Source organism: Pseudomonas batumici (assembly GCF_000820515.1).
GTDB lineage: Bacteria > Pseudomonadota > Gammaproteobacteria > Pseudomonadales > Pseudomonadaceae > Aquipseudomonas > Aquipseudomonas batumici.
Window position 1 is genome coordinate 402,238 of record NZ_JXDG01000003.1, and the last position, 55,924, is coordinate 458,161.

A 55,924-nucleotide genomic window follows, 5' to 3' on the forward strand; every position below is an offset into this window, starting at 1 on the left:
GCTCCGGCTGCCCCTGATGGGACGAAGTGGGACGTAGGCGAGGCTGTCAATCAGCTCTCGTGGGACGACTTGCGCATCATCAAGACGCTCAGTGATTGCGGCAATCGTTCGGCTACGGCCAAGAAGCTTGGCATCAATGTATCCACCGTTTCGCGCCGAGTTACTCAAGTTGAGCGAACGCTCGGCATCGCGCTGTTCGATCACCGCAAATCAGGGTATCTGCTCACCGCCGAGGGTGCTGAACTGCGAGCACTCGCCGAGCGAGTGGAGCTGGATATCGTCAGCGTCACGCGGCGTGTTTCACGTTCAGGCCAAGGCCCCCTCGGGAAACTTCGAATTACCACCAGCGACTCGCTGCTGCTGTACTTCTTCACCCCCATCATCGCGGACTTCAAGGCCCTGAACGAGGGGATCACCATCGAGGTGCTGGTGGGCAATGAAACCCTTAGCCTCGCCCGGGATGAATCGGATATCGCGATTCGAGCGACGAGAAAACCTGCAGAAAGCCTGGTGGGACGTAAACTGGCGAACATTGCCTGGGCACCTTACTGCTGCGCCAAGCAGATGACTGCCTTGCCCCTTTTCGAAGAGGGCCAGGCATGGGTGTCATACTCCTCAGCGCTCGGTGGTTTGAAGGCGACAAGCTATGTCGAAAGCAGAGTCGCTGCTGAGCGCATAGCGTACCGTACCGATTCTGTTGCAGCAGCAAGTGCTGCAATCGCGGCGGGTCTGGGATTTGGATTCCTTCCCTGCATGTTGGGCGACATAACCCCAGGGTTGGTACGCGCCGGCCCGGTGGTGCCAGAGCTTCAGGATGAGTTGTGGCTGCTGACTCACCAGGACATTCGAAAATCGTGGCGAGTCAAAGCATTCATGACCTTCTGCGCCGCTGCCGTGGCCAGTCAAAAGCCCTTGGTCGAGGGGCAATTGATACTCCCGGTCACCTAGATCGAAACCGGGAGTGCAGCTCAGATGTCTCGGGCGCCAATCACGGCCTTGCACACGATCTCAATCAGCTGCGGACGCTGGGCAAGTCTCGACACCCCAATGATATTGCTCGCGCATTGAGGCCGCTCAGTGCCATAGGCCGCCTTGCGCACTTTGCCGACTACCGCGAACGCAGCGTCCATGTCCAGCACATAAAGCGTTTCCTCGACAACATCTTGCATAGTTGCGCCATACAAGGCGAGCAGCTTCGAAATGTTGTCGTAAGAGACCCGCATCTGCTCTCCCATCGAAGAGAAATCACTGGGCTTACCGTCGGCGTTCAGCGGCGCCGGGGCTACCAGATTACCTTCCTCATCATGGTTGAATTGACCTGATACATGGATCTCGTTTCCTACCCGCCGTGCCTGCGGATAGCCATACGCCTCTTCCCAGGAGACGCCCCAGTAGGCGGTCTGCTTGTTGAACGGTTGTGAAGCTGCCATTGCATTCTCCTGCACATGAGGGATCGGCTGATCCAAAAGGGTGGACGAATGCTAGCAGTGCAATCGAGTATTTTATGGCTCAAAAATGAGCCAGCATAAGCGCAAAAATGCGCCACCGACAGGCAACTTGTTTCGTTATCTTTTGCTCGCCCTCAGCAATGACGCTGAGGAGCGCACTCGTGGCTGCGGTGTTGCCTGCAAGGTGCGGGCCCCGAGACTTGTGCGACTGAACATCTTCGAGCTGAAAGGAAACAAAAATGAACAATCCTAAAACTGAAGTCCTGACTCCACTGAATAGCCAACTGATCTTCATCGACCACCAGCCCCAGATGGCCTTTGGCGTTCAGAGCATTGACCGGCAAACGCTGAAAAACAACACAGTTGCCTTGGCCAAGGCAGCGAAGATTTTTAATGTCCCCACCACCATCACCACGGTTGAGACAGAAAGCTTCTCGGGTCACACCTATCCCGAGCTACTCGCTGTGTTTCCGGACGCCCCGCTGCTGGAGCGCACCTCCATGAATTCCTGGGATGATCAGAAAGTACGCGACGCACTCAAGAGAAATGGTCGCAACAAGATCATCGTCTCCGGCTTGTGGACCGAGGTATGCAATGCCACCTTCGCCCTGTCGGCAATGAACGATGCCGGCTATGAAATCTATATGGTCGCAGACGCCTCGGGCGGCACCACCAAAGAAGCCCACGATTACGCCATGCAGCGCATGATCCAGGCCGGCGTGGTACCGGTGACCTGGCAGCAGGTGCTGCTGGAATGGCAACGGGACTGGAAGAACCGCGACACCTACGACGCCGTAATGGAACTGGTAAAGGAACATTCCGGTGCATATGGCATGGGCGTCGACTACGCCTACACCATGGTGCACAAGGCGCCTGAGCGCGTTCAGCATGGCCCTACTTTGGCGCCTGTCGCTGCATCTGTCTGAGCCATCGCCAGCCCCTGCCCCAGGGGCTGTTCACAGACTTGTGAAGGGTGCGCAGTCGACTGAACCGAGTCAACGAGCCTGGCCTGGAACCTCAAAGGACTTCCAACGCCCAGCGCTGCTCGAGTCAGGCGCTCGCATCCTGTTACCTGGATTGATGGATGTGTATGAACAAGGACAAATCTACCGTGCTGGCGACTCTCACACTGGCTTCAACAGGACGACTCAAATCCTGGCAGATAAGAACTGCCAAACAACTGATGCTGGACAGGCTGGATACCGGCATTTCTGTGACTGAACTAGCCGAAGCTTGCGCGTTGTCGCGCAGTCACTTCTCCCGCATGTTCAAGGAAAGCACCCGGATGTCCCCGCAGCGATGGTTGCGTGAACAGCGGGTCATGAAGAGCAGAGAGTTATTGAAGGCTTCCACGAAGTTGCTCACAGAGATCGCACTGGAATGCGGCTTCTGCGATCAATCTCACTTCTGCCGCACATTCGTGAAAGCTGAAGGCATGACACCGAAAGCTTGGCAGCAACAAGCAATCTGCCCGATTCCGGTCGCTGCTTGAAACGGTAAGGCATTACCAGCGCGCGGGCGATCCCAAGCGGACTGAGATGTAACCCCCTTGAAAATCAATTTGTTACTGCTACAGACGAGTCTTTAAAAAACTTGCGCACTAAGTTATTGCGCCACAATTTATGTTGCTAACAACTCCCCCTACGAAAACATTCAAAAGTGAGGAAAGCCATGAAAGTTCTCTATACCGCAGTCGCAACCGCAACCGGTGGTCGTGATGGCCGAGCCATCTCCAGCGACAAGAACCTCGACGTGAAACTGACCACTCCGAAGGAATTGGGCGGTGCCGGTGGTGATGCCACCAACCCTGAGCAACTGTTCGCCGCGGGTTACTCGGCCTGCTTCATCAGTGCACTGAAGTTCGTCGCCAGCCAGAGCAAACGCAGCATTCCAGCCGACGCCTCGATCACTGCGCGGGTCGGCATTGGCCAGATCCCAGGCGGCTTTGGCCTGGATATCGACCTGAACATCAACCTGCCAGGCCTGGAGCAAGCCGATGCACAAGCGTTGGTGGGGGCGGCCCACCAAGTGTGCCCGTACTCCAACGCAACCCGTGGCAACGTCGATGTCCGTCTGCACGTCACCGTCTAACTTCCCGCCTCACCAGAAACAGGAGATATGAAATGAACGCTTTGACCAAAACACTCGTTGGCTCGCTCCTTGCCTTGTCGATCGGTAACGCATTCGCTGACTCTGGCGTCGAACACAACACCCAGGCATTCCTCGATGCATTGAACTCAGGCAGTGGTAAACCCATCGAGCAGCTTTCGTCGAAGGACGCCCGCGCGGTACTGACCGGCGCTCAGGCCGGGGTAAAACTGACACTGCCCAAGGCGGATGTCAGCGAGAAAACCATCACCGTCGACGGCCAGGACATCAGCTTGACCATCGTGCGTCCGGCGGGTGTGAAGGGAACCTTGCCTGTGTTCATGTACTTCCACGGCGGTGGTTGGGTGCTCGGCGACTTCCCGACCCATGAGCGCCTGGTGCGCGATCTGGTCGTCGGGTCCGGGGCGGTGGCGGTGTTCGTCAATTACACCCCGTCCCCTGAAGCGCACTACCCGACGGCGATCAACCAGGCCTACGGGGCAACCAAATGGGTGGCCGAGCACGGCAAGGAAATCAATGTCGACGGTAAGCGCCTGGCGGTAGCGGGCAACAGCGTCGGCGGCAACATGGCAGCCGTGGTCAGCCTGATGGCCAAGGATAAAGGTACCCCGGCCATTAAGTACCAGGTGCTGCTGTGGCCAGTGACCGACGCCAACTTCGAGACAGCGTCGTACAACCAGTACGCCGAGGGGCACTTCCTCACCAAGAACATGATGAAGTGGTTCTGGGACAACTACACCACCGATCCCAAGCAACGTGCCGAGATCTACGCCTCGCCGCTGCGCGCTACCACTGAGCAGTTGAAAGGCCTGCCGCCAGCGTTGGTCCAGACCGCGAGTGCCGATGTGCTGCGTGACGAAGGGGAAGCCTACGCGCGTAAACTGGACCAAGCCGGCGTGCCGGTCACTGCGGCGCGCTACAACGGCATGATCCATGACTACGGCTTGCTGAACGTGGTCAGCCAGGTTCCGGCGGTACGTTCTGCAATGCTGCAGGCTTCCGAAGAGCTGAAAGTTCATTTGAAGTGACCCCCCACTCAAGATCGGAGATGTATGCCATGAACAGGTAATCACCGCCGGAAACGAAAAACCCGCTAAACAGCGGGCTTTTTCGTTTCCGGTTGGCATTGGGGTACGCGCTCCAGACCGGAAAATCGCAGTACCCCTAACATACCCTCGGGGAAGGGGGATTTTGTTGGACCCCGATGGAGGGTCCTGGAACGAAAAAACCCGCCAAAGGGCGGGTTTCGGGGCTTCCAGAGCATTCGCTGGAATGCAATGGAGCCTAATATGGTGCCGGCACCAGGAATCGAACCCGGGACCTACTGATTACAAGTCAGTTGCTCTACCATCTGAGCTATACCGGCGTGCTAGGGCGACGATTATAGCGATTGAGGGGGTTCTGTAAACCCCTGATATCTGACTATTTTTGCAGGGCCTGCCGCAAAGGGATCCGCCTGTGACGACAATCCAGGGCATTGTCCTGGCCGGTCGATCGCGCTGGCAGGATAACCGCCTGCCGTGTCACCGGATTCAGACGGATACCCTGTTCCACTTACAGGCCTCGAGACAGCCCCAGGTCCTGTCAAACCCCGCTTTTTATCGCTTTGATCAACGCCTCACTCAACACCTGCGCCGGCCCCACTTGCACGCTCTGGGTGTAGAACGGTGGCAGGTTTTGCGCCAGCTCCGACAGCGCCTGCGCCGTGGTGTCTCCCGGTAGCAGCACATATTGCAGGTTCGACGGGTAGCTCTGCGGCACCGGCCCTTCCATGGTCGAGCCGTAGGCGCCCAAGGTCATCACGGCTTGTGCCGTGGTCGGGTCCGGCGCATAGAGGAACACGAAGGTGCCGTATTTCGGATGGGTGAGGTATTGCTCGGCCTCGGCACGCACCGCGGGGTCCTTGTCGTTCATCAAGGTCCAGCGCATCACCGCGTAACCACGGGTGGTCTCCATGAAGGCGGTGCGGATCGGCGATTGGCTTTCGTTGCCGCCCAGGCACACCAGCAGGTTGCCGAACGGGTCGAGCAACGCCACCGAGTTGAACACACCCGCCTGTTGCGCCGTCTTGAGCAGTGGCGGGGCCAGTTCAGGGCCAGGGTCGCGTGGATTGGGCGCGGTGACGCTCAGCGCGTACGGGCTCAGGGCCAGCAGCGCCTTGCGCACCGGGCTGTTGGGCGGCAGGGTGGCGGGGTTCTTCAAGTGCGCAGGGTCGACGCCGCTGTTGTTGCTGGCCTCACGCACGGTATTGACGCTCGCGTCGAAGATCGAGGCGGTCAGGTAATACGCCGCGGAATCGATGCTTTGGCCACCAAATACCGGTGTCTTGGAGCCCTGGTAAGCGCGGTCGACCGGAGGTTTGACGGCGTAATAGGCCCAGGTTTTTTCCGCCTGCTGACGAAGCTTCGGCGGCAGGGAAGGGAAGTTGAACTCGCTGTTGTAGTTGATCCCGGCATAGCTGTCGATGGCGCTGACCGCGACGTTGAAACCGGCGGTGAGCAAGGAACCGGCGCACATCGCGCAAGGGTCCAGGGTCGTCACGATGGTCAGTTGTGCGGGCGGCGGCAGCTTGAGTTCGGCGGCGTTGGCGTAGTACCAGTCCACCAGTTGCCGCTCACCGTGGGCCGTCGGGTCGTGGGGTAGGAAATAGGGCTTGGCGCTACCCGGAAACGGCATCAGCACGTTGTTGTGCATGGCGGCGATCACTGTGCCGGTGGCGTTGTCGATGATGGCGCCACCGACGGCGAAAGTCTGTTGCAGTGCGGCGAGTATGGATTGGTTGGCGACGAGATCTACGGCTTCCTGTGCGCTCTTCACTGTGCTCATGTTGCTCCGCTCCTTGCTGTCCTTTTCACCGGAAGATTCCGGCGTTTTCAGACAATAGTTCAGGACGCTTCAAACACAAGGACGGTGGGAGGCCTTGGTACTGATGGCAGGCGGTTATGTGCTTTCGCTAGAACGCTTATGCACAACGAATTGGTCGATGAAACAAATAATCAGCTAATTTGTGGAGCGGTTCTCATTTGTTCGCAACTCGCTGTTTTTCAGGTGTTTTTATTGGGTGAGTGAAAAGTGACCAGTCGCGCTTTTGCTCCGCAGAGGCCGTTTTCAGCGGTTGTCGGCTAAAAGCATCAACAGAGTTATCCACAGGCTGTGGGATGTCATGTGACCGTTAGTCGCGCTCTGCCAGCAGCATCAGGTTGCGTGGGGTCAGCGGGCTTTCGCAGAACTGGCCCAGGCGAACGCCGTAACCCTGTTCTTCGAGAAACAGTGCACGGTCGAGCACCAGCCAGAGTTCCAGTGGGCGGCGGAACAGGCCACGGACCAGTTCCAGGTTGCGCACCTGTGCCAGCCGTTGCCAGCCCGCGGCCTCCAGTTCTGCCCAATTCTGTTCGCCCACTGTGGATAACGTCTTGAGCGCGGCCAGGTCGCGGCAGTAGTCGGCGAAGGGCTTGTCGAGCCAGGCGCTGGGCAGCGAGGGCGTGGGCAGGTAGTCGTCGGTTTGCCGCAGACGGCGTTGCAGCAGGTCGAACGCCAGGCGGCGGGCCATGGAGCGGTCGCGCTGGCGACGCACCCGGGCACCGGCGGTGACGGTTTCGCTCAGGGGCAGGGCGAGGTCGTCCAGTGATAGAGGCAGGGCCGAGGCCTTGGCGGCGGCGGACAGAGGCTGGTAGTCGGCAGTGCTGATGCGGTTGTAGCAGCAGGGGGCAATCGCCAGTTGCCGGCAGCCGGCGCCGCTGGCGAGTTGCATCAGGCGCACGTGCAGGTCGCCGCAGGCGTGGAGGGCCACCGGGGTGTGGTCGGCGCTCAGGCGGGCGGCGGCATCAACGGCCAGGACATCTTGTTGGAGGTGGGTGACCGGCAGGCGATGGTGCTGGCTGAGCTGCTGGCCGCTGGCGATCAGGGCCGGGTCGTATTCCAGGCAGGTCAGGTATTGGCCGGGTTGCAGCAGGCGGCGCCCGAGATGGCCTTTACCGGAGCACCAGTCGAGCCAGTGGGTGGGTGATTGAGCGAAGTCGAGGCGGGCGGCGAAGGCTTCGATCTGTTGCCATTTGCGCCCGGGGACGTCGACGTTCAGACGCTGATGGGCAGGGGGCAGGGCGCTGTCGGGGAGTGTTCCGATTGCGGCCAGCGCCGCGGACTCGGCCGCCAGCGCGGGAAAGGGCGCGGGGGCGGTGAGGTGTTCCGGGTGGTTGTGGCTGGCTTCGGCGTCGTCGAGGCTGCGTTGGCGTAGCCAGGCGGAGAGTTCCGGGTGTTGGGTTTCCCACGGCAGGTGCAGGTGGGTGAAGGGGCGCGGGCGCCAGAGGTGCTGGTGCGCCGACAGGAATGCGTCCAGGGCCTTGAAGCGGGTTTGGAGGGCGGGGCCTTGGAGGATTGCAGGCATTTGGGGTTCCGAGTTGGCGTCTTCGCGGATAAACGCCAATGTAAAGCAGCCATGGAACCTGTGGGAGCCGGCTTTCTGGCGGTGACGGTGGTGAATGTTACACCGCAATCGCCAGCAAGCCGGCTCCTACAAGAGACCGCGTTCAGTCTGTTTATCCGCAGGGGATTTTAGGTCCTCCGCGCAAGCACGTTTAGCGCCCCTGACAGGCGTCAACCCGCATCCAGCGCTCCAACTGCTTGAACGCCTGCACCAGCAGGAACGAGATCACCAGGTAGAACACCCCGGCGGTGAAGAACATATCTACCGTCAGGTAGTTGCGCGCAATGATGGTCCGGGTCATGCCGGTCAGTTCCAGCAAGGTCACGGTACTCGCCAGCGAGCTGGCCTTGAGCATCAGGATCACTTCGTTGCTGTAGGCCGGCAGGCCGATCCGCGCCGCGCGGGGCAGGACGATGTAGAACAGCGCCTTGGCCCGCGACATGCCCAGGGCCCGGGCCGCTTCGATCTCGCCCGGCGGGATGGCCTGGATCGCGCCGCGCAGGATTTCGGCGATGTAGGCGGTGGTGTGCAAGGTCATGGTCGCCGTCGCGCACCAGAACGGATCGCGCAGGTAAGGCCACATGAAGCTGTCACGAATCACGTCGAATTGCGCCAGGCCGTAATACACCAGGAACAACTGCACCAGCAGCGGCGTACCCCGGAAAAAGAAGATGTAGCCATAGGGCAGCGCCCGCACATACCAGAGCTTCGAAGCCCGGGCGATGCCCAGCGGCACGGCCAGGATCAAGCCCAGCACCACGGCAATGCCCACCAGTTCCAGGGTCAGGACCGCGCCCTGGTAGAACTTCGGCAGCCATTTGAAGATGACTTCCCATTCCATTATGTGGTCCTCACAAAACCGCGCGCGGCGCGTTTTTCCAGCAAATGCATGCCGGTCATGGCCAGGATGGTCAGGCCCAGGTACATGAAGGCCGCCACCAGGTAGAAGGTGAACGGCAGCTTGCTGAACAGCACCGCGTTCTGCGCCTGGCGCATGATTTCTTCCAGGCTGATGACCGAGACCAACGCGGTGTCCTTCATCAGGATCATGAACAGGTTGCCCAGCCCCGGCAGGGCGATGCGCCACATCTGCGGCATGATCAGCCGGGTGAAGATCCGCACCTTCGACATGCCCAGCGCGACCCCCGCTTCACGATGGCCCTTGGGAATCGCCAGGATCGCGCCCCGAAACACTTCCGTGGCGTAGGCGCCAAAGCACAGGCCCAGGGCGATCACCCCGGCGGCGAACGGGTTCAAGGCCAACTCGGGATTACCGAAGGCCTCGCCCAGGGCGCTCATCAGGTTGACGGTGCCGTAGTACATCAGCAGCACCCAGAGCAGTTCCGGCACGCCACGGACCAGGGTCGAATAGGTGCTCCCCAGCCATTGCAGCGGTTTGTACGGTGAAGTCTTGGCCAAGGCGCCGAGCAGCCCGAGCACCAGTCCCAGGCACAGGGCGCAGAGCGCAAGCTTGACGGTCATCAGCGCGCCGGCGGCGAGCGCCGGGCCGAATCCATAGAGGTCGATATTCATGGGCAGAGGCAGGCTTTACCAGGGACAGCCGGCACCTGGCGTCGAGGTGCCGGCCATCGGGGCAGGTCAGAGGATGCTGAACGGGAAGTACTTGTCGTTGATCTTCTTGTAAGTACCGTCGGTGATGATTTCCTTCAGCGCGGCGTTCAGCTTCTCACGCAGTTCGTTGTCTTTCTTGCGCACGGCGATCCCGATCTTGTCGCTTTCTTCCACCGGGTCGCCCTTGAACTCGTAAGGCTTGCCGGCGTCGCTCTTCAGCCATTCGTAGTTGACGTACTTGTCCGCCAGGATGGCATCCAGGCGCCCGGCCTGCAGGTCGAGGTAGGCGTTTTCCTGGGTGTCGTAGAGCTTGATGGTGACGTCGTCGCCCAGGTGGTCTTCCAGCCAGCTGCCGGCCAGGGTCGAGCGCTGCGCGCCGATGATCTTGCCCTTGAGCGAGGCTTTGTCGGTCTTGAACTCGGCGTCTTTCTTCGCGGCGATGAATTGCAGCTTGTTGGAGTAGTACGGGTCGGTGAAGTCGACGGCCTGCTTGCGTTCCTCGGTGATCGACATCGAGGAGATCAGGAAGTCGAACTTCTTGGTCTGCAGGGCGGGAATGATCCCGTCCCAGTCGGACGTCACGACGCTGCATTCGACCTTCATCTTGGCGCACAGGGCGTCGCCGATGTCCTTGTCGAAGCCCACGACCTGGCCGCTGGCATCCTTGTTGTTGAACGGAGGGTAGGCGGCCTCGATGCCCATTTTCAGGGTTTCGGCGAAGGCGCTGGCGCTGAAGGCCATGGAGACGGCAGCGGCCAGGAGGAATTTCTTGCAGGTCTGCATACGTGTAGCTCCGTTAGCGGTTGCTGGACATGAATTGTTTGCAGCGCGCCGACAGCGGGTTCTCGAACACCTGCTGCGGGGTCCCTTGTTCTTCCACCAGGCCCTGGTGCAGGAACACCACTTCACTGGACACCTGGCGGGCAAAGCCCATTTCATGGGTGACCAGCAGCATGGTGCGGCCTTCTTCGGCCAGGGCGCGGATCACGTTGAGGACTTCCTGGACCATTTCCGGGTCGAGGGCCGAGGTCGGCTCGTCGAACAGGATGACCTTGGGCTGCATGGCCAGGGTGCGGGCGATGGCTGCGCGCTGTTGCTGGCCACCGGACAACTGGGACGGGTAGGCGTGGCGCTTGTCGGCGATACCGACCTTGGCCAGCAGGGCCTCGGCCACTTCGATGGCCTCGGCCTTGCTCTGGCCGAGCACCCGGCGCGGTGCCTCGATGATGTTGTCGAGGATGCTCATGTGCGGCCAGAGGTTGAAGTTCTGGAACACGAAGCCGATTTCGCTGCGCAGGCGGTTGATCTGCTTGCCGTCGGCGGCCACCAGCTCGCCGTTCTTCGCGGCCTTGAGCTTGAGTTCTTCGCCGTTGACCAGGATCTGGCCCTGGTTCGGGTTCTCCAGCAGGTTGATGCAGCGCAGGAAGGTGGACTTGCCGGAACCGGAGGAACCCAGGATCGAGATCACATCACCGTCGCGGGCGGTCAGCGAGATACCTTTCAGTACCTCGAGCTCGCCGTAGCGTTTGTGCAGGTTGCGGATTTCCAGCGCGGGCGTGGCCTCAGCCATGTGCGGTCCTCATGGTGTTCTGTCGTGCTCCTGCTAGCGGCGGCCTTCCTGGCGAGCGCCAAGCTAGCATAGGGAAAAGCCGGCACAGGGCGGATGGGTGACAGGTTGTCGCATCGGCACAGCAGTCTGTCGCCCCGCCAACAACCGAACACCTGTTTGATCCGTATGCCTGACCAGGCAGTCGCTTGAAAAAAGGCGCGATGGTGCCAGCTTTGGCCAGGGGTGGGAAGGGTAAACCCGCTAAGCGGGCATAGGCTCGCCCTGAAATGGGGCGTTACGTTATTTTTTTGAGTGTTTCTGGTGCGAGAGACGGGTCGAAATCTGGGTGTCTCGGTAACGTCTTGGCAAATAGCCATTAATCTCAAAGGGTTACGATTTCGCGCTACACAGGCTTCCAGGCCGCGGAAACCGGGGTTGTGTAACATTTTGGCGCAATTATTGCGTAAAAAATAAAATACGCCCCCGTTGGATTCCTTCGACAAGGTTTCCGATGTGTAGGGCGCGCTCTTCACTGCAAAGGTAGTCTCAATGAGCAGTACGCATACTTCCAACAATCTGGAGCAAGGGCTCAAGCCGCGGCATGTGACCATGCTGTCCATTGCCGGGGTGATCGGGGCCGGGCTGTTTGTCGGTTCCGGACACGCGATCGCCGAAGCCGGCCCCGCCGTACTGATGGCCTACGCCGCGGCCGGGACCCTGGTGGTACTGGTGATGCGCATGCTGGCCGAAATGGCCGTGGCCTCGCCGGATACCGGTTCCTTCTCGACCTACGCCGACCGTGCCATCGGGCACTGGGCCGGTTTCACCATCGGCTGGCTGTACTGGTGGTTCTGGGTGCTGGTGGTCCCGCTGGAGGCCAACGCCGCCGCGACCATCCTGCATGCCTGGTTCCCCAATGTGGCGATCTGGGCCTTTACCCTGATCATTACCTTGTTGCTGACCGCGACCAACCTGTTCAGCGTGAAGAACTACGGCGAGTTCGAGTTCTGGTTCGCGCTGATCAAGGTGATCGCGATCATCGGCTTTATCGTGCTGGGCGTGCTGGCGATCTTCGGCCTGCTGCCTACCAGCCAGGTCAGCGGTGTGGCGCATCTGGTAGACACCGTGGGCTTCATGCCCCATGGCCTGGGCGCGGTGCTGGCGGCCATGCTGACCACCATGTTCTCGTTCATGGGCACGGAAATCGTCACCATCGCTGCCGCCGAATCGAAAGATCCGGGCAAGCAGATCTCCAAGGCCACCAACTCGGTGATCTGGCGGATCGGCCTGTTCTACCTGGTGTCGATCTTTATCGTGGTGGCGCTGGTGCCGTGGAATGATCCGAGCCTGGCGGCAGTCGGTTCCTACCAGACCGTGCTCGATCGCATGGGTATTCCCAATGCCAAGCTGATCGTTGACCTGGTGGTGCTGGTGGCGGTGACCAGTTGCCTGAACTCGGCGCTGTATACCGCCTCGCGGATGCTCTTCTCCCTCGGCAAGCGCGGCGATGCGCCGGCGGTGGCCAAGCGTACCAATGCCAGCGGCACGCCTTACTGGGCGGTGATGATGTCGACGGCGGCGGCCTTCCTGGCGGTGTTCGCCAACTACTTCGCGCCGGCAGCGGTGTTCGAGTTCCTGTTGGCCAGTTCCGGTGCCATTGCGCTGCTGGTGTACCTGGTGATCGCGGTGTCGCAACTGCGCATGCGTCGTCAGCGCATGGCCAAGGGCGAGAAGATCGACTTCAAGATGTGGCTGTTCCCGGGGCTGACCTGGGCGGTGATCGTGTTCATCGTCGCGGTGTTGACCGTGATGCTGTGCCAGGAAGCCCATCGCGTCGAGATCCTCGCCACGGGCCTGCTCAGTGTGCTGGTGGTGGCCGCCGGTTTGCTGGTGGCGCGCCGTCGGCGGCTCGAGAAGGCCGGGCGGGTGGTGTTGAATTGATGACCTGATGGGTGGCGGCGGAGCTGGCGTGGTTTGTCTGTAGGGCCTTCGGTGATAGTGAGGGCCCCATCGCCAGCAAGCCGGCTCCTACAAGGTTTGCGTCATACGCAAAATCTGCGCATGACACCGGACTGTAGGAGCCGGCTTGCTGGCGATGGTCGTGAACGATGACGCGGGGCATCTGATGCGCCGCGGCTCGGTCAGCCGGCGGCTTTCTGCAGCGCCTGCGACGCCGCCACATAGTCGGCCTGGAAGGCCGGGCTTTCGATCCAGGCCAGGGCCGCTTCCTCGGTGGCCTCGGTGGACCACTGGCGGTACTCGATCAGTGCCGAAAGGATGAAGTCCGTCGCCTCTTCCTCGCCTTCTTGTTCCAGTACCAACTCCAGCAGCGGGTCCTCCAGGAACACGCTGCACATGGCCTGCTGGCTGCTGTGCTCGGCGTCGCGCATTCTCTTGAACAGGTCGGTCAGGTCGACCGCGGTGAAGTCGATGCGGTCGTCGTCCACCGGCAGCGACTCGACCGGCTCGCTGGCGCGCCGGGTCCGGTTCTGCTTGGCCTTGGCTTTCGCCCGTTGCGCGCGTTTGTCTTGCTTGTTCTGGGATGCCATGGACTCGGGTGCTTTCACAAGGAGGTAAGCGAGGAATTATCCCCGTGAACCGCCACAATGCCAATCTTCCCCGGTGTTCCGGCCATCAGCTCGCCCTTCTGCAGCCAGTTCAGCGCAATCGGCCAGAGCTTTTCCTGGTACTGGCTACGGAAGAAGGCGAAATGTCCTACCTCTGATTCATCGATATCTTCAGGTGCAAGGCGCAGGTGAGTGCGGGCGCTGGCGCTGAAGTACGCCAGCAGCCGTTCGATGGCGGCGACCGTGCCGAACGGATCGTCGGTCAGGCTGACGGCGAGGATCTGCGCCTTGACCCGGGAAAACGGCAACGCCGCCAGCTTGCGTCCGCTGGGGCGTTTTTCGTAGCGCGCGGTCGGCGTGCTCCAGTCGCGCACCACGCCGGCGGGGGTGTCCTCCAGCCAGCCGAGGCGCTTGCCGGGGAAATAGCCGTAGAGGCTGGTCAGCAGCGGCATGATCAGGTGCCACTTGCCGAACATCTTCCAGCGAGTGTCGGGCGCATAGTCGCGCCAGTAGGCGAATTGCGCGCCGACAGTGACCACGCGGCGGATCAGTTGACCCGAAGCCGCCAGCCCGACCGCGCAGCCGCCGAAGCTGTGGGCGACGACATCGATGGGCTGGCCGGGATAGTCACGCGCGGCCCGTTGCAGCATGGCTTCGAAATCCAGCGCGCCCCAGTCGGTCCAGGAGGCGTTGAGCCCGCGCAGCGTGGCCGGACGCGATTCGCCGATGCCGCGATAGTCGTAGGTGATGACGTCCAGGCCATGGTCGAAGAGGTAGTCGGCAAAGCGCGAGTAATGGCGGCAGCGCACCGAGGTGGCGGCGTTGATGATCACCACGGCGCGCGTGCGGCCTGTGTCAGCGTGGCGCCAGGCGAACCCGCCCAGCGCGAATCCGTCGGCGGCTCGCTCAGTAAAGGGCTCGGCGCGGGTGGCCGTGGGCGAGAGGCATGGCTGACTGCTGATCGAACTCATTGGACGGCTCTCCTGGCATTGAATGTGTCTGGTCCTTGAACGTTATGGGCGCCCCGATACAGCGCTTGCAGCTGGGCAAATTGATCGCAGATACTGCCGCTGCCATCGGTGCACGAGACACTCACCTTCGGGTAGCAGCTGTTTCAACAAGGGAATGCCATGTTCCAGATAGACCGCAACAGCAAGACGCTGCTGGTCGACCAGATCAGAAACGCGATCATTGCCCGCATTGAATCCTTTCAGTGGGTCCAGGGAGGGCGACTCCCTTCTGTCCGTGCGTTGGCCAGGCAACTGGGTGTCAGTATCTTCACGGTGAGCAGCGCCTATGAAGACCTGGTGGCGCAACACATCATCGAGTCGCGGCCGGGCGCGGGCTATTTCATCCTGGCCTGCAGCTCGGTCGGTCCGCTCAAGGACACCGACACCCTGGCGCCGCCTTCCGGCGAACACTCGGGGTTTCTCTTCCGCGCGCTGGACCCGGCGCAATTCGATATTCCCGTCAGTTCAGGCTACCTGCCACCGGCCTGGCTGGCCGACGCGGTCCCGGCTTCCGTAACCGGGCGGCTGATTCGTAACACACTTTCCTGCGGCACTCCAGCACCCGCCGCCGGTAGCCAGGATTTGCGCGCGGTGATTGCACGCAAGTTGCGCGAAGTCCATATCGACGCTTCCAGCAGCCAGATCGTGGTCACCATGGGCGCGACCCATGGGTTTGCGCTGTTGCGCAATATGCTCTTGAGCCCCGGGGACTACCTGCTGGTCGAGGACCCCAGCTACCTTTTGCTGCAACTGAAGCTGATCAAGGATCGCGACTTCAAGATCATCACTGTCCCACGGCTGGATGACGGTCCGGACCTGGCGGCGATGGAAGCGATGCTGATCAAGTATCGACCGAAACTGTTCCTGACCCAGACCCTGGTCCATAACCCAGTCGGCGGCAGTACGTCGCCGGCGAAGGGCTTCAAGCTGCTCTCGCTGTCCCGCCAATATGACTTTCACATCATCGAGGACGATACGTTCGGCGCGCTGGCGTCCCGGCAGACGCTGCGGCTCGCCAGCCTGGATGGCCTCGACCGGACGTTCTATATCAGCAGTTTCAGCAAGGTGCTGAGCCCGGCGCTGCGCCTGGGTTATGTGGCGGCCCCACCCGCCTTTGTCGAGCGGTTGGTCGAACAGAAAATGTACAACTTGCTGTGCGGTTCGGCGATAGACGAAACCATCGTCACCTACACGCTGGAGTCCGGTCGTTACCAGCGTCACCTGGACGCGCTGGGCCAGCGGGTCATGCAGGAGCGCTCAAGGGCGCGGGAATGGCTGGGGGCTGCCGGCGTGGTGTTTGACGAGCACGGCGCGGATGGCCTGTTTCTCTGGGGGCGCCTACCCGAGCAGGTGAATATCCCGAACCTGGTGGAGCAGGCCCATCAGGCGGGCATATTGCTGGCGCCAGGTTCCCTGTTCAGCAATACCGGCGAGTATGACCAGTACATCCGCTTCAATGTCGGCTACTGCAATCATCCCGGGTTCAAGCGCTTTCTCCGGACGCATATCGGGCTTGCCCACCTCCGAGTCGTTGAGGGTCAGTCTGATGTTATCGATCCAGTTGAGCGACCTGCGGTCACGGTGTGAGCCATACAGCGGGCTCGGCATAAAGGGATTTCATTGCAGATCCCGTGATTTTCGTCGGCATGGATAACGCCCACTCACTTTTTTTCGGCCTTGAACCGCAGGCAGGTGCAGTCCAGTGTCCATTGGCCGTCACTGCCCAGAAAATCGGCAGCCAGCTCGTCGGTCACTTCATTTAAAAACCCATCCTGCAATTCGGCGGGCAGCAGGGCCAGGTAGCGGCCACCGAACCGCTGTAGCCATTGGGCAATCGAGCAATCAAGGGGCGTCGGGCGTTCGAACCAATGGATAGCGCTCACGTGGAAGCCCGCGTTTTCCAGTACCCGCTGATAGGCCCAGGCCGTAGGCAGATAAAGCTGATCGGCGACTTCAAAGTCGAGGGATCGGCGCGCCAGTGAGTCGCGCAGCGTGCGCCGGAGGATTTTCTGGTGCCCGGCCCCGGCGAGTTCGCCGACAAAACGTCCCCCCGGTTTCAGGGCTTCGTAGATCCCGATGGCTACCTGGTCCGAGCGCCGCATCCAGTGCAAGGCGTCATAGCTCAGTACCGCGTCGAACTCCTGGTAGAAGTACAGCTGCTCGGCGTTGCCGAGGTGTACCTCCAGCCCTCTGGCCCGGGCTGCCGAAACCAGGCCGGGGTCGCTGTCGAACCCCACCACCTTGCATCCGCAGCGCTGGAGTTGCTCGCTCAGGTAGCCATTGCCACTGCCGATATCCAGGAGCAGCTCCCCGGCCTTGGGGGCCAGCAGTTCGAAGACGGCCCTGGCGGGATGGTTGCTCAAACAGATGTCACCGCCATCCTGCAACGCCCCCCTTTGCTGTGACTCACCGCTCGGACACAAAGATGTCGAAGAAGTCATGTTTGAGATTCCATTCAGGGAGGCGGTGGCACGGCCGCGGGACAGGGGCTCAGGTGCGTTTGGATAACCAGACCAAGACAATGACGATAGCGCAGACCAATGGGGTCAGCCAGTTCCAGGATTCGCCCATCAACCCGATCGAGAAACCGAAGGTAAAGAACGGTTGCAGCAACTGCAGTTGGCTGATTCGCTGGATACCACCCAGCGCGAGCGCGCGGTTCCAGGAGAAGAAGCCCAGCAGCGAGTTGATCAGCGCCAGGAACAGCAGGGCGGCGACGCCGGTGCCCGGCAGCTGGGCGATGGTGTGGCTGTCGTAGAGCCACAGGCTGGCCGGCAGCAGTACCGGCAGGCTGATGACTAGTGTCCAGCACATCACTTGCCAGCCCGGCAGTTCCTTGGACAGCGCGCCGCCCTGGGCATAACCGAAGCCGGCCAGCGCAACGGCACCGAGCAGGGCCAGGTCACCCAGGTAGATGTCCGAGACATTCGACTTGAACACCGTGTAGGACATGACCACCAGGAAGCCCAGGCAGGAGATCGCCCAGAACGCCTTGGACGGGCGGGTGCCGGTGATCAGGGTGCCGAAGATCGCCGTGGAGAGCGGCAAGGCGGCCAGGACCACGCCGCCGTGGCTGACGGGCACATATTGCATGCCCAGCGCGGTGAGGATCGGGAAGCCGTAGACGATCCCGGTGGAGGTCAGCAGCATGCGCTTGATCTGCGAACGGCTGGGCAGCTTGGCGCGGCCAATCAGCAAGAAGGGAATCGCGGCAAAGGCCGCGGTCACCGAGCGGAAGATCCCGACCTGGACGGCGCTCAGGTCGCCCGCAAGCATTTTGGCCGCGGGCAGGGTCATGGCAAAGGCCGCTACCGAGATCAGGCCCAGGAAGTAGGCTTGCAGGTCTTGACTCTTGGTCTCTGGAAAACTGGCTGTGTTGGCTTGCGTCATGCTGACGATTCCTTCTGGTGACGGGAGGCATCCGGGGGGTGGCCGGATACCCGTGAAAATGTGCTTCAGGGGGTGGCGGTGTCATTGGCGCTGGCCTTCAACCACAGGCGCAGTTCCGTCTTGAGGAGATCGCCGTAGCTGTTCCTGAACAGCCTGCTGTGCAGCTCCGTCGGGTACACGGGAGCGTCCCCATAGATGATGGTCTTGATACCTTCACCGTCATGGCCCTGGTGGCGGGCCTGCTCGACCATGCCGGTGAACATGGCGGGGGCGACGAACAGCGTGATAGTGCCGAAGCCGCTTGTCAGCCCGAACAGCTCGTTGGGGTTGAAGTCGCGCGATTCTGGGACGACATGGCGCGCGGCCCGGCGCACATGGATCAGGTTGTAGAGCCCGGCACAGTGAGACATCGGCGCCGCGTACACCGCCGTATCATCGACGCCGATCGGATCGATGTCGTGCGACATGGCCGTCAGGTTGCCGTGGCTCAGCATCACCCCTTGGGGGCGATCAGTGCCACCGGAGGTGTAGAACAGCCAGGCCAGGTCGTCGATAAGACGCGGACAAGGCGTATCCGGCGGCGAAGTGAGCGACGCGAGCGCTCCCATGTCCTCTCGGTCCAGTTCTCGACAGGCCTGGGGCAAGGCCCCGGGCGCGAACACCTGGCCGCCATCGGTGAAAATCAGCCGGGCTTGCGCGTTATCGACGATCCAGCCGGCCTCGACGGTGTGCAGCTTGCAGTTGATCGGCACCGCCACGGCGCCGGCCCACCAGATGGCGTAGAGCAGCTCAAGGTATTCACAGCAGTTCTTCATGAACAGCGCGACCCGATCGCCGGGGGCGATGCCGTGCTCGTCGATCAGGTAGGCGGCCCGGTGCCGGACCAGGGCGACAAAGGCCTCATAGTTTGCGACTTGCCGCTGCCCTTCGAACAGGGCCGGACGCTTCGGGTAGCGAAGGCCGGCTTCGTCCAGCCAGTTGGCGATATTCATGCTCTGCTCCTGCGTGCCGGAAGGGCAGGTGCAGACTAATCAGCCGGATGGGGGCAGTACCGGTACGGTTGGGAGCGAGCGCAACGAACTGTATGGTTTGCCGACCATGACAGTTGTCGGGCTGGCTTTCAGGAGGTGGGTGCGCAAAGCGAGGGAGGCCGATGACCGGGCCGGGGGCAGGGTGGGCGAGGCGATCTGCCGCAGCGAAGATGACGAAAGAAGGGGGATAAAAACTCGGGCAACAAAAAACCCGCACTAGGCGGGTTTTTTGGGCGTTCAGATGATTTTGACACCACCTGAAACTGAAGAGTGGTGCCCAGAGACGGAATCGAACCGCCGACACGGGGATTTTCAATCCCCTGCTCTACCGACTGAGCTATCTGGGCAACGGGGCGCATTAAACGGGTTTTTCGAGGGGTCGTCAAGCACGATTTCAAAAAAAATTTAATTATTACCGTCGCTTACGACCCAAAGCTGTTCCAGCCGTGATTATTCGGCCGGTGGAACGTAGCCTTCGGCCTTGGCGTATTCCTCGCCGGAAAAGAACTTGTCCATCTCGCCCTGGATGTATTTGCGGTCTTCGCTGTTCATCATGTTCAGGCGTTTTTCGTTGATCAGCAGGGTCTGGTGCTTCAACCAGTCGCCCCAGGCTTTCTGCGAAACATGTTCGAAAATGTCCTGGCCCTTGGCACCCGGGTACGGAGGGCGATCGAGGCCTGGCAGTTCTTCGTGGTACTTGCGGCACATTACGGTGCGGGTCATGACGACTCTCCTGCATTCAAAACGTCGGCTGCCCGTTTGAGCAGCTTTTTCACCGGGGCGGCAAGGCCCAGGCGCGGCGGGGTGGCGAGGTTATACCAGAGCCAGTCGGCCTCGGCCACGTGATGGGCACTCGCCTCGACCTGCACCAGCCACGGCTCGATGGCCAGCTGGAAGTGGCTGAAGGTGTGGGTCAGGTTCGCCAGCGCCTGCTGCCGGCCCAGTTCCAGCGAGTGCTGCAACGCCAGGTGCGGCAGGTCGTCGAGGTCATCCAGTTCCGGCAGGCTCCACAAGCCGCCCCAGAGGCCGCTGGAGGGGCGACGGTAAAGCAGGATGGCGCCGTCGCGGTTGGCGAGCAACGGCATCAAGGTGCGCTTTTGCGGCACGCTCTTGCGCGGCTTGGGAATCGGGTAGCGGGTCTCCAGGCCGAGCAGGTGCGCTTCGCAGCCGGTTTTCAGCGGGCAGAGCAGGCAACTGGGCTTGCTGCGGGTGCACAAGGTGGCGCCCAGGTCCATCATCGCCTGGGTGTAGTGGTTCACCCGGGCATGGGGGGTGAAGCGCTCGGCGTTGGCCCAGAGCTGCTTGGCCACCTTCGGTTCGCCCGGGTAGCCCTCCTGGGCCGTGTAGCGCGCCAGCACGCGCTTGACGTTGCCGTCGAGGATCGCCGCGCGCAGGCCCATGCTGATACTGGCGATGGCGCCGGCGGTGGACAGGCCGATGCCCGGCAGTTCGGTGAGCTTCTCGACGTCGCGGGGGAATTCGCCGCCATGCTCGGCAACGATGATCTTCGCGGTTTTCTGCAGGTTGCGCGCCCGGGTGTAGTAGCCCAGGCCGGTCCACAGGTGCAGCACTTCATCCTCCGGTGCGGCGGCCAGGGCCTCGACCGTCGGCAGCGAGGCCATGAAGCGGTCGAAGTAGTTCAGCACGGTGCTGACCTGGGTCTGCTGCAACATGATCTCCGACACCCACACCCGATACGGTGTGATGCCCTGTTGCCAGGGCAGGTCGTGGCGGCCGTGGCGGTCGTACCAATCCAGCACGGCGCTGGAAAACTGCTCGGCTCTCATCGTTTGAACAGCCCCTTGAGTGCGTCTTTGAGTTCGGGACTGACCTTGTCGCCGAGCTTCTCTTCAAGTTTGTCGCTCAGCTTGTTGCCGGCCAGGTGCGAGGCCACCTGGCCGAGGCGGTCCTTGTCGATACGACAGGCCTTGGCGCCCAGCTCCAGCGGGCCACGGCAGCGCAGCGGCCATTCGATCCCGGCGAAGCGTTCGTTGACCTGGCAGGCCGGGTCCGGCATGTCGCTCTTGTCGCCTTCGACGACGATGCCGATGCGATAGTCCATGCCCAGCACGCGCAGGTCGATATCGCCGTTGCCATTGACGCTCAGACCCGGGATACGGACTTTCAGGTCCGGGTTGCTGGCCACGCCGTTGTGCAGGCTCAGGCTGCCCTTGAGCTCCTGGAACGGGGTGTCCTTGCCGCGCGGTTCGCTGCTCAGGGTCTTGCGGTTGAGGGTGGCGATGCCGGTGCACAGTTGCTGTTCGAGGTTGGCATTGAGCAGCACGCCGTCGTTGAGGGCGAAGCTGGCGCTGCCGTTGAGGCTGTCGACCAGGGCCTTCTGGCTGTTGCCGGTGCTGGTGATGTCGCTGCCGAGGGTCAGCGACCCCTTGACCGGCGGCTTCTGTCCCTGGGCTTGCAGGATGCGTTCGACCGGCACCCGGTTCAGCCGCGTTTGCAGGCTCAGGTGCGGTACGTCAGGGCGCACGTCGAGGCTGCCCTTGGCGCTGAAGCTGCCGCTGTAGAGTTCGCCGCGCAGCTCGTTCAGGGTCAGCATGCCTCCTTGGCCGGTGACCTTGAGGGCGGCGTTGTCGATCGGCAGCTTCTTCAGGGTCAGCTGGTTGAAGCCGAGCTCGGCGTCCACGTCCAGGCTGCGCAGGCGTTCGATGGGCAGCAGCTTGTCGTTGCTCCAGGCGCCGCGGGTCGGCGATTCCGGCAGTGGCGAGTTACTGGCGATGGCGTTGGCTTCGCTGCTCAGCACTTCGGCCTGGCGGACTTTCGAGGCGCTGTCGGCGTCGGCCGATTTCGCCGGCAGGTAGCGATCGGCGTCGAACGTGTCGCCCTTGAGTTGAACGCGCAGGGATTGCTTGGCGAAGTCCTCGACGGCGACGCGGCCGCTGAAGTTGCTGTCGTCGAGTTTCAGGTTGAGGTCGTCCAGCGCCAGGCTGGTGGGCGTGCCGGTGAGGCGGGTGACCAGCTCGACCTTGCTCAGGCTGCCGTCGGCCACGGACGGCAGGGGCTGGCCGATGCTGTCGAGAAACTTCATCAGGTCCAGCTGGGCAATCGACAGCATGCCGTTGAGTTGCGGGGTCTTGTTCAGGTCGTTGACCTTCAGCTCGCCGAGTGCGCGCAGCTGGTTGGCCGACAATTTCAGGCCGGTCCACTCGGCGACGTTCGCCGCCATGTCCACCAGCAACTGGCCCTGGGCGGAGAAGGTCAGCGACTTGCCTTGCAGCGGATCGCCCGACAGTTCGCCCGAGAAACGCATGTCTTCGAACTGGTAGCGCTTGAGCGCGCGGTCGAAGCGCAGGTTGCCGTTGAGCTCGGTGCGGGCGCGCAGGACCGGCTGGTTGGTGCCGAAGAAGGCAGTGAATTTGACCGGGATTTCCTTGCCGTCATGCACCGCGCCGGTGCTCAGCTGGATGCTTTCCGAAGTGATCTGGCGGCCGGTCTTTTCATCGTTGAATTCGATCCGGGCGTTGTTGACGGTCAGGCTGTCGATGTCCAGGCGGATCGGCTGCGATGGCTTTTCTTCCTCGGCGGCACTGGTCGGCTCGGCGCGCTTGTCGGTCTGCGCGGTCACGCTGGCGGGCACCGCGCTAGGGGCCGGGTGGCCGATGTCCTGCCAGTTGCCGTGGCCGTCCTTGTCGCGGTTGAGCCGCAGGTTCAGGCCTTCGACGCGGACATCGCTCATCTGCACTTCGCGACGCAGCAGCGGCAGTACGCGCACGGACAGGCCGAGCATCTGCAGGTCGGCAAACGGCTGGGTCGGGGTGGTCAGGGTCGCCACGCTGGCATCGTGCAGTTCCAGGCCCAGCCAGGGGAAAAGGCTCCAGCCGATGTCGCCATTGAGGGTCAGCTCAATGTGGGCCTTGTCGCGGGCTATCTGGCGAATCTCGTCCTTGTAGTCGTTGGGATTGAACAGGTGGGTCAGGGCAAAGCCTGCTGCCACGATGATCAGCAACAACCCGAGAAGCCCCAGACCCAGGATTTTGCCGAATGCTTTCATGGGCGAGTCCTTGCAGTCAGTGGAATTTGAATTTAGCCCGCGAGTATAGCGTCACGGGGCTGGCGGCAGGGCGCAGATACTCCCTAGAGCGGGTCCAGGGCAATCCGCAGCTTGGCCGCCAGCGCCTGGGCCTCGAGATGCCCGGCGGGCGCCTGGAGGCGCAGTTCCGCTCCTGACAGTCTGGCCATTCGTGAGGCTTCTGCCACCAGTCGTTCGGCTACCCCACGGCGTCTGGTGACTTTTCTGACGCAAAGTTGGGATAAAAGCCAGAAGTCCGCGCGCCGTTCCAGGCGCGCCGCGCCCAGCAGGCGGTCATTGAAGCGTCCGGCGATCAGGCTGCCGTCGGCCAGGGCGGTTTCGATCAGTTGCTGGCCGTCGGCTTGCGGCGCGAAGAGCCAGGGCGGGGCATCCTGGTAGATCTTCTGCAGGTCCTGCTGGTCCTGGTAGGTGGCTTCGGTGAGGGATTCGACAACGATGGGCATAAATTCCTCGAGTGTCCGGTGTAGGAGCAGGGGGGGGCGTTAAAAACAGCGCAGTTGCACGACATAAAAACCGTATCAGTCTGGTTGTCCTGTCATATGTAGATGGTAACCTTTCTCGGTTCGCCAGTTCTTCTGCGGCTTATTGTCGCGTAAACAGCGTCACTCGATAACACGACCATGCCTGCGTGCACCAAGGTCGGGAGTGAGGTGTGGTCGGCGGACCATCATTCCAATGGGGGAGACACTTCAATGAGCATCAGCACCACGGCGGACACTTATGCCGCCGATCCTGCGTTCCTGTCAAAGGAACGCATCATCGCCAAGCCCGGTTTCAATCGTTGGCTGGTTCCACCGGCCGCCCTGGCCATCCACCTGTGCATCGGCATGGCCTACGGCTTCTCGGTGTTCTGGTTGCCGCTGTCCAAGGCACTGGGGATCACCGCGCCGGTCGCTTGTGCGCCGGACATGAGCTTTATCGCCCAGGTGTTCTCGTCGCAGTGTGATTGGCCGATCTCCATGCTCGGCTGGATCTACACCCTGTTCTTCATCTTCCTCGGTTGCTCGGCCGCGATCTGGGGTGGCTGGCTGGAACATGCCGGTCCGCGCAAGGCCGGTGTGGTGTCCGCGCTGTGCTGGTGTGGCGGCCTGCTGATTTCGGCGTTGGGGATCCATACCCACCAGATCTGGCTGATGTGGATCGGCTCCGGGGTGATCGGCGGTATCGGCCTGGGCCTGGGCTATATCTCGCCTGTTTCGACCCTGATCAAGTGGTTCCCGGACAAGCGCGGCATGGCCACCGGCATGGCGATCATGGGCTTCGGTGGCGGGGCGATGGTCGGTGCGCCGCTGGCGGCGGCGCTGATGGGGCATTTCGCCTCGCCCACCGGTGTCGGCGTGTGGCAGAGCTTCGTGGTGATGGCGGTGATCTACTTCATCTTCATGATCGGCGGCGCGCTGTCGTACCGCGTGCCGCCGACCGGCTGGAAGCCCGAGGGCTGGACCGCGCCGGCGAAGAAGGCCGGCAACGCGATGATCACCCATCGTCACGTGCATGTGAACGTGGCGTGGAAGACCCCGCAGTTCCGCCTGGTGTGGCTGGTGCTGTGCCTGAACGTGTCCGCCGGTATCGGCATCCTCGGCATGGCCTCGCCGCTGTTGCAGGAAGTCTTCGCCGGTCAGTTGCTCGGCAACGGCCTGACCTTCAGCCAACTGAACGCCGCGCAATTGGGCCAGATCGCGGCGATCGCGGCCGGCTTCACCGGTTTGCTCAGCCTGTTCAACATCGGCGGTCGGTTTTTCTGGGCCTCGTTCTCGGACTATATCGGCCGCAAGGCGACCTACTTCGTGTTCTTCGCCCTGGGCTTCGCGCTCTATGCGTCGGTGCCGAGCCTGGGTCACCTGGGCAGCGTGGCGCTGTTCGTGGCGGCGTTCTGCGTGGTCCTGTCGATGTACGGCGGTGGCTTCGCCACGGTGCCGGCCTACCTGGCGGACCTGTTCGGCACGCAGATGGTCGGCGCGATCCACGGTCGCCTGCTGACCGCCTGGGCGGCCGCCGGGGTGCTGGGGCCGGTGCTGGTGAACTACCTTCGGGAATACCAACTGAGCATCGGCGTCGAGCGCGCCGCGGCTTACGACATCACCTTGTACATCCTCGCCGGGCTGCTGGTGCTGGGGTTCATCTGCAACCTGCTGGTGCGTCCGGTGGCCGACAAGTACTTCATGACCGAGGCCGAACTGGCTGCCGAACAGGCGCTGGGTCATGACAAGGGCGCCGACAGCCGCACCGTGCTGGAGTGGAAAGCCGCGCCGGGCAGCAAGCCGTTGGCGGTTGCCGCCTGGCTGGTGGTTGGCATTCCGCTGGCGTGGGGCGTGTGGGTCACGTTGCAGAAGACTGCGGTGCTGTTCCACTAATCACCACGTAGGAGCCGGCTTGCTGGCGATGGCGATTCGACAACCGACATCTTCGTCGCCTGATACACCGCCATCGCCAGCAAGCCGGCTCCTACAAGGGTGGGCGCAGTGTCAAGGCATTGCAATTCTCCTCGTACAGCGTTTCTGCTTGTACTGACAGGTATATCCCCGACACCCCCGGATTCAGCCCGTCCGGGAGTTCACCTTGTGTGTTTCTGTTTGCCGTCCGCGCCCCTATAATGATTGCCTTTTTCGCCCAATGATTTTGCGGAGCTGGTGATGGCCGAACGTAAGGCGTCCGTCGAGCGCGACACTCTGGAAACCCAGATCAAAGCCTCGATCAACCTGGATGGCACCGGAAAGGCCCGATTCGATATCGGTGTGCCTTTTCTTGAACACATGCTCGACCAGATCGCCCGTCACGGGTTGATCGACCTGGATATCGAGTGCAAGGGCGACCTGCATATCGACGATCACCACACCGTGGAAGACGTCGGTATCACCGTCGGCCAGGCCTTCGCCAAGGCCATTGGCGACAAGAAAGGCATCCGTCGCTACGGCCACGCCTATGTCCCGCTGGACGAAGCGCTGTCGCGGGTGGTCATCGACTTCTCCGGCCGTCCCGGCCTGCAGATGCACGTGCCCTACACCCGTGCCACCGTGGGCGGCTTCGACGTCGACCTGTTCCAGGAATTCTTCCAGGGCTTCGTCAACCACGCGCTGGTCAGCCTGCACATCGACAACCTGCGTGGCAGCAACACCCACCACCAGATCGAAACCGTGTTCAAGGCCTTCGGTCGCGCCCTGCGCATGGCCGTTGAGCTCGATGAGCGCATGGCCGGGCAAATGCCATCGACCAAGGGCGTGCTCTGATGCAGACGGTTGCGGTTATCGACTACGGCATGGGCAACCTGCACTCGGTGGCCAAGGCCCTCGAACACGTCGGCGCCGGCAAGGTGCTGATCACCAGCGATGCCACCGTGATTCGCGAAGCCGACCGGGTGGTGTTCCCCGGCGTCGGCGCGATTCGCGACTGCATGGCCGAGATTCGGCGCCTGGGCTTCGATGCGCTGGCGCGTGAGGTGAGCCAGGATCGCCCCTTCCTTGGCATCTGCGTCGGTATGCAAGCCTTGCTCGACCGTAGCGAAGAGAATGGCGGCGTCGACTGCATCGGCCTGTTTCCCGGCCAGGTGAAGCTGTTCGCCAAGGACCAGCACGAGGACGGCGAGCACCTGAAAGTCCCGCACATGGGCTGGAACGAAGTGAAGCAGGCGGTGGATCACCCCCTGTGGCACAACATTCCGGACCTGGCGCGTTTCTACTTCGTGCACAGCTACTACATCGCCGCCGGCAATCCGCGGCAGGTGGTGGGCAGCGGCCACTACGGCGTCGACTTCGCCGCGGCGCTGGCCGAAGGCTCGCGTTTCGCCGTGCAGTTCCACCCGGAGAAAAGCCATACCCACGGCCTGCAATTGCTGCAGAACTTCGCCGCCTGGGACGGGCGCTGGTAAATGGCCGTCAAACAGAAGCCGCCGATCCTGACCCTCACTCCCGAACAGGAGAGCGAGGCCAATCACAAGATCAAGCGCTTCATGGAGGATCGCTTCGAACTGAACCTGGGTTCGTTCGAAGCGGCTGAAATCCTCGACCTGTTTACCCGTGAAATTGCTCCACACTATTACAACAGGGCGATTTTCGATGTGCAGACGCACCTTAAAGAAAGGTTCGAGAGCATCGAAAGCGACTTGTGGGCGCTCGAGAAACACTGATTTCCGAGCGAAGCTGAAAAAACGACTCTAAGGTTTGCCAGATGCTGATTATCCCCGCTATCGATCTCAAGGACGGTGCCTGCGTCCGTCTGCGTCAGGGCCGCATGGAAGATTCCACGGTGTTCTCCGATGACCCGGTGAGCATGGCTGCCAAGTGGGTGGAGGGCGGCTGCCGCCGTCTGCATCTGGTCGACCTGAACGGCGCCTTTGAAGGCCAGCCGGTCAACGGTGAGGTGGTCACTGCCATCGCCAAGCGTTATCCGAACCTGCCGATCCAGATCGGCGGTGGCATCCGTTCGCTGGAAACCATCGAGCACTACGTGAAAGCCGGCGTAAGCTACGTGATCATCGGCACCAAGGCGGTCAAGGAGCCCGAGTTCGTCGCCGAGGCCTGCCGTGCGTTCCCCGGCAAGGTGATTGTCGGCCTGGACGCCAAGGACGGTTTCGTCGCCACCGACGGCTGGGCCGAAGTCAGCTCGGTGCAGGTGATCGACCTGGCCAAGCGCTTCGAAGCCGACGGCGTGTCCGCCATCGTCTACACCGATATCGCCAAGGACGGGATGATGCAGGGCTGCAACGTGCCCTTCACCGCCGCCCTGGCCGCGGCGACGAAGATCCCGGTGATCGCTTCCGGCGGCATCCACAACCTGGGCGACATCAAGGCCCTGCTGGACGCCAAGGCGCCGGGGATCATCGGTGCCATCACCGGTCGCGCGATCTACGAAGGCACCCTCGATGTCGCCGAGGCGCAAGCCTTCTGCGATTCGTACAAAGGCTGAGGACTCACCATGGCGCTGGCCAAACGCATCATCCCTTGCCTGGACGTCGACAACGGTCGCGTGGTCAAGGGCGTCAAGTTCGAGAACATCCGCGATGCCGGTGATCCGGTGGAAATCGCCCGGCGCTACGACGAGCAGGGCGCGGACGAGATCACCTTTCTCGACATCACCGCCAGCGTCGACGGCCGTGACACCACGCTGCACACCGTCGAGCGCATGGCCAGCCAGGTGTTCATCCCGCTGACGGTCGGCGGCGGCGTGCGCACCGTGCAGGACATCCGCAACCTGCTCAATGCCGGTGCCGACAAGGTCTCGATCAATACGGCGGCGGTGTTCAACCCCGAGTTCGTCGGCGAAGCGGCCGAGCATTTCGGTTCGCAGTGCATCGTCGTCGCCATCGATGCGAAGAAGGTCTCGCTGCCGGGCGAAACCCCGCGCTGGGAGATTTTCACCCACGGCGGCCGCAAGCCCACCGGGCTCGACGCGGTGGAGTGGGCGAAGAAGATGGAAGGCCTGGGCGCCGGTGAGATCCTGCTCACCAGCATGGACCAGGACGGCATGAAAAACGGCTTCGACCTCGGCGTGACCCGCGCCATCAGCGATGCCTTGGGCATCCCGGTGATCGCCTCGGGCGGCGTCGGCAACCTCCAGCACCTGGCCGACGGGATTCTCGAAGGCCACGCCAGCGCGGTGCTGGCGGCGAGCATCTTCCACTTCGGCGAATACACGGTGCCTGAAGCCAAGGCCTACATGGCTCAACGCGGCATCGTGGTCCGCTAGGCAGTACAGGCCACTGGACAGCATGGCGAGCCCGGGTCACGCTTGGGCACGCCATGGATTTCGGTAGTACAGCATGTTCAAACCTCTTCTACTCGCTTTCGCTGGCGGCTTGCTGCTGTTGGCGGGGGCTGCCCGTGCGGCGGACACTGCCGATACTTCGCTGGTCCTGCTGACGGAAAATTTCCCGCCGTACAACATGGCGAAGAACGGCAAGAACTTCGCCCAGGACGAGAATATCGAAGGCATTGCCGTGGATATCGTCCGCGAAACCTTCAAGCGTGCCGGAGTCCCGTATAGCCTGACCCTGCGATTCCCCTGGGAGCGTATCTACAAGCTCGCCCTGGAAAAGCCCGGTTACGGGGTGTTCGTCATGGCGCGCCTGCCGGAGCGCGAAACGTTGTTCAAATGGGTGGGGCCGATCGGGCCGGACGATTGGGTCATGCTCGCCAGGGCTGATAGCCAGCTTGTCCTGGAGGCTTTGCAGCAGGCCCGCAAGTACAAGATCGGGGCCTATAAGGGCGATGCCATTGCTGAAACCCTGGCCAGGCAGGGGCTGGCCCCGGTGCTGGTGCTGCGCGACCAGGACAATGCGAAGAAGCTGGTGGCGGGGCAGATCGACCTGTGGGCCACCGGCGACCCGGCGGGACGCTTCCTGGCGCGTCAGGAAGGAGTGACCGGGCTCAAGACCGTGCTGCGTTTCAACAGCACCGAGTTGTATCTGGCGCTGAACAAGGAGGTGCCGGACGAGGTGGTGGCCCGATTGCAGGCGGCGCTGGATCAGTTGCGCAAGGAAGGCAAGGTCGACGAGATCATGGCGCGTTACCTGTAGGTGCCTGGCGGTAAACACCGTCCTTGCCATGCCCGGCCGCGGCCTGGTTGCCGCGCAGGGCGATCATCGACTTGATATCGATCCAGTCGATGCCCTGTTCCTTGAGCTTGGGCAGCTCGCGTTCCAGCACGGCCAGCGTCTGCGGGTAGGGATGGCCGATGACCACCGCGCTGCCTTGCTTGCGCGCCAGCTTGATCGCGGTTTCCAGCTGGGCCGCAATGGCCAGCTCGGTGCGTTCATTGTCGAGGAAGACATCCCGCGACACGCTCGCCAGGCCGATCTTCTGCGCTTCGGACGCGGCGACGGTCCTGGCACTGGTACGACTGTCGACGAAAAACTTGTTGCGCCGCTGCAACTCGCCCATCAACCAGGCCATGGCCAGCGGTTCGGCGGTCATGCGGCTGCCTTCATGATTGTTGATACCGCTGGTATAGGGCACGACCTTGAAGGCGGCCGCCAGGCGCTTTTGCAATTCGTCCAGGGGCAGTTCGGGATGCCAGGCGAAGGGGCCGGTGGCCGGGTCCATGGGCATGTGCAGCATGACGATCTTGCCGGCGGCATGCGCCTCGCGGGCGAGTTCGGCGGCGTGCGGGGTGTCCGGCATGATCGACGGGGTGATCGGTCCGGGCAGGGCCAGCACGCGACGATCCCGGGGCAGGTTCTGCCCCAGGTCATCGATGATCAGCGTGAGGTAGGCCTTGGACGGTGTCGGCGTGTCGACCGGCGTTGCCTGGGCAACGCCGATCAGGCAGGCGAACAGGGCGCACAACGGCCAGCGCAACATCTCAATTGCCGCGCGTGACGCTCAAGCCCTTGAGCAGGCTCAGCGCCTGGCCCAACTGGTAGTCGTCGTCCTGCAGGCGTGGCTTGCCCTTGGTCGGCTTGACGCTCGGCTTGTCCGCGCCGCCGTTGCCATTACCCAAGTGACCTTGCAGGTCGGCTTCCTTGAAGGTCTCGTCGTCCTGGGCCCCGCTGACCTTGGCCTGGCGCACCTCGACATCCGGAACGATGCCCTGGGCCTGGATCGAGCGACCGTTGGGTGTGTAGTACAGCGCGGTGGTGATCTTCAGCGCGCGGTCATTGCTCAGCGGCAGCACGGTCTGCACCGAGCCCTTGCCGAAGCTGTTGGTGCCCATCAGTACTGCGCGTTTCTGGTCTTGCAGGGCGCCGGCGACGATTTCCGAAGCCGAGGCGCTGCCGCCGTTGATCAGCACCACCATCGGGACCGCTTCGCTTTCGTCGTGGCCGGTGGCCGAGAAGCGCAGTTCGGAGTTGGCGATGCGACCCTTGGTGTAGACGATCAGGCCCTTTTTGATGAAGTGGTCGACCACTTCCACCGCCGCCTGCAGCACGCCACCGGGGTTGTTGCGCAGGTCGAGGACGATGCCGTTGAGCTTCTTGTTGCCGTTTTCCTTGCGCAGGGCCGTCAGGGCCTTGGAGACCTCGTCGCCGGTCTTGACCTGGAACTGGGTGATGCGGATATAGCCGTAGCCGTTATCCAGCATCTGGCTGCGCACGCTCTTGGTGCGGATGATCGCCCGGGTCAGGGTCACGTCAAAGGGCGCGCCGCCATTGCGTACCAGGGTCAGGGTGATTTTCTGGCCGACCTTGCCGCGCATCTTGTCGACCGCTTCGGTCATGGTCTGGCCACGGGTCGGCTGGCCGTTGATCTTGACGATCAGGTCACCGGCCTGCACGCCGGCCTTGGACGCCGGGGTGTCGTCGATGGGCGAGATCACCTTGACGAAATTGTCTTCCATGCCGACTTCGATACCCAGGCCGCCGAATTCGCCGCTGGTGTCTTCCTGCAACTGGGCGAAGTCGTCCGGCCCGAGGTAGGCGGAATGCGGGTCGAGGTTGCTGAGCATGCCCTTGATGGCATTCTCCAGCAGGGTCTTGTCGTCCACCGGCTCGACATAGGCGGCCTTGATCCGGTCCATGACCTCGGCAAAGGTGCGCAGCTCATCGAGCGGCAGCGGAGCCTTGGCGGTGACGGCCGGGGCGGCGGCCGGAGCGGGCTGGGCAGGCTGCGCAGCGAACGCATGGGGCGCGCCGATCACCAGGGCGATCGTCAGGGCCAGCGAGGTGAGGCGGGACAGATGCAACATGTCGAACGAACTCCTGATTAAGATGCCGGCCTATCCTTGGGCGCGGCACCATTGAGCCGGATCACTCGGGTGACCCTGCTGACGTATAGCGAAATACAGTGCTGGTGCTTCCTGGCCGCCACTGTTACCTACAGTAGAGATCGATTCACCGGCTTTTACCACATCGCCTGCTGACTTGAGCAGCGTCTGGTTGTGGCCATAGAGGCTCAGGTAACCGTTGCCGTGGTCCAGAATGACCAGCAGGCCGGCGCCTCGCAACCAGTCGGCGAACACCACGCGGCCCCCGTGCACGGCGTGCACCTGGCTACCGGCGGCGGCGCTGATCATCACGCCGTCCCACTTGGTCCGGGCGTCATCGCCACGGGTTTCGCCAAAGCGCGCGAGCAAGCGGCCATCAACTGGCCAGGGCAGTTTGCCGCGCGCTGAGGCAAAAGGGCCGCCGAAGGATTCTCCCGCACTCGAGACCAGGGCGCCGGGCGTGGTTTTACGCGGGGGGCGAGGGCTGTCGTCGTTGGCGAGCTCGGCCGCCTCACGCTGGCGCTTTTTTTCGGCTTCCTGCTGGGCGAGCAGCGCTTTCTGGCGCGCTTCTTCCGCCTCGCGGGCCTGGCGGGCCAGGGTTTCTTCGATGGTCTTGAGGACTTTCGACAGGTCGGCCTGGTCCTGTTCGCGGGCGGCGAGCTTCTGGTCGCGGGCCTTCACGTCGTCATTGAGCTTGGCCAGCGCCGCCTGGCGCTCCTTGCGGACCTTGTCCAGCTCGTCGCGCTGGCTGTCCAGGCTGCTTTTCTGCACCAGCAACTGGGCCTGCTGCAGATTGATGTCTTTTTCGACGTTGGCCAGTTGGCGCAGGGTTTCGTTGAAGTTCTTCAACTGCTCCATACGGGCCTGGCTCAGGTAGTCGTAATAGGTCAGGGTGCGGGCGAATTTTTCCGGGTTCTGCTGGTTGAGCAGCAGCTTGAGGTACTCCTGGCGGCCCCCCTGGTAGGCGGCGCGGGCCTGGTAGGCGGCGCGGGCCTGGATGGCGATCAGTCGCTGCTGTTCAGTGCGCGCGCTCTGGAGTTTTTTTTTCTCTCCATCGAGCCGCTGCAGTTCGCTTTCGCTCTTTTTCAGCTCTTTCTGCAGGGCATCGACTTCCTTCTCCAGCTTGCCCATCTCGGTTTCGGTGCCGCGCAGTTCTTTCTGCACGCCGGATTTTTCTTCCTGCAGCTTGCCCAGGAGCTTTTTCAGCTCAGCGATATCCTGACGCGTGGCGTCCAACTGCTGCTGGGTTTGCGTGCGCTCGTCGGCAAAGGCCGGTTGGAGCAGGCAGATCAAGGCTAGGGCGATAAGGGCGCGAAGCATGGGGCGGGCGACACCTGGGAACGGGACGTCCTAGTATGCCCGCCGCGCGCTGCAAAAAAAACGCCCAAAAGCGGTTGCTTTCAGGCGTTTCCGATAAAGCGGTAGGCCGCAGGCCGGCGGCCGGCCAGATTTACGGTATTTAGACGTCAGTCAGGATCGAAGTACCGGTCATCTCTTGCGGCTGTTTCAGGCCCAGAAGCTTGAGCATGGTCGGTGCGACATCCGCCAACACGCCGCCTTCGCGGACCTTCAGCGGCCGTTTGCCGAAGTAGATGAACGGTACTGGCTCGGTGGTGTGGGCGGTGTGGGCCTGACCGGTGGTTTCGTCTTCCATTTGTTCGACGTTGCCGTGGTCGGCGGTGATCAGGGCTTCGCCGCCGACCTTCTCCAGGGCGTCGACGATACGTCCTACGCACAAATCCAGACATTCCACGGCTTTAACGGCCGCCTCGAACACGCCGCTGTGGCCGACCATGTCGCCGTTGGCGTAGTTGACCACGATCACGTCATAGCGCAGGTGCTCGATGGCGTCGACGATCCGGTCGGTGACCTCGGGTGCGCTCATTTCCGGCTGCAGGTCGTAGGTGGCGACTTTCGGCGACGGGATCAGGATGCGTTCTTCGCCGGGGAAGGGCTCCTCGCGACCGCCGGAGAAGAAGAAGGTCACGTGGGCGTATTTCTCGGTTTCGGCGATCCGCAGTTGGGTCTTGCCGTTTTTCGCCAGGTAGTCGCCCAGCACGTTTTCCAGGCTGCCCGGGGCAAAGGCCGACGGCGCGGGGATGCTGGCGGCGTATTGGGTGAGCATGACGAAACCGGCCAGCTTGGGTTGGCGGGCGCGTTCGAAGTCCTTGAAGTCGTCTTCGACGAACACCCGGGTCAGCTCACGGGCGCGGTCGGCGCGGAAGTTCATGAACACCACGGCGTCGCCGTCTTCGACTGTGACTTTCTCGCCAATGCTCGTGGCCTTGACGAATTCGTCGCTCTCGCCGCGCTCATAGGCGGCCTGCAGGCCTTCCTGGGCGGTGGCGGCCTGGAACTCGGCCTGGCCGTCGACGATCAGGTTGTAGGCCTGGGTCACGCGGTCCCAGCGGTTGTCGCGGTCCATGGCGAAATAACGGCCCACCAGGCTGGCGATGCGGCCCTTGCCCAGGGTGCGGAAGGTTTCGTCCAGCAGTTCGATGGACGACTCGGCGCTTTTCGGCGGGGTGTCGCGACCGTCGAGGAAGGCGTGCAGGTAGATCTTCTCGGCGCCGCGCTTGAACGCCAGCTCGGCCATGGCCACCAGGTGGTCCTGGTGGCTGTGCACGCCACCCTCGGACAGCAGGCCGAGAATGTGCACTGCCTTGCCCGCGCCCACCGCCTTGTCTACCGCCGCGCAGATCGTCGGATTCTCGAAGAACTCGCCGTCGCGGATCGCCTTGGTCACGCGGGTGAAATCCTGGTACACCACACGTCCGGCACCGAGGTTCATGTGGCCGACCTCGGAGTTGCCCATCTGCCCGTCCGGCAGGCCGACATCCATGCCCGAGCCCGAGATCAGGCCATTGGGCACGCTGGCGACGAGACGGTCGAGCACCGGTTTTTTCGCCGCATAGACAGCGTTGTAGTCCTGGCTCTCACTGTGACCGAAGCCATCCAGGATGATCAGGACCAAAGGTTTAGGCGTGGTAGTCATGGATGGCTCTCGCGGCTGGATTGAAAGGACATGGAAAAAAGAGTCGCAGTTTAAAGCCAAGTTCAAAGGCCGTCACCGCCGGGCGGGGTTTGGCCGACCTTGACGGCTGTGTATACTGGCCCACATTTTAACGCCCTGGAAACTCCTGATGGTCGATCACCTGATTGCATTTGCCACTAACCACTACCTGTTGGCCGGCGCCTTCGTGCTCCTGCTGGCCTTGCTGATTGCCCATGAAATGAGCCGCGGCGGCGCCAGCCTGAGCACCGGCCAGCTGACAGCGCTGGTCAACCAGGATCAGGGCGTGGTCATCGACCTGCGTCCGAGCAAGGAATTCGCGGCCGGTCACATCGTCGGCGCGCTGAACATTCCCCAGGACAAGCTGATGGCGCGTATCGGCGAACTGGAAAAGCACAAGGCCAAGACCCTGATTCTGGTCGACGCCCAGGGCCAGCATTCCGGGACTCATGCCCGCGAACTGCTCAAGTCCGGCTTCATTGCCGCCAAGCTGTCCGGCGGTATTTCCAGCTGGAAAGCCGACAATCTGCCGCTGGTGAAGTGATATGGGCCAGGTCGTCGTTTACTCCAGTGATTACTGTCCTTACTGCATGCGGGCCAAGTCGTTGCTCGGCAGCAAGAACGTTGCCTTCGACGAGATCAAGGTCGATGGCAAGCCGCAGCTGCGCGCCGAAATGGCCCGGAAGGCGGGGCGCACGTCCGTGCCGCAGATCTGGATCGGCGACCGGCATGTCGGTGGTTGCGATGACCTGTTCGCCCTCGAGCGCGCCGGGAAGCTGGATGCGTTGCTAGAAGCTTGATTCCCCAACCCTTTAAAGACCTGAAGATCAAGAAGGATCTGCTGCGATGACTGACCAACAGAACACTGCTGCGAACGAAGAAGAAAACCAACCGCAATTCTCCTTGCAGCGTATCTACGTGCGTGACCTGTCCTTCGAAGCCCCGAAAAGCCCGGCGATCTTCCGCCAGCAGTGGGAGCCGAGCGTCGGTCTGGACCTCAACACCCGTCAGAAAGCCCTGGAAAGCGACTTCCACGAGGTGGTGCTGACCCTGTCGGTGACCGTGAAGAACGGTGACGAAGTGGCGTTCATCGCTGAAGTGCAGCAGGCCGGTATCTTCCTGATCAAGAACCTGGACGCGCCTTCCATGAGCCACACCCTGGGTGCGTTCTGCCCGAACATCCTGTTCCCGTACGCGCGCGAAACCCTGGACAGCCTGGTGACCCGTGGTTCGTTCCCGGCGCTGATGCTGGCCCCGGTCAACTTCGACGCCCTGTACGCGCAAGAGCTGCAGCGTCTGCAGGAAGAAGGTTCGCAAACCGTTCAATAAGCGGATTGCCGGCACCTACAGAAAAAAGCGCCTTTTCGGCGCTTTTTTTGTTCAGGCAAAGCCCAGCTGGCGCCAGCCTTCGTAAACCGCCACCGCCACGGTGTTGGACAGGTTCAGGCTGCGGCAGCCTTCGCGCATGGGCAGGCGCAGGCGCTGTTCGCCGGGCAGGGCGTCGAGCACCTCGGCCGGCAGGCCACGGCTTTCCGGACCGAAGAGAAACGCATCGCCCTCGGCGAAGCGCGCATCGTGGAACAGCCGCGAACCCTTGGTGGTGAAGGCGAACAGGCGCGGGTGGCCAAGGCTTTCCAGGCAACTGGCGAGGTCGGTGTGGGTCTTGAGCGTGGCGTACTCGTGATAGTCGAGGCCGGCACGGCGCAGGCGCTTGTCGTCCATTTCGAAACCGATGGGCTCGATCAAATGCAGGTGGCAGCCGCTGTTGGCGCATAGCCTTATAATGTTGCCGGTATTCGGCGGAATTTCTGGTTGAAAAAGGATGACGTGAAACATGCACGGCTCCGAAGATGAAGATAGGCAGCATTCTACTCCCGAAGAGGACCCGCGACCGAAGCTAATGCCGCGGGTAATGGGATCGTTGGCGATTGTCGGCCTGATGATCGGTCTGATGATCGGCCGCCTGACGGCGCCCGAGCCCCTGGTGCTGCAACAGGTCGACGCGGTGCCCGACGGGGTGGTGCTGTGGTTCAGTGCCGAACCCAAGGTGCATGGCGAGGAGGTCGACGGTGCGGTGGCGTTGTTGTTCGATGCCGAGGGCAAGGCGCAGAGCGGGCACTTGCAGGTGGCCGGCAAGGACGCCAACTGGCATGTGCGCGTGAGTGACAAGGGGTTGTTGCTGACGCTGCTGGCGGCGCGTCCGCTGCACGGCGAGTGGGCCGGCGCGACGGTAGACGGCCGCTGGAGATTGGCGATCAATCTCCGGGAGGAATAAAAGAGGGAAGTCCTGGCCTGCCTGTACCAGGGTTCCCGAAAGCATCTGGACTCGTCGCTGTGAGCGGTATGAGTCCCGGTTGTAAAGAAGGGGAGTCCCGGCCTGCCTGTACCAGGGTCCCCGAAAGCGTTTGGACTCGTCGCGGCGGGCGGTATGAGTCCGGGTGTTAAAGAGGGAAGTCCCGGCCTGCCTGTACCGGGGTTCCCGAAAGCGTTTTGGGGCTCGTCGCTGTGAGCGGTGTGAGCCCCGGTTGTAAAGAAGGGGAGTCCTGGCCTGCCTGTACCAGGGTCCCCGAAACTGGGTTGTACTGGGGTTATTGCAGGGCGCGTGCCAGTTTTTGAAAAACGCCGACGATTGCTTCGGAAATTTCCTAGGGATGGCTGAGAGTCCCGGAATACGGGGCCTTGCCGGTACGGCAGGAAAACGGCGGTGAGGCTTGCGTAGCTCGGGAGCCTGCTCGATAGCGGTTCAAAGTGCATTGCCGTGGTGCACGCCTACAGTCGCCAAGCTGATTTGCAGGGCAATAAAAAACCCTCTACAGCCCGGCTGTAGAGGGTTTGGCTTGAAGCTTCGCAGGTGCGATCAGGGTTAACCCTCGTCGCTGTCGTCCTCATCCCCGCCATCGACCTTCATGCCCAGCTCCTTGATCTTGCGGGTCAAGGTGTTGCGGCCCCAGCCCAGCAGCACGGCGGCGTCGCGGCGGCGGCCGGCGGTGTGCTTGAGGGCGGTCTCGATCATGATCCGTTCGAAGCTCGGCACGGCGCTGTCCAGCAGGCTGGATTGACCGCGTGCCAGCGCCTGGTCCGCCCACTGGCGCAGCGCCTGCTCCCAGTTGGTCACCGGCGCCGAATCCTGGGGCAGGTTGAGCAGTTCCGGTGGCAGGTCGCTGATATGCACTTCGCGACCGGAGGCCATCACGGTGATCCAGCGGCAGGTGTTCTCCAGCTGGCGCACGTTGCCCGGCCACGGCAGGTTCTTCAGGTATTCCTCGGTTTCCGGCTTCAGCAGCTTCGGCTCCACCGACAACTCCTGGGCGGCACGGGCGAGGAAGTGCTTGGCCAGGGTCGGAATGTCTTCGCGACGGTCCGACATCCGTGGAATATGGATGCGGATCACGTTCAGGCGATGGAACAGGTCTTCACGGAATTTGCCCGCATGGACCAGGGTTTCCAGGTTCTGGTGGGTCGCGGCGATGATGCGCACGTCGACCTTGACCGGCGTATGCCCGCCGACCCGGTAGAACTCGCCGTCCGCCAGCACCCGCAGCAGGCGGGTCTGGGTGTCGGCCGGCATGTCGCCGATCTCGTCGAGGAACAGCGTGCCGCCATCGGCCTGTTCGAAGCGCCCGCGACGCAGGTTGGCCGCGCCGGTAAAGGCGCCTTTCTCGTGGCCGAACAGTTCGGACTCCATCAGGTCCTTGGGAATCGCCGCCATGTTCAAGGCGATGAACGGTTGCGCCGCCCGCGGACTGTGACGGTGCAGGGCGTGGGCCACCAGCTCCTTGCCGGTGCCGGATTCGCCATTGATCAACACCGTGATGTTGGAGTGGCTGAGGCGACCGATGGCGCGAAACACTTCCTGCATCGCCGGCGCTTCACCGATGATTTCCGGGGTGCGGGTCAGGGTCGGCGCCACGTCCATGCCTTGCTGTTCCTGGGCATGCTGGTTGGCGCGCTTGACCAGCGACACCGCTTCATCGACGTCGAACGGCTTGGGCAGGTATTCGAACGCCCCGCCCTGGTAGGACGCCACCGCGCTGTCGAGGTCGGAATGGGCGGTCATGATGATCACCGGCAGGCGCGGGTGCTGCTCGCGAATCCGCGCCAGCAGGTCCAGGCCACTGGCGCCGGGCATGCGGATGTCGGAGATGATCACATCCGGTTGCTGACGGACCAGGCGGCTCATCACGCCATCGGCACTGTCGAAGCTCTGGGTGGTCATGCCTTCCTGTTGCAGGGCTTTCTCCAGGACCCAGCGGATAGAACGGTCGTCATCGACGATCCACACGGTTTCACTACGGCTCATGTCGATGTGGCTCCTTGTTCCAGTGGCAGAAAGATCGAGAACGTGGTGTGGCCGGGGTGGCTCTCACACTCGATCAGGCCCTGGTGCTGGCTGATGATGTTCTGGGTAATGGCCAGGCCCAGCCCGGTACCGTCCGGGCGGCCGCTGACCATGGGGTAGAAGATGGTTTCCTGCAGCTCGGCGGGAATCCCCGGGCCGTTGTCGATGATCTCGATCTTGGTCACCAGGCGATGGCGGACATGGCCGATGGTGAACTGGCGGATCGCCCGGGTGCGCAGGCTGATGCGGCCCAGGCGCAGCTCGTTCTGGCTGCTGATGGCCTGCATGGCGTTGCGCACGATATTGAGCACGGCCTGGATCATCTGTTCACGGTCGATCAGGACGTCGGGAATGCTGGGGTCATAGTCCCGCACCAGGTTGATGCAGCCCTGGCTTTCGGCCTCCACCAGGCTGCTGACGTGTTCCAGCACTTCGTGGACGTTGGTCAGCGCCAGGGACGGCAGTTTGTTCGAGCCGAGCATGCGATCCACCAGGTTACGCAGGCGATCGGCCTCTTCGATGATGACGTTGGTGTAGTCCTTCAGGCTTTCTTCCGGCAGCTCGCGGGCCAGCAACTGCGCGGCCCCGCGGATCCCGCCCAGGGGGTTCTTGATCTCGTGGGCCAGGCCGCGCACCAGCATCTTGGTGGTTTCCTGCTTGGACAGCTGGGCCTCTTCCTTGGTGATGCGCAGCAGGCGGTCACGGGGATGGACTTCCAGCAGCAGCAGGGTTTCGCCCTGGCTGAGAATCGGCGTCACGGCGTAGTCGACGGTCAGGGTCTGGCCGGTCAGCGCCGTGAGCATGGCTTCGCGCTTGGTGAACGGGTGCGCCTGCTCCACGGCTTGGCGCAGGGAGTTCAAGGCTTCGACGGACTCGGTGAACAGTTCGCTGATGAACTGGCCATGGCTGCGCTGGCCGCTGATGGCCAGGAGCATTTCCGCCGCCGGGTTCATGTACTCCAGGCGCAGTTCGGCGTTGAGCAGGATGGTGGCGGTGGTCAGGTTGTCGAGTAACAGTCTGTGCAGGGCGTCGCTGATGGTCATGGGGACCTCTTTTGGAGCATGGCAAACGGGGCCGGTCCCGATTTGCGCGCGCGAATAAGGCGCCGATACGAGGAAAATGCAAAAACCAAACCAAGGCTCCGAAAAGAAGCGCGAATCGTCTGAAATGGGCGTTTCAGGCTCGATTGAGTGGCGTTCTGCCAGTTGTCGCGGGTACTTTCGAACCAAAATGGGATTTGGCTCGGGCAAGTGTGCAGTTTAGTGCACCAATGTGGTGCCTGTGAGCGCTGATCAGAGAAACGGCAAAATGCTGCTGCTTTCTTCTACGGGCTTGTCCGCCAGGGGGCATTCGGGCCGTTGGCCGTAGTCGGCGAGCTGGCAGGGGTTGGCCTGGCGTTTCTGCGCTAGCGAGATGCGCACCATATGGAAGGGCTGGTTGGCCGTGCGTTCGACGATCCGCCCCTGTTCGTCGAGGATTTCCACCGCCAGCTGGTGGCTGCCGCGGTCTATGTTGTTCAAGGCGAACACCGGGCTGGAACCGGGCGCGGCGGTGGGTTTGCCGTCCAGCAGCAGGCGATAGGCATGGCTGGGCATCAGGCCGGGTTCGCTGGTGACGCTGACGATCAGATTGCCTTCGGTGCTACGGATGGTTGCATCGGGGTCCGGCACCAGGATGCGCAGCATCTGGTAATGGACGATCGGCTGGACCTTGGGCTTTGTCGGGGCGGTTGGCGCAGGCGGGGGGCTCGCCGGTGTCAGCGACAGGCGATTGACCGGCGGCAGGGGCACCGCTTTGGCGCCGGCGCGGTGCTGGTCGGTGAAGACCCGATTGCCCTGGCTGTCGATGTAGGTGTAGATCTCGGCCGGCGCGGAGCCTGCGCAGAGGGTCAGGAGCAGCGGCAGCAGGCGGACGAACACTCGAATCATGGATGGCTCACGGGCTTGTGCACCCGTTGGAGGGTAAAGGGCACGATGGGGCTTTGCTGCACGACCTGGTCGCCCGCCAGCACCTGGACGCCGAGGGTATGGTCGCCGCGGTCGATATTCACCAGTTGCAGGCGCGGCACATTGCTCGGCTGGCCGTAGGGCACGCCGTCGAGTACCAGGCGCAGCAGGTGCTGGCGTTGCAGGCGCGGCTCTAGCTTCACACCCACGGTAAAGGTGCCGTTGTTGGCGCGCAGGGCTTCCTGGGTCGGGATGTCCGTCAGCTCCAGGGTGCTGTAGAGCGCGCCGTCGTTCGCCGATGTCGCCTTCGAGGCCACGGGTGTGGCCGCTGCCGGTGCCGCCGGCGCGGCCGGTTGCTGCAGGCCGACGCTGTTGAGTGGCGGTAGTTCGACGGTCTGCGCGGCGGTGCCGTCGGGCGGCTGGTTGCTGTAGGCCGTGTTGCCGTTGGCGTCGGTGTACTTGTAGATATGTGCGGCCGCCGGCAAGGCAACGGCCATTAGCAGCAAGAGAAGGCTTCGACCCATGGACACTCCCGATAATGGTCCTGGCGGTGGCATCCCGCCCAGATGCGTCAGGGTGTCAGCATAGAGCACAACCTTCAACGGCTTCAGCGCCCGCTGATGCACAACTCGCCTGTGGCGCGAACCAGGGCCAGGTCATGGATCTCGTCGATGCTCAGGGCCTTGCGCCCCTGGGCCAGCCAGGTCGGGCATTGCGGGTCCCGTCGTGAGGCGGCGAAGGCGGCGTAGTGTTGCAGCAGGCGGGTCTGCAGTTGGTCCAGTGCCGGGCGGATCTGTTTCACCAGGTCGGGGCGGGCGATGGTCGGGGCCTTACCGGCATCGCGCCACTTGGCCAGCAGCGCGTATTGCACCAGCTTGTTGGCTTCGATCTGGGCGGCGAGGAATTGGCTCACGTCTTCGGGGTTGAGCTGATAGGTGGCGGCCTGTTGCGCGGCGTTGGCGATGACTTGCTGCTCGCGCGGGCTGTCCTGGATCGGTTTGCCGCTGTCCCATTTGGTCAGCGCGACCTGGTCGGCGATGTCCAGGCGTTCGCTCATGGCCTGGAGCAGGGGCGCCAGGGACGTGGGGGCTGTCGTGGTGTTCGGGGTCTGGGCACAGGCGCCGGTGCTGAGGAGGATGAGCAGCAGTGGGCCGGCAAGGGATTTTTTCAGGTGCATGGAGCGAGCTTCGTCCTGGAAGAGTGGTATGGGGCTCTGAGTAAACGTCACAAGCGCGGCCAGGCGCCAGTTTCTTTTCATGAAGAAGGTGCGGGCTTGTCCCGGGATGTCTATTCACAGCGCGGGATCTTGAAAATGCCGCGAAACCTGTAGGAGCCGGCAAGCCGGCTCCTACAGGGGTCAGAGGTCCGACACGGAGAGCGGTTCTCCCTCGATGCCGGCATAGAACACCAGCAGCTCCACCGGAACCTCGCCGGTCTTGGCACGGTGCTGGATGTTGACCAGTGCGGCTATTGTGTCGCCCTGTTTCAAGAGCGTGTTCCGGCCGCCTTCCCGGGTCTCGACCCGCACTTCACCCGACAGGATGTAGGCGGCGCTGGGCGTCGGGTGGATGTGCCAGCCCAGTTCGGTGTCGGGCGGAATATTGACCTGCAGCAAGGTCAGTTCGGGCGGGCCCGCCGGATAGCGTTCGTAGGGCGTGCCGTCCCAGGAGCGGGTACTGCGCAGCAATACCTGGGCGCGGGGCTGGAGTGGGGTTTGTGGCTCGGGTGTCGAGATCGAGGTCATGGGCGGGTTTCCAGGTTAACGTCCTTGTACCGCGCGTCATGCGCGGTGCCTGTGGTTCCCGGCGCGAGGTCGGGAACCCTAGTTAACGCCCCGCGGCGTCGACCTGCCAGTCTTGAAACGTTTCAAGAAATCTCGTTTTTTACCCATGAAAAAGGCCACCCGAAGGTGGCCTTTCGTTACGCCGCTTGCGCGGGCGCGACTGGATCAGCAGCTGTAGTACAGCTCGTATTCCAGTGGGTGTACGAAGGTACGTACCTTGATTTCTTCTTCGCTTTTCAGCTCGATGTAGGCATCGATGAAGTCGTCGCTGAAAACGCCGCCTTTGGTCAGGAACGCACGACCTTTGTCCAGCTCTTCCAGGGCTTCCTTCAGGCTGCCGCAAACTTGTGGGATCTCTTTGGCCTCTTCAGGCGGCAGGTCATACAGGTTTTTGTCAGCGGCATCGCCAGGGTGGATCTTGTTCTGGATACCGTCCAGACCGGCCATCATCAGTGCGGCGAAGGCCAGGTAAGGGTTGGCAGCCGGATCCGGGAAGCGTGCTTCGATACGACGGGCCTTGGGGCTGTTGACGTAAGGAATACGGATCGAGGCGGAACGGTTGCGAGCCGAGTAGGCCAGCATCACCGGTGCTTCGAAACCTGGGACCAGACGCTTGTAGGAGTTGGTCGACGGGTTGGTGAAGCCGTTCAGGGCCTTACCGTGCTTGATGATGCCGCCGATGAAGTACAGGGCGGTGTCGGACAGACCGGCATAGCCTTCGCCAGCGAAGGTGTTTTTGCCTTCCTTGGAGATGGACATGTGCACGTGCATACCCGAGCCGTTATCGCCGTACAGCGGTTTTGGCATGAAGGTCGCGGTACGGCCGTAGGCATCCGCCACGTTGTGTACGCAGTACTTCAGGGTCTGGACTTCGTCAGCCTTGTTGACCAGGGTGTTGAACTTCACGCCGATTTCGTTCTGGCCGGCAGTCGCCACTTCGTGGTGGTGAACTTCGACGGTCTGGCCCATCTCTTCCAGCGCGTTGCACATGGAGGTACGGATTTCGTGGTCGTGGTCGAACGGTGGAACCGGGAAGTAACCACCTTTGATACCTGGACGGTGGCCTTTGTTACCGCCTTCCACGTCCTGGTCGGACATCCACGAACCTTGTTCGGAGAAGATCTTGAACATGGAGCCGGAGATGTCGGACTTGAACTTGACCGAGTCGAAGATGAAGAACTCAGGCTCCGGACCGAAGAAAGCGGTGTCGCCGATACCGGTGGACTTCAGGTATTCCTCGGCGCGACGGGCGATTGCACGTGGGTCGCGGTCGTAGCCCTGCATGGTCGAAGGCTCGATCACGTCGCAGACCAGGATCAGGGTCGGCTCTTCGGTGAACGGGTCGAGTACGGCAGTGCTGTCGTCCGGCATCAGGATCATGTCGGAGGCTTCGATGCCTTTCCAGCCGGAGATGGAGGAGCCGTCGAACATCTTGCCGATTTCGAAGAAATCTTCATCCAGTGCATCACGGGCCGGCATGGTCACGTGGTGCTGAGTGCCTTTGGTGTCAGTGAAGCGCAGATCAATCCACTTAACGTCATGATCTTTGATGAGTTGAACCGACTTCGACATGGTGTCCTCCGGGTGGCTTCGGGCTGGGTAGTGGAGTTAGCCCTGAAAGAGTGGTGATGCCGGCGCGAATATCGGCCAAGGCAACCTGCCTCACAAGAGAGCAAATTGCATGCCAGTGCCCCGTGATGGGTTTTTTGCCCCAATCTCAAGCGTTGCAGCGAGCATAGGAGAATTTTCGGGCATTTGCCGCACCAATATGGTTCCTGAATAATTGCGAATGACCTGTTTTGGTGCGCTCGAAACCATCTGCACAATAACTGGTTAAACCTTGAGCAATTTCCGCTATAATCCGCGCCCCCCTTTTTCGGCCGGCCCTTCGCGCGCTGTTTTCATGAAACTTATCGTAAAAGTCTTCCCCGAAATCACCATTAAAAGCCGCCCTGTCCGGACGAAATTCATCCGCCAGCTGGCCAAGAACATCCGTACCGTGCTCCGCGACCTGGACCCGGACGTGGTGGTGAACGGCGTGTGGGACAACCTCGAGCTGGAAACCGCGCTGAGCGAGCCCAAGGCCTTGCAGGAGCTGACCGAGCGCCTGTGCTGCATGCCGGGCATCGCGCATTTCCTGCAGGTCGATGAATACCCGCTGGGTGATTTCGACGACATCACCGCCAAGTGCAAGCAGCACTTCGGCGCTGCCCTGCCCGGGAAGATCTTTTCGGTGCGCTGCAAGCGGGCCGGCAAGCACAGCTTCACCTCGATGGAGGTGGAGAAATACGTCGGCAGCCAGTTGCGCCGACAGTGCGATGCCGCCGGGATTTCCCTCAAGGCGCCGGAAATCGAAGTGCGGATGGAAATTCGCGACCAACGGTTGTTTGTCATCCACAGCCAGCACAATGGCCTGGGCGGTTACCCGCTGGGTTCCATCGAGCAGACGCTGGTGCTGATGTCCGGCGGTTTCGATTCCACCGTGGCCGCCTATCAGATGATGCGCCGCGGCCTGATGACCCACTTCTGTTTCTTCAACCTCGGTGGCCGCGCCCACGAGCTGGGGGTGATGGAAGTCGCCCACTACCTGTGGAAGAAGTACGGCAGCTCCCAGCGGGTGCTGTTCGTCAGCGTGCCGTTCGAGGAAGTGCTGGGGGAAATTCTCGGCAAAGTCGATAACAGTCATATGGGCGTAGTATTGAAGCGTATGATGTTGCGCGCGGCCTCGATCATGGCCGATCGACTGCACATCGATGCGTTGGTCACCGGCGAGGCGATCTCCCAGGTGTCCAGCCAGACGCTGCCTAACCTGTCGGTGATCGACTGCGTGACCGAGAAGCTGGTGATCCGTCCGCTGATCGCCAGCCACAAGCAGGACATCATCAACCTGGCGAACGAGATCGGCACGGCCGACTTCGCCAAGCATATGCCGGAATATTGCGGGGTCATTTCGGTGAACCCCAAGACCCACGCCAAGCGCAATCGCGTGGAGTACGAAGAACAGCAGTTCGACATGGCGATTCTCGAGCGGGCGCTCGAGCGGGCCAAACTGGTGCCGATCGATCGGGTCATCGACGAACTGGGCCAGGATTTGCAGATCGAAGAAGTCAGCGTGGCGCTGGCCGGTCATATCGTGATCGACATCCGTCACCCGGATGCTCAGGAAGACGACCCGCTGGAGATCGCTGGCATCGAGGTACAAGCGATGCCGTTTTATGCACTGAACGCTCGTTTCAAGGAACTGGACCCTACTCGCCAGTACCTGTTGTATTGCGACAAAGGCGTGATGAGTCGCCTGCATGCCCACCATTTGCTCAGTGAGGGGCATGCCAATGTGCGCGTTTATCGACCGAGCTAAGTGCCCGGGGCTGTTTGCCTGTGGCTTGCGTCACCGGCCCCCCGACGCCGCCGTCAAGCTGTAACGGCAAAGCCTGACTCTACTGTAAATCGCTGCCAAGACTTGTCAGCACACCGAATCCTCTGATCGAGATACACAAGTGATCGAAAATCTACGCAACATCGCCATCATTGCCCACGTTGACCATGGTAAGACCACCCTGGTAGACAAACTCCTGCGTCAATCCGGCACCCTGGAGCGCAACGAGCTCAACGACGAGCGCGTGATGGACTCCAACGACCAGGAAAAAGAGCGCGGTATTACCATCCTGGCGAAAAACACCGCCATCAACTGGAACGGCTACCACATCAACATCGTGGACACCCCGGGCCACGCCGACTTCGGTGGTGAAGTAGAGCGCGTGATGTCGATGGTCGACTCCGTGCTGCTGCTGGTTGACGCCCAGGACGGCCCTATGCCGCAAACCCGTTTCGTGACCAAGAAGGCGTTCGAAGCCGGCCTGCGTCCAATCGTGTGCATCAACAAGGTTGACCGTCCAGGCGCGCGTCCGGACTGGGTTCTGGACCAGATCTTCGACCTGTTCGACAACCTGGGTGCCACCGAAGAACAGCTGGACTTCAAAGTCGTCTACGCCTCGGCCCTGAACGGTATCGCCGGTCTGGACCACAACGAAATGGCTGACGACATGACCCCGCTGTACCAGTCGATCGTCGACAACGTACCGGCGCCGGCTGTTGACCGTGACGGTCCGTTCCAGATGCAGATCTCCGCGCTGGACTACAACAGCTTCCTGGGTGTTATCGGCGTTGGCCGTATTGCCCGTGGTCGCGTCAAGCCGAACACCCCGGTTGTTGCTATCAGCGCCGACGGCAAGAAGCGCAACGGTCGTATCCTGAAGCTGATGGGTCACCACGGTCTGCACCGCGTGGACGTTGAAGAAGCGGCTGCAGGCGACATCGTGTGCATCAGCGGTATGGACGAGCTGTTCATTTCCGACACCCTGTGCCAACTGGACACCCCGGAGGCGATGAAGCCTCTGACCGTTGACGAGCCAACCGTTTCCATGACCTTCCAGGTAAACGACTCGCCTTTCTGCGGTAAAGAAGGCAAGTTCGTGACCTCCCGTAACATCAAGGAGCGTCTGGACAAAGAGCTGCTGTACAACGTTGCACTGCGCGTTGAAGAAGGCGACTCGGCTGACAAGTTCAAGGTTTCCGGCCGTGGTGAGCTGCACCTCTCGGTACTGATCGAAACCATGCGTCGCGAAGGCTTCGAAATGGCTGTAGGCCGTCCGGAAGTGATCATCCGTCTGGTTGACGGCGTGAAGCACGAACCGTACGAAAACGTCACCATCGACCTGCCGGAAGAATCCCAGGGCAAGGTGATGGAAGAGATGGGGCTGCGTAAAGGCGATCTGACCAACATGGTGCCGGATGGCAAGGGCCGTGTACGTCTGGAATACAACATCCCTGCTCGTGGTCTGATCGGTTTCCGTAACCAGTTCCTGACCCTGACCAACGGTGCTGGCATCCTGACTTCGATCTTCGACCGTTACGACGTGATGAAGTCCGGCGACATGTCCGGCCGTCAGAACGGCGTTCTGGTTTCGGTTGAAACCGGCAAGGCACTGACCTACTCCCTGGAAACCCTGCAGGCGCGCGGCAAGCTGTTCGTCGAGCACGGCCAGGAAATCTACAACGGTCAGATCGTGGGTCTGAACAGCCGTGACAACGACCTGGGCGTGAACCCTACCAAGGGCAAGAAGCTCGACAACATGCGTGCTTCGGGTAAAGACGAAACCATCGCCCTGGTTCCACCTGTTCGCTTCACCCTGGAACAGGCCCTGGAATTCATCCAGGACGACGAGCTGTGCGAAGTCACGCCTAAGTCCATCCGCCTTCGCAAGAAGATCCTGGACGAAAGCGAGCGTACCCGCGCTGCCAAGAAAGCCAAGGCTTGATCGTTTAGCCCCGGCTGAATAAAAAACGCCCCCGACCGCAAGGTCGGGGGCGTTTTTGTTTGTGCGGTTTATCTGATGTTGCCGAGGTGGCGAGTGCTATTCAGTAAAGGCGGTTTGAAGCCAAGCCCACTCGCCACAGGTTCTGGTCAGAAGTTGTACAGCGTCTTGTCCGGTGCCTGGCGTTCCGGGGCCTTCGGCTTGTAGGCGCAATAGCCCGGGCGTGGCCCGATTTTTGGATGGTTTCGGCAGGTGTCCGGGCGTTTGTCGTAGATGGTGCACAACCGCGACTTGCGATCCAGGTACAGGCAATCGTTGTTGCTCATGCGCTGCAAGGTGAAGATCTCGGACTTCTGGTTGTAACGCTCGACGATCCCTTCCTTCTGCAGGCGCTTGGCGATGTTCTTCGGCGGGTCGCCACGCTCGAACTCGTCGACGATGCCGATGCGGATCAGGTCCTTGATCTTCACTTCCACCGGCAAGGTGCAGCAACTGGACATGCAGCCGCCGCACATGTGACTGGAGTATTTCTGCCAGGTTTCGAGGCGGTCGAGTTCCGCGGCGGCGATCAGGGTGGGTTTCATCGGGGCGTTGTCCAGGGTGTATCAGGGCGCGCGATGATACCGGGGCTGGTGGATTTGTGAACAACCTTTTGACGGTTTTTTATACAAGCGCGCCTTTGCAGGGAGATTTCCACATGACTGCATTCTTTTGGGGCAATACTGGCTCGGCGGTTTTTCCCGCGGCCATCTGCAAAAAACGCCGAACCCGCACGGCTGCCTTGGGTCGAACCGTCTAGGCTCAGAAGGCCCGTCTTTCCAATCCTCCATCTCGCTAGAGGTTGTATCGATGTCTCAGGAACCGCTAGTCCGTGAAGCCGAGGTCGCTGCCTTTCGTGAGGCGGTCCTCGCCAAACTTACATACGCGGTGGGCAAGGACCCGGACCACGCGTTTGATCATGACTGGTTCGAGGCTATCGCCTTGGCCGCCCGCGACCATATGGTCGAACACTGGATGGACCACACGCGGCAGATTTATCGCAAGGGCCAGAAGCGGGTGTATTACCTGTCCCTGGAGTTCCTCATCGGCCGGCTGCTGTACGACAGCCTGAGCAACCTCGGCCTGCTGGAGGTGGCCCGGGAGGCGTTGGTGGAGCTGGGCGTGGACCTGGAACGCATCCGTCTGCTGGAGCCCGATGCGGCCCTGGGCAACGGTGGCCTGGGGCGCCTGGCGGCCTGCTTCATGGAAAGCATGTCGACCCTCGGGATCGCCGGTCACGGCTATGGCATTCGCTACGAGCACGGCTTGTTCCGCCAGGCCGTCGTCGATGGCTGGCAGCAGGAGCAGACCGAGAACTGGCTGGACTTCGGCAACCCCTGGGAGTTCGAGCGCGCCGAAGTGATCTATCCCGTCGGTTTCGGCGGCCAGGTGCAGACCGTCACCGATGCCAATGGCGCGAGCCGCCAGGTCTGGACGCCGTCGGAAACCGTGCGGGCGGTGGCCTATGACACGCCGGTGGTGGGGTGGCGCGGGGCCAGTGTGAACACCCTGCGCCTGTGGCGGGCGCGGGCGATGGAGGATCTGCACCTGGAGCGCTTCAATGCCGGCGACCACCTCGGCGCGGTGGCCGAGGTGGCGCGGGCCGAGAGCATTTCCCGGGTCCTGTACCCGGCCGACAGTACCGAAGCCGGCCAGGAGCTGCGGTTGCGCCAGGAGTACTTCTTTGTCTCCGCCTCGTTGCAGGACCTGCTGCGCCGGCACAAGAACATGCACGACTCGGTGCTCAGCCTTGGCGAGCACGCGGCGATCCAGCTCAACGACACCCACCCCTCGATTGCCGTGGCCGAGTTGATGCGCCAACTGGTCGACCTGCACGATATCGCTTGGGATGCGGCCTGGCAGATCACCGTGGAAACCCTCTCCTACACCAACCACACGCTGCTGCCCGAAGCCCTGGAAACCTGGCCGGTGGGCCTGATGGAACGCATGCTGCCGCGGCATATGCAGATCATCTACCTGATCAACGCCCAGCACATCGATTCGCTGCGGGCCAAGGGCATTCACGATTTCGACGTGCTGCGCGCGGTGTCGCTGATCGAGGAGGACAACGGCCGGCGGGTGCGCATGGGCAACCTGGCGTTCCTCGGCTCCCACAGCGTCAACGGCGTTTCCGGCCTGCACACCCAGCTGATGCGCAGCACGGTGTTTTCCGAACTGCACAAGCTCTATCCGGAGCGGATCAACAACAAGACCAACGGCATCACCTTCCGCCGCTGGCTGTACCAGGCCAACCCGAAACTCACGGCGATGATGGTCGATGCGCTGGGGCCGGAGCTGCTCGATAACCCCGAGCAACTGTTGCAGGGCCTGGAGCCCTTTGCCGAGAAGGCCGGTTTTCGCAAACAGTTCGCCGAACAGCGCCTGCACAGCAAGCGGGCCCTGGCGGCCTTGATCCATGAGCGGCTGGGGATCGCCATCAACCCGGCGGCGATGTTCGATGTGCAGGTCAAGCGGATCCACGAGTACAAGCGCCAGTTGCTCAACCTGCTGCATACCGTGGCCCTGTACCAGGCGATCCGTGCCGAGCCGGAAACCGACTGGGTGCCGCGGGTGAAGATCTTCGCCGGCAAGGCGGCGGCCAGCTATCACCAGGCCAAGCTGATCATCAAGCTGGCCAACGATATCGCCCGCACGGTGAACCACGACCCTACCGTACGGGGCCTGCTCAAGGTGGTGTTCCTGCCCAACTACAACGTCAGCCTGGCGGAAAGCATCATCCCGGCGGCGGACCTGTCGGAGCAGATTTCCACCGCGGGTTTCGAGGCCTCGGGCACCAGCAACATGAAGTTCGGTCTCAACGGCGCGCTGACCATCGGCACCCTGGACGGGGCCAACGTCGAGATGTGCGAGCGGGTGGGCGAGGAACATATGTTCATCTTCGGCCTCGGCGCCCGGCAGGTGGAGTCGCGCAGGCGCAACGGCGAGTTCAGCGCGGCGGCGGATGTGGCCGCCTCCCATCGGCTCAACGATGTGCTGCAGGCCATTCGCGGCGGGGTGTTTTCACCGGACGATCCGGCGCGCTACGTCGGGCTGGTGGATTCGCTGATCGACTATGACCGCTTCCTGGTCTGCGCCGATTTCGATTCCTACTGGAGCGCCCAGGCCCGGGTCGAAGCCCATTGGAACGACTCCAAGGAATGGTGGCGTTCTGCCGTACTCAACAGTGCGCGGATGGGCTGGTTTTCCTCGGACCGGACGATTCGTGAGTACGCCACTGAAATCTGGAAGGCATTGGAGTAACTTTTTGCGGCAAGTTGTGCGTCCGGCCCCACTTTCCGGGGGCCGGATCGATATACTACGCGGCATCTTTCGGACGCCGCATAGGGATATCGCGCATGCAATGGATTCTGATGCTGGTGGGCCTGGCATTGGGCTGGCTGGTGGACTCGGTGTTCACCGATGCCTTGATCGGTGCCCTGCTGGGCCTGGGCATCGGCCAGACCTTTCGCCTGATGAGCCTGGGTCGGCAGACCGCCGAGCAGGTGGTTCAACTGGAGCAGGCGCGAAAAGCCCTGGCGAGCGTCGAGCAGCGGCTGCATCAGCTCGAAGTCGCCGTCACCCGAACACCTGAACAGCCTGTGGCCCCGACGCTCGCCGACGTGGCGCCGGAGGTTGCCGCGCCAGCGTCGCCAAGCGTCGCCGAACAGGCGCCCGCGGAACAAGCCCCCGAGCCGATCCCGGAAGTCCTGGGCGTCGCTCCCGAACTGGTCTGGGAGCTGCCGACCGAACTCCAGGCGCCCGCGCGCGAAACGCCGCAGGTCGAAAGCGTCCACGCCGAGGTCGATGCCTGGGCGCCGGAACCGGTCATCGCCCAATCCCGCGAGCCACAAGCACCTCGCGTTCCTCGCGAACCCAACCTGATCGAACGTGCCCTGGCCGGTGCCCGCGACTGGCTGTTCGGCGGCAACACGGTGTTGCGCGTCGGCGTGCTCCTGTTGTTCCTCGGCCTGGCTTTCCTGCTGCGCTATGCCACCGAAGGCATGGTGGTGCCCATCGAGGCGCGCTACGCTGGGGTCGCTGCTTGCGCCCTGGGCCTGCTCGGGCTCGGTTGGTGGCTGCGCCTGCGCAACAGCAACTATGCGTTGATGCTGCAAGGCACCGGGATCGCGGTGCTGTACCTGACGGTCTTCGCCGCCATGCGCCTGCATCCGCTGCTCGACCCTTCGGCAGCCCTGGGTCTGCTGGTGGCGGTCACCGTGTTCTCGGCGATCCTCGCGGTCACCCAGGACGCCCTTGGCCTGGCCGCCGCCGCGGCGCTGGGCGGTTTCGCCGCGCCGATCCTGACCTCCACCGGCAGTGGCAACCACGTGGCGTTGTTCAGCTACTTCGCCATGCTGAACGCCGGCATCCTGGCCATTGCCTGGTTCAAGGCCTGGCGTCTGCTCAACCTGATCGGTTTTGTCGGCACCTTCGGCATCGGTTTCGCCTGGGGCCTGCGTTCGTATAAACCGGAGTTGCTGTGGAGCACCGAACCTTTCCTGGTGCTGTTCTTCCTGATGTACCTGGCGATCGGCCTGCTGTTCGCCCGACGTAAATTGCGCGAGCTGGCCGCCGGGCCCGAGGACGACAGTCGTGATGCGCTGCTGCGCTGGTCGGCGCGCCAGGGCGACTATGTCGACGGCGTCATGCTGTTCGGACCGCCACTGGTGGGTTTCGGTCTGCAATTCGCCGTGGTCCGGCACCTGGAGTTCGCGGCGGCCTTCAGCGCCTTGGCCCTGGGCATCATCTACATGGGGCTGGCGCGGATCCTGGCCGGCGGTCGCGCCTTGCTGCTGGGGGAAACCTGCCTGGCCCTGGGGGTGATCTTCGCCAGCCTGGCGATCCCGCTGGGCCTGGATGCCCGCTGGACTTCGGCGGCCTGGGCGGTGGAAGGCGCAGGGATCTTCTGGCTTGGCGTGCGCCAGCAACGGCCGTTCGCCCGGGTGTTTGCGCTGTTGTTGCAGGTCGGCGCGGCGCTGGCGTTTCTCGGCAAGCTGCAAGTCGGGGAAGTCAACCTGTTGGACGGCGCACCGCTGGGTGCCTTGCTGCTGGGCGGATCCTTGTTGTTCAGCTTCCAGCAATTGCGCAAGGCCGTGCCTGAGCAGCTCTCCCCCTGGGAGCGCCACCTGGCACCGCTGCTGGCCTGTGGCGGCCTGACCTTCCTCTACCTGCTGGCACCGCTGTTCTTCTCCACCCAGGGTACTTCCATCAGTTGGGCGCTGGCCGGGCTGGCGACCCTGTTTGTCGGCCTGCGCCTGCAATCGCGCAGTTTCCTGTTCAGTGCCTTTGCCGTGCAACTGCTCGGTGGCGCCCTGTTCCTGCTGCGGCTGCATGGCGCCCAGGGCGGCTCGACGGCGGTGTTCAATGCCGGCTGGAACGGCCTGATGAGTGCGTCGCTGATCGGCCTGTCACTGATCGCCGGGATGCTGCTGGCGGCCCGCGACGAGATGGTGCGCAACGATGTGCGCCTGCTGCGCAGCCTGTCGGTGGTGTTGCTGGCGGGGCTGGTGCTGATCAATCTCGCGGTGCTGTTCGTCCTGCCCTGGGAAACCGCCAGCGGGGTCTGGGCGGCCAGCGGCTTGTTGATCATCTGGCTGAGCCTGTACCTGCAGCAACGGGTGAGTTTCGTCTTCGGCCTGCTGTTGCAGGTGATCGGTGGCACGGCCTTCCTGCTGGCCGAGCCGGAGCTGTTCCGCGCGCTGTCCGCCGAGGGCTTGCGGCCGTTGGCCCACAGCGGCTTCTGGACACCGATGGTGCTGAGCCTGGCGGCGATGATCGGCGCCTGGCGCTTGCAGCGTGGAACCCCGGCCGCGGCATTCGAGGCCCTGAGCCTGGTGGGGCTGTCCACTGTCCTGCTGATCTGGGGCGCGTTGTGGTGGGCGCTGGCCTGGGTCAGCGAAGTGCTGCGTTTTGTCCCGGCGCATCTCCAGGCCCAGGCGTTGCTGGGGCTGGCGGTGCTCAGCGTGGTGCTCTGGACGCCGCTGGCGGCGCGGCTGAACTGGCCGACGCTGGGCCGGCTCTGCACCTTGCTGACGCCGGTGGCGGTGGTGGTGCTCTATGGCGCCTGGTACCCGGCTTATCACCCGGCGGCCGATTACGGCTGGCTGGCCTGGGCGGCGGTGTTCGTCGTGCATCTGCTGTCCTTGCGCCGCCTGGCGCCGATCCTGCCCGCCCGGGCCATGAGCTATGCCCATGTGCTGGGTTGCTGGCTGATCCTCGGCGTGCTGGCGCTGGAGCTGCGTTTTGGCCTGATGAGCCTGTCCGAGCATTACAACGCCTGGCGCTGGCTGGGCTGGGCGATCCTGCCGAGCCTCTATCTGGTGCTGATGGCCGCACCGCGCCAATGGCCATGGCCGGTGGCGGCGTTCCCACGCGAATATCGCCTGTACGCCGCCTTGCCCCTGGCCGTGCTGATGCTGGCCTGGTTCTGGCTGGCGAACACTTTCAGCGACGGCCAGGCCGAGCCGCTGCCGTATGTGCCGCTGCTCAACCCGTTGGAGCTGGGCCTGATGTTCGCCCTGCTGGGGATCTACCTCTGGTCGCAGAGCGCCGTGGCGCAGTGGGCGCTTCGCCGCGACTACGCGCAGCTGGTCACCCAGGCCGTGGCCGGGCTCTCGTTGTTCGCCTTCGTGACCGCGCTGGTGATGCGCGCCGCGCACCATTGGGGCGGCGTGCCGTTCAACCTGGATGACTTGCTGGCGTCGATGCTGGTGCAGGCCGGCCTGTCGATTGCCTGGACCCTGATTGCCCTGGGCCTGATGATCGGCGGGCATCTGCGTCATCGGCGCGAGGTCTGGCTGGTGGGCGCGGCGCTGATCGCCGTGGTGGTCGCCAAGCTGTTCTTCGTCGAGTTGAGCAACCGTGGCGGACTGGCGCGGATCGTCTCGTTCATCGGCGTGGGTGTGCTGTTGCTGGTGGTCGGCTACTTTGCGCCGCTGCCGCCAAAACGTCCGGAGCCGAAGCCCGGGCAAGCGGAAACTGAAGGAGTGTCGTCTTGATTGGCAAATCGCGCCCGTGCTGGTTGGGCATCATGGGGCTGTGCGTGGCGCTGTCGGCGCTGGCCCAGGAAAAACCGACGGACTACAGCACCCAGGTGCCCCTGAGCCTGAGTGGCGAGGGCCCCTGGTATCGCCTGGAGTTGCCGCTGAGCCTGCAGTTGAGTGCACGCCAGTCCGACCTGAGCGATGTGCGGGTGTTCAATGCCGCCGGCGAGCCCCAGGCCTATGCCCTGGCGCGGGAACAGGCGCAGGCGACGCAGAGCCACAGCCTGACGGATGTGAAGTGGTTCCCGCTGTACAACTCGGCGGATGCACCCCAGGCCACGCCGAGCGTGCGGGTCAAGTCGTCGGCCAACGGCACCCTGGTCGAGGTCAGTCCCACGGGTCAGCAGGAAGCCGGTGAAGAAGTCCTGCGCGGCTGGCTGCTGGATGCCAGCGCGATCAAGGCGCCGTTGCAGCAGCTTGTTTTGGACTGGAGCAGCGAGCGCGATGGCTTCCAGCGTTTCAGCATCGAGGCCAGTGACGACTTGCAGCACTGGCAAGACTGGGGCGACGGGCAGGTGGCGCGCCTGTCCTTTGCCGACGAACGGGTGGAGCAACATGAAGTCGCCTTGCCGGGGCAGTCGGCGCGCTACCTGCGCCTGTTGTGGCAGTCGCCGCAGGCGGCGCCGGCGCTCAGTTCCGCGCGGTTGGCCAGCTCCACCACCAGC

At 62.5% G+C, this 55,924-nt stretch carries 51 protein-coding genes, 2 tRNA genes and 1 pseudogene (2 of these 54 running past the window's edge); 23 read left to right on the top strand and 31 right to left on the bottom strand.

Annotated features, from left to right (window positions below; all coding sequences use genetic code 11):
* Window positions 1–948: the 3' portion of a LysR family transcriptional regulator gene (locus UCMB321_RS02165; RefSeq protein WP_209437116.1), read on the top strand. The gene continues 21 nt to the left of window position 1, outside the view; 948 of the gene's 969 nt are visible here — the last part of the coding sequence; its start codon lies beyond the left edge, outside the window; the stop codon is at window positions 946–948.
* 20 nt (window positions 949–968) lie between these two features.
* On the opposite strand, the gene UCMB321_RS02170 is transcribed toward UCMB321_RS02165, so the two are convergent.
* Window positions 969–1,430, bottom strand: a complete 462-nt coding sequence (locus UCMB321_RS02170) for a RidA family protein (RefSeq protein WP_040063472.1) — start codon at window positions 1,428–1,430, stop codon at window positions 969–971.
* Between the two features lie 257 nt (window positions 1,431–1,687).
* On the opposite strand from UCMB321_RS02170, the gene UCMB321_RS02175 reads away from it, so the two are divergent.
* The 4 genes from UCMB321_RS02175 (at window position 1,688) to UCMB321_RS02190 (ending at window position 4,585) form a co-directional block, all read left to right on the top strand.
* Entirely contained in the window at window positions 1,688–2,374 is a 687-nt protein-coding gene (locus tag UCMB321_RS02175; RefSeq protein WP_040063473.1) for a hydrolase, read from the top strand.
* Between the two features lie 164 nt (window positions 2,375–2,538).
* Window positions 2,539–2,940 carry a helix-turn-helix domain-containing protein gene (locus UCMB321_RS02180; RefSeq protein WP_040063590.1) on the top strand — a complete coding sequence of 134 codons (402 nt, stop codon included), beginning with the start codon at window positions 2,539–2,541 and terminating at the stop codon, window positions 2,938–2,940.
* Between the two features lie 179 nt (window positions 2,941–3,119).
* A complete protein-coding gene (locus UCMB321_RS02185) occupies window positions 3,120–3,539 on the top strand; it encodes an organic hydroperoxide resistance protein (protein ID WP_040063474.1) in 420 nt (139 codons plus the stop codon).
* A 32-nt stretch (window positions 3,540–3,571) separates the two neighbouring features.
* Window positions 3,572–4,585 (top strand): alpha/beta hydrolase, encoded by a 1,014-nt coding sequence (locus UCMB321_RS02190; RefSeq protein ID WP_040063475.1) that lies wholly within the window; start codon window positions 3,572–3,574, stop codon window positions 4,583–4,585.
* 262 nt (window positions 4,586–4,847) lie between these two features.
* Here the strand turns inward: UCMB321_RS02190 and UCMB321_RS02195 are convergent.
* The 7 genes from UCMB321_RS02195 to UCMB321_RS02225 all read right to left on the bottom strand — a co-directional run bounded on the left by UCMB321_RS02195 (window position 4,848) and on the right by UCMB321_RS02225 (window position 11,122).
* Window positions 4,848–4,923, bottom strand: a tRNA-Thr gene (locus UCMB321_RS02195).
* Window positions 4,924–5,141: 218 nt separating this feature from the next.
* Window positions 5,142–6,383 carry a nucleoside deaminase gene (locus tag UCMB321_RS02200; protein WP_040063476.1) on the bottom strand — a complete coding sequence of 414 codons (1,242 nt, stop codon included), beginning with the start codon at window positions 6,381–6,383 and terminating at the stop codon, window positions 5,142–5,144.
* A gap of 346 nt (window positions 6,384–6,729) precedes the next feature.
* Window positions 6,730–7,941 (bottom strand): methyltransferase, encoded by a 1,212-nt coding sequence (locus UCMB321_RS02205; protein ID WP_040063592.1) that lies wholly within the window; start codon window positions 7,939–7,941, stop codon window positions 6,730–6,732.
* A gap of 190 nt (window positions 7,942–8,131) precedes the next feature.
* The gene (locus tag UCMB321_RS02210) at window positions 8,132–8,821 is read right to left on the bottom strand and encodes an ABC transporter permease (RefSeq protein WP_040063477.1); all 690 of its coding nucleotides are present in this window, start codon (window positions 8,819–8,821) and stop codon (window positions 8,132–8,134) included.
* The gene (locus UCMB321_RS02215) at window positions 8,821–9,513 is read right to left on the bottom strand and encodes an ABC transporter permease (RefSeq protein ID WP_040063478.1); all 693 of its coding nucleotides are present in this window, start codon (window positions 9,511–9,513) and stop codon (window positions 8,821–8,823) included. Before UCMB321_RS02215 ends, UCMB321_RS02210 begins: the two co-directional genes overlap by 1 nt.
* 66 nt (window positions 9,514–9,579) lie before the next feature.
* Entirely contained in the window at window positions 9,580–10,335 is a 756-nt protein-coding gene (locus UCMB321_RS02220; protein WP_040063479.1) for an ABC transporter substrate-binding protein, read from the bottom strand.
* 13 nt (window positions 10,336–10,348) lie between these two features.
* Entirely contained in the window at window positions 10,349–11,122 is a 774-nt protein-coding gene (locus UCMB321_RS02225; RefSeq protein WP_040063480.1) for an ABC transporter ATP-binding protein, read from the bottom strand.
* A 528-nt stretch (window positions 11,123–11,650) separates the two neighbouring features.
* On the opposite strand from UCMB321_RS02225, the gene gabP reads away from it, so the two are divergent.
* Window positions 11,651–13,042 (top strand): GABA permease, encoded by a 1,392-nt coding sequence (gene gabP / locus UCMB321_RS02230; protein ID WP_040063481.1) that lies wholly within the window; start codon window positions 11,651–11,653, stop codon window positions 13,040–13,042.
* Between the two features lie 200 nt (window positions 13,043–13,242).
* Here gabP and UCMB321_RS02235 read toward each other — a convergent pair whose 3' ends face one another.
* Window positions 13,243–13,650 carry a hypothetical protein gene (locus tag UCMB321_RS02235; protein WP_040063482.1) on the bottom strand — a complete coding sequence of 136 codons (408 nt, stop codon included), beginning with the start codon at window positions 13,648–13,650 and terminating at the stop codon, window positions 13,243–13,245.
* A gap of 14 nt (window positions 13,651–13,664) precedes the next feature.
* Complete coding sequence (locus tag UCMB321_RS02240) at window positions 13,665–14,639, bottom strand: alpha/beta hydrolase family protein (RefSeq protein ID WP_040063483.1); 975 nt, start codon at window positions 14,637–14,639, stop codon at window positions 13,665–13,667.
* Between the two features lie 159 nt (window positions 14,640–14,798).
* On the opposite strand from UCMB321_RS02240, the gene UCMB321_RS02245 reads away from it, so the two are divergent.
* The gene (locus UCMB321_RS02245; RefSeq protein ID WP_040063484.1) at window positions 14,799–16,265 is read left to right on the top strand and encodes an aminotransferase-like domain-containing protein; all 1,467 of its coding nucleotides are present in this window, start codon (window positions 14,799–14,801) and stop codon (window positions 16,263–16,265) included.
* Window positions 16,266–16,339: 74 nt separating this feature from the next.
* Here UCMB321_RS02245 and UCMB321_RS02250 read toward each other — a convergent pair whose 3' ends face one another.
* The 8 genes and pseudogenes from UCMB321_RS02250 to UCMB321_RS02290 form a co-directional block, all read right to left on the bottom strand.
* Complete coding sequence (locus tag UCMB321_RS02250; RefSeq protein WP_167337411.1) at window positions 16,340–17,041, bottom strand: class I SAM-dependent methyltransferase; 702 nt, start codon at window positions 17,039–17,041, stop codon at window positions 16,340–16,342.
* A 127-nt stretch (window positions 17,042–17,168) separates the two neighbouring features.
* A complete protein-coding gene (locus UCMB321_RS02255; RefSeq protein ID WP_084614772.1) occupies window positions 17,169–18,068 on the bottom strand; it encodes a DMT family transporter in 900 nt (299 codons plus the stop codon).
* A gap of 161 nt (window positions 18,069–18,229) precedes the next feature.
* Window positions 18,230–19,060, bottom strand: a pseudogene (locus UCMB321_RS02260) (AMP-binding protein); the annotation flags it as partial.
* Between the two features lie 310 nt (window positions 19,061–19,370).
* A tRNA-Phe gene (locus UCMB321_RS02270) sits at window positions 19,371–19,446 on the bottom strand.
* A 103-nt stretch (window positions 19,447–19,549) separates the two neighbouring features.
* The gene (locus tag UCMB321_RS02275; protein ID WP_040063486.1) at window positions 19,550–19,822 is read right to left on the bottom strand and encodes an oxidative damage protection protein; all 273 of its coding nucleotides are present in this window, start codon (window positions 19,820–19,822) and stop codon (window positions 19,550–19,552) included.
* Entirely contained in the window at window positions 19,819–20,886 is a 1,068-nt protein-coding gene (gene mutY / locus UCMB321_RS02280) for an A/G-specific adenine glycosylase (protein WP_040063487.1), read from the bottom strand. The genes UCMB321_RS02275 and mutY overlap by 4 nt, the downstream gene beginning before the upstream one ends.
* Window positions 20,883–23,105, bottom strand: coding sequence for an AsmA family protein (locus UCMB321_RS02285; RefSeq protein ID WP_040063488.1), 2,223 nt, complete (start codon window positions 23,103–23,105; stop codon window positions 20,883–20,885). Before UCMB321_RS02285 ends, mutY begins: the two co-directional genes overlap by 4 nt.
* A gap of 83 nt (window positions 23,106–23,188) precedes the next feature.
* A complete protein-coding gene (locus UCMB321_RS02290; RefSeq protein ID WP_040063489.1) occupies window positions 23,189–23,587 on the bottom strand; it encodes an acetyl-CoA sensor PanZ family protein in 399 nt (132 codons plus the stop codon).
* A gap of 249 nt (window positions 23,588–23,836) precedes the next feature.
* Here UCMB321_RS02290 and UCMB321_RS02295 point away from each other — a divergent pair, with 249 nt between their 5' ends.
* The 7 genes from UCMB321_RS02295 (at window position 23,837) to UCMB321_RS02325 (ending at window position 29,655) form a co-directional block, all read left to right on the top strand.
* Entirely contained in the window at window positions 23,837–25,498 is a 1,662-nt protein-coding gene (locus UCMB321_RS02295) for an OFA family MFS transporter (RefSeq protein ID WP_040063490.1), read from the top strand.
* Window positions 25,499–25,777: 279 nt separating this feature from the next.
* Complete coding sequence (gene hisB, locus UCMB321_RS02300) at window positions 25,778–26,371, top strand: imidazoleglycerol-phosphate dehydratase HisB (protein WP_040063491.1); 594 nt, start codon at window positions 25,778–25,780, stop codon at window positions 26,369–26,371.
* Window positions 26,371–27,009 carry an imidazole glycerol phosphate synthase subunit HisH gene (hisH, locus tag UCMB321_RS02305; protein WP_040063492.1) on the top strand — a complete coding sequence of 213 codons (639 nt, stop codon included), beginning with the start codon at window positions 26,371–26,373 and terminating at the stop codon, window positions 27,007–27,009. The genes hisB and hisH overlap by 1 nt, the downstream gene beginning before the upstream one ends.
* Window positions 27,010–27,267, top strand: coding sequence for a DUF2164 domain-containing protein (locus tag UCMB321_RS02310; protein WP_040063493.1), 258 nt, complete (start codon window positions 27,010–27,012; stop codon window positions 27,265–27,267).
* 41 nt (window positions 27,268–27,308) lie between these two features.
* A complete protein-coding gene (gene hisA, locus UCMB321_RS02315) occupies window positions 27,309–28,046 on the top strand; it encodes a 1-(5-phosphoribosyl)-5-[(5-phosphoribosylamino)methylideneamino]imidazole-4-carboxamide isomerase (protein WP_038605771.1) in 738 nt (245 codons plus the stop codon).
* 9 nt (window positions 28,047–28,055) lie between these two features.
* Window positions 28,056–28,826, top strand: a complete 771-nt coding sequence (gene hisF, locus UCMB321_RS02320; protein ID WP_040063494.1) for an imidazole glycerol phosphate synthase subunit HisF — start codon at window positions 28,056–28,058, stop codon at window positions 28,824–28,826.
* A 73-nt stretch (window positions 28,827–28,899) separates the two neighbouring features.
* Complete coding sequence (locus UCMB321_RS02325; protein ID WP_040063495.1) at window positions 28,900–29,655, top strand: substrate-binding periplasmic protein; 756 nt, start codon at window positions 28,900–28,902, stop codon at window positions 29,653–29,655.
* On the opposite strand, the gene UCMB321_RS02330 is transcribed toward UCMB321_RS02325, so the two are convergent.
* The 4 genes from UCMB321_RS02330 to gpmI all read right to left on the bottom strand — a co-directional run bounded on the left by UCMB321_RS02330 (window position 29,636) and on the right by gpmI (window position 34,776).
* Window positions 29,636–30,439 (bottom strand): divergent polysaccharide deacetylase family protein, encoded by an 804-nt coding sequence (locus tag UCMB321_RS02330; RefSeq protein ID WP_040063496.1) that lies wholly within the window; start codon window positions 30,437–30,439, stop codon window positions 29,636–29,638. The genes UCMB321_RS02325 and UCMB321_RS02330 overlap by 20 nt on opposite strands.
* Before the next feature lies 1 nt (window position 30,440).
* Window positions 30,441–31,763, bottom strand: a complete 1,323-nt coding sequence (locus UCMB321_RS02335; RefSeq protein WP_040063497.1) for a S41 family peptidase — start codon at window positions 31,761–31,763, stop codon at window positions 30,441–30,443.
* Window positions 31,764–31,793: 30 nt separating this feature from the next.
* Complete coding sequence (locus UCMB321_RS02340) at window positions 31,794–33,101, bottom strand: murein hydrolase activator EnvC family protein (RefSeq protein WP_040063498.1); 1,308 nt, start codon at window positions 33,099–33,101, stop codon at window positions 31,794–31,796.
* Window positions 33,102–33,240: 139 nt separating this feature from the next.
* Window positions 33,241–34,776 (bottom strand): 2,3-bisphosphoglycerate-independent phosphoglycerate mutase, encoded by a 1,536-nt coding sequence (gene gpmI, locus UCMB321_RS02345; protein WP_040063499.1) that lies wholly within the window; start codon window positions 34,774–34,776, stop codon window positions 33,241–33,243.
* Window positions 34,777–34,924: 148 nt separating this feature from the next.
* Between gpmI and UCMB321_RS02350 the strand changes: the two genes are divergently transcribed.
* Genes UCMB321_RS02350 through secB form a run of 3 tightly spaced genes read left to right on the top strand, consistent with a single transcriptional unit; the run spans window position 34,925 to window position 36,123 of the window.
* Complete coding sequence (locus UCMB321_RS02350) at window positions 34,925–35,338, top strand: rhodanese-like domain-containing protein (RefSeq protein WP_040063500.1); 414 nt, start codon at window positions 34,925–34,927, stop codon at window positions 35,336–35,338.
* Between the two features lies 1 nt (window position 35,339).
* The gene (gene grxC / locus UCMB321_RS02355) at window positions 35,340–35,594 is read left to right on the top strand and encodes a glutaredoxin 3 (protein ID WP_040063501.1); all 255 of its coding nucleotides are present in this window, start codon (window positions 35,340–35,342) and stop codon (window positions 35,592–35,594) included.
* Window positions 35,595–35,640: 46 nt separating this feature from the next.
* Window positions 35,641–36,123, top strand: a complete 483-nt coding sequence (secB, locus tag UCMB321_RS02360) for a protein-export chaperone SecB (RefSeq protein WP_040063502.1) — start codon at window positions 35,641–35,643, stop codon at window positions 36,121–36,123.
* Between the two features lie 51 nt (window positions 36,124–36,174).
* Here secB and UCMB321_RS02365 read toward each other — a convergent pair whose 3' ends face one another.
* Complete coding sequence (locus UCMB321_RS02365) at window positions 36,175–36,630, bottom strand: tRNA (cytidine(34)-2'-O)-methyltransferase (protein WP_040063503.1); 456 nt, start codon at window positions 36,628–36,630, stop codon at window positions 36,175–36,177.
* On the opposite strand from UCMB321_RS02365, the gene UCMB321_RS02370 reads away from it, so the two are divergent.
* The gene (locus UCMB321_RS02370) at window positions 36,629–37,069 is read left to right on the top strand and encodes a hypothetical protein (protein WP_040063504.1); all 441 of its coding nucleotides are present in this window, start codon (window positions 36,629–36,631) and stop codon (window positions 37,067–37,069) included. The two genes, UCMB321_RS02365 and UCMB321_RS02370, sit on opposite strands and share 2 nt — an antisense overlap.
* 588 nt (window positions 37,070–37,657) lie before the next feature.
* Here the strand turns inward: UCMB321_RS02370 and ntrC are convergent.
* The 7 genes from ntrC to glnA all read right to left on the bottom strand — a co-directional run bounded on the left by ntrC (window position 37,658) and on the right by glnA (window position 44,434).
* Window positions 37,658–39,094, bottom strand: coding sequence for a nitrogen regulation protein NR(I) (gene ntrC / locus UCMB321_RS02375; protein ID WP_040063505.1), 1,437 nt, complete (start codon window positions 39,092–39,094; stop codon window positions 37,658–37,660).
* Entirely contained in the window at window positions 39,091–40,176 is a 1,086-nt protein-coding gene (glnL, locus tag UCMB321_RS02380; RefSeq protein ID WP_040063506.1) for a nitrogen regulation protein NR(II), read from the bottom strand. Before glnL ends, ntrC begins: the two co-directional genes overlap by 4 nt.
* 249 nt (window positions 40,177–40,425) lie before the next feature.
* Window positions 40,426–41,061 (bottom strand): DUF4124 domain-containing protein, encoded by a 636-nt coding sequence (locus UCMB321_RS02385; protein ID WP_040063507.1) that lies wholly within the window; start codon window positions 41,059–41,061, stop codon window positions 40,426–40,428.
* A complete protein-coding gene (locus UCMB321_RS02390) occupies window positions 41,058–41,603 on the bottom strand; it encodes a DUF4124 domain-containing protein (protein ID WP_040063508.1) in 546 nt (181 codons plus the stop codon). The genes UCMB321_RS02385 and UCMB321_RS02390 overlap by 4 nt, the downstream gene beginning before the upstream one ends.
* A gap of 83 nt (window positions 41,604–41,686) precedes the next feature.
* Window positions 41,687–42,256 (bottom strand): chorismate mutase, encoded by a 570-nt coding sequence (locus UCMB321_RS02395; protein ID WP_040063509.1) that lies wholly within the window; start codon window positions 42,254–42,256, stop codon window positions 41,687–41,689.
* 180 nt (window positions 42,257–42,436) lie between these two features.
* A complete protein-coding gene (locus UCMB321_RS02400; protein ID WP_040063510.1) occupies window positions 42,437–42,823 on the bottom strand; it encodes a cupin domain-containing protein in 387 nt (128 codons plus the stop codon).
* A 204-nt stretch (window positions 42,824–43,027) separates the two neighbouring features.
* The gene (gene glnA / locus UCMB321_RS02405) at window positions 43,028–44,434 is read right to left on the bottom strand and encodes a type I glutamate--ammonia ligase (protein WP_040063512.1); all 1,407 of its coding nucleotides are present in this window, start codon (window positions 44,432–44,434) and stop codon (window positions 43,028–43,030) included.
* A 331-nt stretch (window positions 44,435–44,765) separates the two neighbouring features.
* On the opposite strand from glnA, the gene thiI reads away from it, so the two are divergent.
* Window positions 44,766–46,220 (top strand): tRNA uracil 4-sulfurtransferase ThiI, encoded by a 1,455-nt coding sequence (gene thiI, locus UCMB321_RS02410; protein ID WP_040063515.1) that lies wholly within the window; start codon window positions 44,766–44,768, stop codon window positions 46,218–46,220.
* Window positions 46,221–46,359: 139 nt separating this feature from the next.
* The gene (typA, locus tag UCMB321_RS02415) at window positions 46,360–48,180 is read left to right on the top strand and encodes a translational GTPase TypA (RefSeq protein WP_040063516.1); all 1,821 of its coding nucleotides are present in this window, start codon (window positions 46,360–46,362) and stop codon (window positions 48,178–48,180) included.
* A 146-nt stretch (window positions 48,181–48,326) separates the two neighbouring features.
* Here the strand turns inward: typA and UCMB321_RS02420 are convergent, their stop codons facing one another.
* Entirely contained in the window at window positions 48,327–48,761 is a 435-nt protein-coding gene (locus UCMB321_RS02420; protein WP_040063517.1) for a YkgJ family cysteine cluster protein, read from the bottom strand.
* A gap of 265 nt (window positions 48,762–49,026) precedes the next feature.
* On the opposite strand from UCMB321_RS02420, the gene UCMB321_RS02425 reads away from it, so the two are divergent.
* The 3 genes from UCMB321_RS02425 to UCMB321_RS02435 all read left to right on the top strand — a co-directional run.
* Window positions 49,027–51,477: a glycogen/starch/alpha-glucan phosphorylase gene (locus UCMB321_RS02425; RefSeq protein ID WP_040063518.1), complete on the top strand. Its 2,451-nt coding sequence runs from the start codon at window positions 49,027–49,029 to the stop codon at window positions 51,475–51,477.
* A gap of 95 nt (window positions 51,478–51,572) precedes the next feature.
* On the top strand, window positions 51,573–55,214 hold the full coding sequence (locus UCMB321_RS02430) for a DUF2339 domain-containing protein (protein WP_040063519.1): 3,642 nt from the start codon (window positions 51,573–51,575) through the stop codon (window positions 55,212–55,214).
* Window positions 55,215–55,246: 32 nt separating this feature from the next.
* Window positions 55,247–55,924, top strand: partial view of a DUF3999 domain-containing protein gene (locus tag UCMB321_RS02435; RefSeq protein ID WP_052451056.1) — the 5' portion only. It continues 651 nt past the right edge of the window; the window shows 678 of its 1,329 coding nt (coding positions 1–678); its start codon is at window positions 55,247–55,249; its stop codon lies off the right edge, out of view.

Excerpts from the sequence above, each read along its gene's own strand:
- ntrC (WP_040063505.1), bottom strand. The coding sequence starts at position 39,094 with ATGAGCCGTAGTGAAACCGTGTGGATCGTCGATGACGACCGTTCTATC.
- secB (WP_040063502.1), top strand. The coding sequence starts at position 35,641 with ATGACTGACCAACAGAACACTGCTGCGAACGAAGAAGAAAACCAACCG.
- UCMB321_RS02175 (WP_040063473.1), top strand. The coding sequence starts at position 1,688 with ATGAACAATCCTAAAACTGAAGTCCTGACTCCACTGAATAGCCAACTG.
- gabP (WP_040063481.1), top strand. The coding sequence starts at position 11,651 with ATGAGCAGTACGCATACTTCCAACAATCTGGAGCAAGGGCTCAAGCCG.
- UCMB321_RS02285 (WP_040063488.1), bottom strand. The coding sequence starts at position 23,105 with ATGAAAGCATTCGGCAAAATCCTGGGTCTGGGGCTTCTCGGGTTGTTG.
- glnA (WP_040063512.1), bottom strand. The coding sequence starts at position 44,434 with ATGTCGAAGTCGGTTCAACTCATCAAAGATCATGACGTTAAGTGGATT.
- UCMB321_RS02350 (WP_040063500.1), top strand. The coding sequence starts at position 34,925 with ATGGTCGATCACCTGATTGCATTTGCCACTAACCACTACCTGTTGGCC.
- UCMB321_RS02330 (WP_040063496.1), bottom strand. The coding sequence starts at position 30,439 with ATGTTGCGCTGGCCGTTGTGCGCCCTGTTCGCCTGCCTGATCGGCGTT.
- UCMB321_RS02370 (WP_040063504.1), top strand. The coding sequence starts at position 36,629 with ATGCACGGCTCCGAAGATGAAGATAGGCAGCATTCTACTCCCGAAGAG.
- UCMB321_RS02400 (WP_040063510.1), bottom strand. The coding sequence starts at position 42,823 with ATGACCTCGATCTCGACACCCGAGCCACAAACCCCACTCCAGCCCCGC.
- UCMB321_RS02325 (WP_040063495.1), top strand. The coding sequence starts at position 28,900 with ATGTTCAAACCTCTTCTACTCGCTTTCGCTGGCGGCTTGCTGCTGTTG.
- UCMB321_RS02180 (WP_040063590.1), top strand. The coding sequence starts at position 2,539 with ATGAACAAGGACAAATCTACCGTGCTGGCGACTCTCACACTGGCTTCA.
- gpmI (WP_040063499.1), bottom strand. The coding sequence starts at position 34,776 with ATGACTACCACGCCTAAACCTTTGGTCCTGATCATCCTGGATGGCTTC.
- UCMB321_RS02170 (WP_040063472.1), bottom strand. The coding sequence starts at position 1,430 with ATGGCAGCTTCACAACCGTTCAACAAGCAGACCGCCTACTGGGGCGTC.
- UCMB321_RS02395 (WP_040063509.1), bottom strand. The coding sequence starts at position 42,256 with ATGCACCTGAAAAAATCCCTTGCCGGCCCACTGCTGCTCATCCTCCTC.
- UCMB321_RS02235 (WP_040063482.1), bottom strand. The coding sequence starts at position 13,650 with ATGGCATCCCAGAACAAGCAAGACAAACGCGCGCAACGGGCGAAAGCC.
- UCMB321_RS02205 (WP_040063592.1), bottom strand. The coding sequence starts at position 7,941 with ATGCCTGCAATCCTCCAAGGCCCCGCCCTCCAAACCCGCTTCAAGGCC.
- UCMB321_RS02225 (WP_040063480.1), bottom strand. The coding sequence starts at position 11,122 with ATGGCTGAGGCCACGCCCGCGCTGGAAATCCGCAACCTGCACAAACGC.
- hisH (WP_040063492.1), top strand. The coding sequence starts at position 26,371 with ATGCAGACGGTTGCGGTTATCGACTACGGCATGGGCAACCTGCACTCG.
- grxC (WP_040063501.1), top strand. The coding sequence starts at position 35,340 with ATGGGCCAGGTCGTCGTTTACTCCAGTGATTACTGTCCTTACTGCATG.
- UCMB321_RS02220 (WP_040063479.1), bottom strand. The coding sequence starts at position 10,335 with ATGCAGACCTGCAAGAAATTCCTCCTGGCCGCTGCCGTCTCCATGGCC.
- UCMB321_RS02190 (WP_040063475.1), top strand. The coding sequence starts at position 3,572 with ATGAACGCTTTGACCAAAACACTCGTTGGCTCGCTCCTTGCCTTGTCG.
- UCMB321_RS02290 (WP_040063489.1), bottom strand. The coding sequence starts at position 23,587 with ATGCCCATCGTTGTCGAATCCCTCACCGAAGCCACCTACCAGGACCAG.
- UCMB321_RS02335 (WP_040063497.1), bottom strand. The coding sequence starts at position 31,763 with ATGTTGCATCTGTCCCGCCTCACCTCGCTGGCCCTGACGATCGCCCTG.
- hisB (WP_040063491.1), top strand. The coding sequence starts at position 25,778 with ATGGCCGAACGTAAGGCGTCCGTCGAGCGCGACACTCTGGAAACCCAG.
- hisA (WP_038605771.1), top strand. The coding sequence starts at position 27,309 with ATGCTGATTATCCCCGCTATCGATCTCAAGGACGGTGCCTGCGTCCGT.
- UCMB321_RS02185 (WP_040063474.1), top strand. The coding sequence starts at position 3,120 with ATGAAAGTTCTCTATACCGCAGTCGCAACCGCAACCGGTGGTCGTGAT.
- UCMB321_RS02245 (WP_040063484.1), top strand. The coding sequence starts at position 14,799 with ATGTTCCAGATAGACCGCAACAGCAAGACGCTGCTGGTCGACCAGATC.
- mutY (WP_040063487.1), bottom strand. The coding sequence starts at position 20,886 with ATGAGAGCCGAGCAGTTTTCCAGCGCCGTGCTGGATTGGTACGACCGC.
- UCMB321_RS02200 (WP_040063476.1), bottom strand. The coding sequence starts at position 6,383 with ATGAGCACAGTGAAGAGCGCACAGGAAGCCGTAGATCTCGTCGCCAAC.
- UCMB321_RS02215 (WP_040063478.1), bottom strand. The coding sequence starts at position 9,513 with ATGAATATCGACCTCTATGGATTCGGCCCGGCGCTCGCCGCCGGCGCG.
- UCMB321_RS02255 (WP_084614772.1), bottom strand. The coding sequence starts at position 18,068 with ATGACGCAAGCCAACACAGCCAGTTTTCCAGAGACCAAGAGTCAAGAC.
- UCMB321_RS02365 (WP_040063503.1), bottom strand. The coding sequence starts at position 36,630 with ATGTTTCACGTCATCCTTTTTCAACCAGAAATTCCGCCGAATACCGGC.
- UCMB321_RS02425 (WP_040063518.1), top strand. The coding sequence starts at position 49,027 with ATGTCTCAGGAACCGCTAGTCCGTGAAGCCGAGGTCGCTGCCTTTCGT.
- UCMB321_RS02295 (WP_040063490.1), top strand. The coding sequence starts at position 23,837 with ATGAGCATCAGCACCACGGCGGACACTTATGCCGCCGATCCTGCGTTC.
- UCMB321_RS02310 (WP_040063493.1), top strand. The coding sequence starts at position 27,010 with ATGGCCGTCAAACAGAAGCCGCCGATCCTGACCCTCACTCCCGAACAG.
- UCMB321_RS02390 (WP_040063508.1), bottom strand. The coding sequence starts at position 41,603 with ATGGGTCGAAGCCTTCTCTTGCTGCTAATGGCCGTTGCCTTGCCGGCG.
- hisF (WP_040063494.1), top strand. The coding sequence starts at position 28,056 with ATGGCGCTGGCCAAACGCATCATCCCTTGCCTGGACGTCGACAACGGT.
- UCMB321_RS02340 (WP_040063498.1), bottom strand. The coding sequence starts at position 33,101 with ATGCTTCGCGCCCTTATCGCCCTAGCCTTGATCTGCCTGCTCCAACCG.
- UCMB321_RS02210 (WP_040063477.1), bottom strand. The coding sequence starts at position 8,821 with ATGGAATGGGAAGTCATCTTCAAATGGCTGCCGAAGTTCTACCAGGGC.
- glnL (WP_040063506.1), bottom strand. The coding sequence starts at position 40,176 with ATGACCATCAGCGACGCCCTGCACAGACTGTTACTCGACAACCTGACC.
- thiI (WP_040063515.1), top strand. The coding sequence starts at position 44,766 with ATGAAACTTATCGTAAAAGTCTTCCCCGAAATCACCATTAAAAGCCGC.
- UCMB321_RS02420 (WP_040063517.1), bottom strand. The coding sequence starts at position 48,761 with ATGAAACCCACCCTGATCGCCGCCGCGGAACTCGACCGCCTCGAAACC.
- UCMB321_RS02240 (WP_040063483.1), bottom strand. The coding sequence starts at position 14,639 with ATGAGTTCGATCAGCAGTCAGCCATGCCTCTCGCCCACGGCCACCCGC.
- UCMB321_RS02385 (WP_040063507.1), bottom strand. The coding sequence starts at position 41,061 with ATGATTCGAGTGTTCGTCCGCCTGCTGCCGCTGCTCCTGACCCTCTGC.
- UCMB321_RS02275 (WP_040063486.1), bottom strand. The coding sequence starts at position 19,822 with ATGACCCGCACCGTAATGTGCCGCAAGTACCACGAAGAACTGCCAGGC.
- UCMB321_RS02430 (WP_040063519.1), top strand. The coding sequence starts at position 51,573 with ATGCAATGGATTCTGATGCTGGTGGGCCTGGCATTGGGCTGGCTGGTG.